Source organism: Sphingomonas sp. NFR15, assembly GCF_900103265.1.
GTDB lineage: Bacteria > Pseudomonadota > Alphaproteobacteria > Sphingomonadales > Sphingomonadaceae > Sphingomonas > Sphingomonas pollutisoli.
Window position 1 is genome coordinate 1 of sequence record NZ_FMWX01000012.1, and the last position, 55,909, is coordinate 55,909.

Below are 55,909 nucleotides of genomic sequence, written 5' to 3' on the forward strand. Positions count from 1 at the left end.
CCTGTGGGCGTACACCCGCGGTGTCGTGCTCGACTTCAGTAGGCCGGGGAAGCCGACCGACAATGCGTTCATCGAATCGTTCAACGGCAAGTTCCGGGCGGAGTGCCTGAACCAGCACTGGTTCATGAGCCTCGACGACGCGGTCCGAAAATGCGAGGCTTGGCGTAGAGACTATAACGAGGTGCGGCCACACAGCGCGATCGGCAACAAGGTGCCGATATCGCTGGTGAACCGGTCAGCGGCACATGGCCCGCCGCTGCCGGTAGAAGCTGGATGACACCCGGCTGGGTGGTCCAAGAACGGGTAGCGGCTCAAACAACGGTCGGTCTCTGGTTGCCGCTGGATGAAAGACGGGGGTCACGTCAGATCGTGCCGCTTGCGGACTCGACGATCTACGAGATGGAGCAGCGGGGCGAATTCCCGCGGCGCTTCGCGCTTACGAGCCGTGTAGTGGTGTGGGATCTTGATGAGGTCGAAGCGTGGCTCGCTGTTCGTCGCAACGAGACTCATAGCCGCGCACCCAATCCGAACGTGCGGTTGCGGAAGACCCGTCCGGTTTGCAGCTCCCGTCGAGCGTCATAGCTTGCCATGCGAAAGGTGGGCGTCCGAGTTCCCGATACACTGGACATCCCTGATGGCTTCGCGAGGCGCGCTTACCACGCTCGCGGAGCAGTCCCCATTTTCGTCGCGACAGCCAGTTCAATCTCATGAGATCATCGCGCGACAGCGCGCCGGCGTGAGCGAGCGGGCGCATCAGTTCATCGACCATAGCGGCCAGAAAATGCACCTCAGCGCGCTCACTTCCAGTGTCTTCGCCGGCGTCGTTGATCTCAGATGTCATGTCTTCCCCTCCCGGGTGACCAAGAGGGGCATTGGACAGGATCGTCGATTGTCGTGCAACCACCCTTGCAGCGTTCAGAGTGCGGGATCGAGGGTAACCGGCAGCGTCGCTACAGCGGCGACGTTGGGGCTTCGGGTTTCGCCGATGACCCATGCATCGACGGTGTCCGACCATTCCTGCATCATGTGGCGACGCTGCGTCTCGTACTCGGCCTTGTTGTAGACGCCCCGAGACGAACGGCCATCCTCGTGCGCAAGGCACTTTTCGACCCAGTCGCTGTTAAAGCCCATCTCGTTCAGCAAGGTCGATCCGGTCCGCCGCAGATCGTGAACAGTGAACGGCTCCAGTGGAAGCCCTTCACGCATCGCACGCTCTGTCACCGCGTAGGTGATCCGGTTGAAGGTCGCTTTCGACATGTGGGCGTCCGCGTCGTACCGGGACGGGAACACGTATCGGGAGTTCCCGGCGCAGGTCTTCAACGCGATGAAGATGTCATACACCTGGCGGGACAGGTAGACGTTATGCGCCTTGGAGCGCTTCATGCGCTCCTTCGGGATCGTCCAGACCGCATTCTCGAAATCGACTTCATCCCAGGTCGCTTCCAGCAGTTCGGATTTGCGGACGAGGGTGAGAAGGTACAGACGGATACCGAGCCGAAGCGTCGGTGTCGTGGCGACATGCTCTAGTTGATTGAGCATGATCCGAATCTCCTTCGGCGAAAGCGCCCTGTCCCTCGGGACGAAGTGCGCAATCGAACTCGGGCCGACCTCCGCCGCGGGGTTGGCGACCTTCTCGCCATGGACGATAGCGAAAGCGTAGATCAGTTTCAGGATGTCGCGGACATGCACGGCCGTGGCGGGCGCGCCGCGCGCGACGATCTTGGCGCAGTGTGCCCGGAGGTCGCCAGGCGTGATCTCCGTCAGGAGCCGGTTCCGCCAAACGACCAGGTCGCGATCGTAGACCCCTTTGCGCATCGCTCTCGTGCTCTCGGCCATCGGCGTCTTCTCGAACCATTGCTGAGCGAATTCGTCGAAGGTCTTGGCCTGCTTCAGACGGATCTTCTCGCGCTGCTTCTCGATCGCCGGCGACACGCCTTCCCGGATTTTGCGCTTCGCATCGATGCACATTTCCCGGGCGACAGCGAGCGAGAGGTGGCCGTGTCCGTAGCGGCCGAACTGGATGGTCTCCCGGCGGCCGTTAAGCCGGTAGTCCAGACGGAAGGTCAGAACGCCGCCGACGGACATGTGGACGTAGAGGCCGTAACCGTCGGTGACCTTGTATGGTTTTTCTTTCGGTTTCAGAGACTTAAGAGCAACATCCGTCAGCATCGCAAAATTCCGCTACCAAAATACCGTCACGTGGTTTTGACGGGTTCAGTGACCATATTTTGCTTATTCTTCAGGAACTTATCCCGAAAAAAATACCGTCACGAGCCCGATGCCCCTGACGGTATTTACGTTTCGGCCTAACGGCAATTGCACCACGTACCGTCAATCAGGCCATCACGTAAAAGCGTTGGCCACTGATAGACTGCGACGATCAATCGGCAATTGTGTTGTTTATTCAGATACTTAGGATCGTACTAGATCGTAGAGATAGAAGGGTTTGGCGGGGCCAAATCACTCCCACTCGATCGTACCGGGCGGCTTGCTCGTATAGTCGTAGGTCACGCGGTTAACCCCGCGCACCTCGTTGACGATGCGGGTGGAGACGCGCGCGAGGAAGCCGCCGGGGAATTCGAACGCCTGCGCGGTCATGCCGTCGGTCGACGTGACCGCGCGGAGCGCCAGGACGTTGTCATAGGTGCGGCCGTCGCCCATCACGCCCACGCTGCGGACCGGCAGCAGCACCGCGAACGCCTGCCAGATCGCGTCGTACAGACCTGCGGTGCGAATCTCTTCGAGATAGATCGCATCGGCCTTGCGCAGAATGTCGCAACGCTCCTTGGTGACCTCGCCGGGGATCCGGATGGCGAGGCCGGGACCGGGGAACGGATGGCGACCGACGAACGCCTCGGGCAGACCCAGCTCGCGGCCCAGCACGCGCACCTCGTCCTTGAACAGTTCGCGCAGCGGCTCGACGAGCTGCATGTTCATCCGCTCGGGAAGGCCGCCGACATTGTGGTGGCTCTTGATCGTCACCGACGGGCCGCCGGTGAAGCTCACGCTCTCGATCACGTCCGGATAAAGCGTGCCCTGGGCGAGAAAATCGGCGCCGCCAACCTTCTTCGCCTCGGCCTCGAACAGATCGATGAACGCCGCGCCGATGAACTTGCGCTTCTTCTCGGGGTCGGTGACGCCCGCGAGTCCTTCAAGGAAGGTCGCCTCGGCGTTCACATGGACGAGCGGGATGTTGTAGGAGTTGCGGAACAGGCTGACAACCTGATCGGCCTCGCCGCTGCGCATCAGCCCGTGATCGACGAACACGCAGGTGAGCTGGTCGCCGATCGCCTCGTGGATCAGCACCGCCGCCACCGCCGAATCGACACCGCCCGACAGGCCGCAGATCACCCGGCCCTTGCCGACCTGCTTGCGAATTTCGGCGATCTTGGCGGCGCGGAATTCGGCCATCGTCCATTCACCCGCGAGACCGCAGACGTGGCGGACGAAATTGGCGAGGAACTTGGCGCCGTCGGGCGTGTGGACCACCTCGGGGTGGAACTGCGTGGCATAATACCGCCGCGCATCGTCGGCGACGACCGCATAGGGCGAGCCGGGGCTGACCGCGACGGGGCGGAACCCCGGCGCAAGCTCGATCACCTTATCGCCGTGGCTCATCCACACCTGATGACGCTCTTGCGGAGCCCACAAGCCATCGAACAGCACGCATTCGTCTTGAATCTCGATGAAGGCCTGCCCGAACTCGCCCGACTCGCCCAGCACGACCTGCCCGCCGAGCTGCTGCATCATCACCTGCTGCCCATAACAGATGCCGAGCACCGGAACCCCGCTCTCGAACACCACCGGCGGCACGCGCGGGCTGCCATCGTCGAGCACCGAGGCGGGGCTTCCCGACAGGATCACGCCGCGCGGCCGAAGGCGGGCGAACGCCTCGGCGGCGGTCGTGAACGGCGCGATCTCGCTATAGACGCCCGCCTCGCGCACGCGCCGCGCGATGAGTTGCGTCACCTGGCTGCCGAAATCGACGATCAGGATCGAATCAGTGGGATGTGTCATGGCGAGCCGATACCGGCTCGGGCCCGATCGCGCCAGCCTGTGCCGTTCCCGGAGGGACTGTAACAAAAAACCATTTCACATATCTGACGCATTTGTGTCATCATTCTGTAACATCGCAAAAACGCGGTGATATGGAAGGATGATCTCATGGCTAAGATGATTGCTCTGGCATTGCTTGTCGCCGCGCCGCTGTCGGCTCCGGCAGTGGCCGCCCCCGCCGGTTCCGGCTCCGTCTCGACGCTGGAAGCCGTTACCCTCGTGAACCCGAACGATGGCGGTACCGCGATCGAACTCGCGCAGGCCTATCTGCGCGCCGACCGCCCCGGCGAGGCGATGACGGCGTACCGCCGCGCGCTCACGCTCGACAATGTGATGCTCGAAACGCGCTTCGGCGATGCCGTATGGTCGCACACGGTCGCGCGCCAGGCGCTCAAGCACGAGACGGCGCTCTCCGCGCGGTGACATGATCGGCAGGGGCGCCGTGGCGCCCCTGCTCGTCCTCACGACTCGTTTGGCTCCGCGATCACGTCGAGCGGCCGAGCGCCCCGCGCCTTGAGATCGGCCAACAGGGTCCGCATCGCCCAACCCGTGGCGCGCGCGATCTGCGCACCATCAAGCCCCCATTGATCGCGCATTTCCAACCACAGCGTCGTATGCAGCGCCTGGAGCATCGCCGTCGCGAGCAGCCGATCCTCCGCGGGCAACTCGCGCACCGCGTCGGCGGCGGCGGCGCGATATTTCTCCACACGCAGCGCGCGTTGCGACAATCGCATCGCCCGCCCTTGCGGCGTGCTGCGCACAACCGTGGCGAGCGGGGCGATCGCGTCGAACCCGGTATGGATCGCGTGGAGCGCCTCGGTCAGGTCCGCCTCGCTCTCCGGGAAAGCGACGCGCGGACCGGCGCGGGTCCGCACCGCCTCGTTCGCCGATTGCATCAGCGATTCGCGGTCCGGGAAATACCGATAGACCGTCCGCCGGCTGATCGCGGTTCTTTCGGCGACGCGGTCATGCGAAATGTCGGTGCCGCCCTCGGCAAGCAGGTCGATCACCGCATCGACAATGCGGTCTCGCACACGGATTTTCGCGACTTCACGCCGTCCAGGCACCCGCGGATCGATATCGGCCATCCCGCACGCGCTACAAACTGGCACGATTGGTGTCAAATTTATGTTGACACTTTTTGTGCCATATTTTAGCAGGTGCGTGACGAGAGGGGAGGTTCACGATGCTGTTCCACATGTCCATGAGCGCGAACGACCATCGCAAGGTCGCTGCCGTCATCGCCGAACTTTGGAACGGCAAGGCGTTGCCCTTCCCGCCTGTCTCGGATGACGGCTGGATCGTGCTGGCCGGCGATGATCGCGGCACCGCGATCGAGGTCTACCCCGCCGGCACGGTGCTGCGCGAACGGCCGGGCGACGCCGACGCCTATGGCGAAGCCGGCGAAGTTCGTGCCTACACGCCGACCCACGCGGCGATCGCCAGCCCGCTCGACGCCGATGCGATCCTGGCTATCGCCGCGCGCGAGGGATGGCCGGCGAAGTACCGCAAGCGCGGCGGCGCGTTTGGCGTGATCGAAATGTGGATCGAAGGGTGCCAGATGATCGAAGTGCTGGCGCCCGAGATGCAGCGGGAATATCTCGCCACGATGACGATCGCCCAATGGGAGGCGATGCTCGCCGCGGGCCCGCCGGCGCGAACCGCCACCCTGTAGGCGACGGCGGAACACGCGGCGACACCGGCCATTATCGCGCAACCGGTCAGTTCACCGGTCTGATCGCCAGCCCGGTCCATTTCGCCGCAAACGCCCATGCATCCGCCGTCTCGGCGATCACCTTGTCGGTGGGCTTGCCGCTGCCGTGGCCGGCGCGCGTCTCGATGCGGATCAGGTGCGGCTTGGGCCCGATGTCCGCCGCCTGCAACGCCGCCACATATTTGAAGCTGTGCCCCGGCACGACACGATCGTCCGTGTCGGCGGTTTCCGCCAGGATCGCGGGATAGTCCCGGCCGCCCTTGATATTGTGGTATGGCGAATAGGCGTAGAGCGTACGGAAATCGGCTTCCTTCGCGGGATAGCCGTAGTCATCGACCCAATAACGCCCAGCCGTGAACCGGTCGAAGCGCAGCATGTCCATCACCCCGACCGCCGGCAGCGCCGCCGCGAACAGATCGGGCCGCTGGTTGGTGACCGCACCGACCAGCAGGCCGCCGTTCGATCCGCCCTGAATGGCGAGACCGTCCTTGGACGTGATCCCCTGCGCCTTGAGATCCTCCCCCGCCGCGATGAAATCGTCGAACACGTTCTGCTTGTTGGCGAGCCGGCCGCCGTCGTGCCACGCCTTGCCATATTCGCCGCCGCCGCGAATGTTCGCCACCGCGAGCACCCCGCCCTGCTCCAGCCACGCGATCCGCGTCGCCGAAAAGGCCGGCGTCACCGAGATGTTGAACCCGCCATACGCATACAGCAGCGTCGGCGCCGGCCCGCGCACATCCTTGCGGCGCACGATGAACATCGGCACCCTGGTGCCATCCTTCGAGGCGTAGAAGCGCTGTTCCACAGCATAGGCGGTGGGATCGAAAGCGACCTTGGGTTGCGCCCACACGGTCGATGTGTCGGTCTTGACGTCGTAGCGGTAGATCGTGGTCGGCGTGGCGAAGCTGGTGAACGCATAGAAGGCCTCGCTGTCGGCCTGGGTGCCGCTGCCGCCCACCACCGCGCCGATCCCCGGCAGCGTGACCTTGCCTTCGGGCGTACCGTCGAGGCCGTAACGGCGCACCTCGGATTTCACATCGACCAGATAGTCGGCGACGATCTTGCCGCCGAGGATCGAAGCGCTCTCCAGCACCGCGCCGTTCTTGTCCTCCGGCACGACTTCATGGATCGGCACTTCGGCCGAGCGCGCGAACAGGTTGGTCGAGACGATCCGCAGCCGCGGCGCATCCTTGTTGGTCGCCCAATAGAGGTTCGGGCCATCATTGCCGACGAGCGTCCACTCTTTCTCCAACCCCTTGAAGATCGTGCGCGGAACAGGCTTGGGCGCGGTGAGATCGATGACGGTGATCTCGTAGCGATTGTCGGTGCCCTCGGTGGTGGTGATGACCAGCCATTTCCCGTCTTCGGTCAGTTGCGCGCCGTGGCCGCGCTTGGGGTGATCGGGCGTCTCGTAGATCAGCCGGTCACGCTCCTGCGATGTGCCGAGAGCGTGGAAATAGACCTTCTGGTTCTCGTTGAGCGCCTGGAACTTCTCGCCCGACGGCGGGGCCGGGAAACGCGAATAATAAAACCCGGAACCGTCCTTCGCCCATGCGAGGCCGGAGAACTTAACCCACTCGACCGTATCCGGCAGCACCGAGCCGCTGGCGACGTCGAGGATCTTGAGCGTCCGCCAGTCGGTCCCGCCATCCTGCACGCCGTAGAGCAGCTTGCCGCCATCCTCCGATGGCACCCATTCGGAAAGCGCGGTCGCGCCGTCCTTCGACCATGTGTTCGGATCGATCAGGACGCGGCCCGCGCCGGTCAGGCTGTCGCGGACATAGAGTACCGCTTGATTCTGAAGGCCGGCATTGCGCGTGTAGAAATAATGGCCGCCTTTCTTCACGGGGACGCCGAACCGTTCGTAATCGAGCAAGGTCTTGAGCCGCTCTGCGAGGATGTCGCGGCCGGGCAGCGTCGCGAGATAGGCGTTGGTCGCCGCGGTCTGCGCATCGACCCATGCCTTCACCTTCGCGTCGGTGCGCACGTCGTTCTCGAGCCAGCGATACGGATCGGCGACCTTGACCCCGAACTGCTCATCGACCTGATCGACACGGGGGCTGGCGGGATAGGTCATGGTCGGAGCCTTGCTGGTCTGGGCGAGAACGGGGGTGGAAAGAACAAGCGCGATCAACGGCATAACGATGCGCATCGGGCACTCCAGATACGAAAAAGGAGCCGCACCCTAGCAGGTGCGACTCCTTTCTCAACTCGGTCTCAAACCGTTCGGTTTACGCGGCCTCGTAATCCTCGTCCGTCATCACCGGGCCCGAATCCAGCCCCTTGGCCGAGACGTCGCGGTCAACGAATTCGATGATCGCCATCGGCGACGCGTCCGAAGCGCGGATGCCGGCCTTGATGATGCGGGTGTAGCCGCCGTTGCGATCCGAGTAGCGATCGGCGAGCACGTCGAACAGCTTCACCAGCATCGCATCGTCGAGCAGACGGGCATGCGCGAGACGGCGGTTCGACAGGCCACCCTTCTTGGCGAGCGTGATGAGCTTCTCGACGTAGGGGCGCAGTTCCTTCGCCTTGGCGACGGTGGTGGTGATCTGCTCGTGCTTGATGAGCGCGGCCGACATGTTGCGGAACAGCGCGATGCGGTGGGCCGAGGTCCGCTGAAGCTTACGGCCGCCTACACGGTGACGCATGGGTATATCCTTTTCGTTCGTTAAGGGGCCGTGTGAGGTACCCCAGACCTGGTGGCCGTAAGGCCGCCACCACTGCCATGTTCCCCCGCGAAGGCGGGGGTCCAGTCCTGCCAAACAACGCCGCGGCAAAGCCGCGTCGTCGGACGGGCTGGCGCCCGCCGGCCGAGCCTGCCGATTGATCCGGGATTAAGCGAGCTTAATCCCGGACGGCAGGCTCAGCCCATAATCTCCTGCTCGAGCTTCTTCGCCATCTCTTCGATGTTCTCGGGCGGCCAGCCGGGGATTTCCATGCCCAGGCGGAGACCCATCGAAGACAGCACTTCCTTGATCTCGTTGAGCGACTTGCGGCCGAAGTTCGGCGTGCGCAGCATCTCGGCTTCGGTCTTCTGGACCAGATCGCCGATGTAGATGATGTTGTCGTTCTTGAGGCAGTTGGCCGAACGAACCGAGAGTTCGAGCTCGTCGACCTTCTTGAGCAGGTAGCGGTTGATCTGCTGGGTATCACCCGACACCTCACTCGCCGCCGCCGGCGCCGCGACGCCGATCGGTGCAGACCGCGTCATCGCCGAATCGTCGAAGTGGACGAACAGCGCCAACTGGTCCTGCAGGATGCGACCGGCATAGCCGACCGCGTCCTCGGGGGTGACGGTGCCGTCGGTCTCGACCGTCAGCGTCAGCTTGTCGTAATCGAGTTCCTGCCCGACGCGGGTGTTCTCGACCTTGTACGAGACCTGCCGCACCGGCGAGTACAGGGCATCGACCGGGATGAGGCCGATCGGCGCATCGGCCGGACGGTTGGCGACCGCCGCGACATAGCCCTTACCGACATCGGCGGTGAGTTCCATGTTGAGTGTCGCGCCATCGTCGAGATGGCACAGCACCAGCTTGGGGTTCATCACTTCGATGTCGCCCGTCACCGCGATGTCGCCCGCCGTGACCGTGGCCGGCCCGGTCGCCGAGAGCTGGAGGCGCTTCGGCCCCTCGCCCTGCATGCGCAGCGCGATCTGCTTTACGTTGAGCACGATGTCGGTCACGTCCTCGCGCACGCCAGCGAGCGACGAGAATTCGTGCAGGACGTTCTCGATCTTGATCGAGGTGACGGCGGCACCCTGAAGCGACGACAGCAGCACGCGGCGCAGCGCATTGCCGAGCGTGAGGCCGAAGCCGCGCTCGAGCGGCTCGGCGACGAAGGTCGCCTTGCGCTTGGCGTCGCCGCCCGGCTTCACTTCGAGGCCGTTGGGCTTCTTCAATTCCTGCCAGTTCTTAGCATTGACGGACACGGGCTTCCCCTTGGTTTTGGGCGGGAGCAGGAGGGCAACTCCGGCCTAGGGCGACTCGTCCGCGCCGCGTGATCAATCGCGCGCGGACGAGACGAATTCAGACGCGGCGGCGCTTCGAGGGGCGAACGCCGTTGTGCGGGATCGAGGTGACATCCCGGATCGAGGTGATCTGGAAGCCGACCGCCTGAAGCGCGCGCAGCGCCGACTCACGGCCCGAACCCGGACCCTTGACTTCGACTTCAAGCGTGCGGACGCCGTGCTCGGCCGCCTTCTTGCCAGCGTCCTCGGCGGCGACCTGGGCCGCATAAGGGGTCGACTTGCGGCTGCCCTTGAAGCCCATCATGCCCGCCGACGACCACGAGATCGCATTGCCCTGGGCATCGGTGATGGTGATCATGGTGTTGTTGAAGCTGGCGTTCACATGGGCGACGCCCGAGGTGATGTTCTTCCGCTCGCGGCGCTTGATGCGCTGTGGTTCGCGTGCCATTTTTTCGTCCTGTTCCTATATCCTGAGCGGAAGGCGGCAGCGCTGAGCGTGACCGCCTCCGACGTAAAAGAGGTAAAGATCGCCTAGAGCGACCTCTTACTTCTTCTTACCCGCGATCGGCTTGGCCTTGCCCTTGCGGGTGCGCGCGTTGGTATGCGTGCGCTGGCCGCGGACCGGCAGGCCCTTGCGGTGACGCAGGCCGCGATAGCAGGCGAGGTCCATCAGACGCTTGATGTTCATCGCGGTCTGGCGGCGCAGATCGCCCTCGACCGTGTGATCGGCGTCGATCGTCTCGCGGATCTGCAGCACTTCCGAATCGGTGAGATCCTGAACGCGGCGCTCCGGCGCGATGCCCAGCTTGGCGGTGATTTCCTTCGCCTTGGTATCGCCGATACCGTGGATATAGGTCAGCGCGATCACCACGCGCTTGTTGGTCGGGATGTTGACGCCCGCGATACGTGCCATGAAACTCTTTCTCCTGCTCCACAGGGTCTGCATGGCTGCACACCCCATCTCAACGCGTTGCCTGTTCCAACACGCACGATTGCGGCGCGCGCCATGAGCGCCGCCGTAGCCGGTGTGTCGGAGGGAAGCGCACGTAAGGGTTCGGCTCTACGCTGTCAAGCGAGTCGAAGCGGCGCATCGGCGCTATAATGGTACGACAATGGTGACGATCAGCCCCGGCGCATTGTCACCCAATTCGAGCCGGCCACCATGCAGCCGCGCGACCGCTTCGACCAGCGCCATCCCCAGCCCCGCACCCGGCGTGGTGCGCGCGCGGTCGAGCCGGCCGAAACGGCGTAGCGCCTGGGCGCGGTCGGCCTCGGCGATGCCGGGGCCGCGATCCTCGACCTGGAAACGCAACCAGCCTCCCTCCGGGATCAGCCGCAACGTCACCGCCCCGCCCGCGCCGGCGTGCCGCAAGGCATTGTCGATCAGATTGGTGATGGCCTGCGTCATCAACTCGCGGTGCAGGACCACGCGCGCGGCCTCACCCTCAATCGCGGTCGTGAACACCATCCCGGCATCCTCGACGACCGGCGCGTACAGTTCGGCGATCTCCTCGACCAGCGCGACGGGATCGACGCTGGTGAAGCGGTCGCGCGACACCGATTCCGCGCGGCTGATCTCGATCAGCGTCGTCAGCATCCGCATCACCAGATCGGTCTCCACCAGCAGCCCGCTCATCGCCGCCTCGCGCTGTTCGGGCTCGGCGTGAAGGACGGCGGCCTCGGCCTTGCTGCGCAACCGCGCGAGCGGCGAGCGCAGATCGTGCGCGAAGCCGTCGGTGACGACGCGCAGCTCCGCCATCAGCCGCTCGAGCTTGTCGAGCATCGCGTTGAGCCGTGACGCCAGCCGGTCGAACGCGTCCTGCCCGCCGGCCAGCCCCTGCACCCGCCGCGTCAGATCGCCGGCGGCGACTCCTTCGACCACGTCGGACACTTCGTTGAGACGGTGGCCGACGTAGCGGGTCACGGCCAATCCGACGAGAATGCCCAGCGCGAGCGAGAGCAACGTCGCCGCCACCATCGCCTGTTCGATGCCGCGCTGTTCCTGCTCCCAATCGTCGAGCAGCCGGCCGCTGATGAGGAAATCCGGGCCGAGCCGCCGCACCGAATAGCCTGCCTCACGTTCGGACCAAGGCCGATCACCGCCGAGCGTCCCGATCCGGAAGGTGACCGATTCGGGCGCGCCGACCAGCGTGATGTCGCGTGGGCCGACGCCGATCCGCCGCTGGCCGCCACCATCCACCACCGCGAGGATCAACGAGATATCCCCGGGCGCCCGCGCTTCCGCGATCGCCCGCGACAGCGCGGGCAGGCCACCGGAACGCCACACCGAGACCAGCGCGTCGGATTGCTCGATCGTGTCGCGCCGGAGCGCGTCGATCGAATCGTCATGGATCTGCCGCCACACGAACGCGACCAGCACGAGGTTCGAGATCAGCGCCAGCCCGATCGCCAGCAGCGCGATGCGCGCCGTGACGGTGAGGCGAAACGGGCGCTTAGCCGTCGGCAGAGAGTCGGTATCCGGCACCGCGCACGGTATGGAGGATCGGCGCGCGGAAGCCATCCTCGATCTTGCGCCGCAGCCGCCCGATGTGAACATCGACGACGTTCGAACCCGGATCGAAATGGTAGTTCCAGATCTTCTCGAGCATCATCGTGCGCGTCACCACCTGCCCCGCGTGCCGCGCCAGATATTCGAGCAGGTTGAACTCGCGCGCGCCGAGCGGGATTGCGCGCCCCTCGCGTGTGACCGTCCGCGCGAGCAGATCGATTTCCAGATCGCCGACGCTGAGCTTGGTCACCTGGTTCTTGGATACCGCGAGATCGACCCGGCGCAGCAGCGCCTCGATCCGCGCGAACAGTTCGGCGAAGGAGAAGGGTTTGCACAGATAATCGTCGGCACCCGCCTTCAGCCCGTCGATACGATCATCGACGGTGGCGAGCGCGGAGAGCATCAGCACCGGCGTGCGAATCCCCGCCGCGCGGATCGCCCCGATCATCGCGAGGCCGTCGAGCCCCGGCAGCATGCGGTCGGCGATGACGAGATCGAAAATGCCTTCGCTGGCAAGGAACAGCCCGTCGCGTCCGTCGCTGGCGGTCTCGATGGAAAACCCCGCCTCACCCAGCCCCTTGGCCAGATAGGCGGCGGTACCGGCGTCATCTTCGACGATCAGGATCTTGCGGGTCATGGGCTGCGACATTCCGGACGGGCCCTTTAGCCTAGAACGGATTGAGGCCGGCGGAAAGACAACCTTCCGCCGGCCAACGGCGCCCCCGGGAGTGCGGACGCCGATCTCGAAAATCTCTTGGGCCAAGCGCATCGGCCATGCCGCCTTCCTAGCGGAGGCGCGGAAGCGATTCGGTGAAGCGAGCATGACGAAGCCGTCATATTCCAATTCGCACCGAATCGGATCAACGGCTGACCGACACGGCGGCCGGCGCGGTGTACCGCGCACGGAGGATCAGGAGAGGAAAGCTTGCGATGACAAGCGCCACGTCACTCGTTCGTCAGGTCGCGCGCCGTGCCGGGCTGTTGCCGCGCGATTACGCCTCGGCCGCCTTCGGGGTGCCGAGGCGCTGGTCCAACGCGGAACTGCGCCGCTTCGCACCTTTGTTCGAAGGCGCCGCCGTCAACGTGAGCGCCTGGGAGGACCGCGACAAGGAAGGCCGATTCTATCGCAGCTATTTCGTTTCGGCGTCGTCGTGGAGCATCACGAACTTCGGCACCGACCAGGGCGCGCTCCAGGGCGCGGACAACGAAATCTTCCTCGATCTGGAAGCGGAATTGCCGCCATCTCTCTCGCGCAAGTTCGCGACCGTGTTCAACCACACGACGCTGGAGCACATCTGGAACTTCCGACTGGCGTTCCACAATCTGTGCGCCATGTCATCGGACGTCGTCATCATCGTCCTGCCGTGGCTACAGCCTCAGCATGCCGATTACGGGGACTATTGGCGGTTCTCGCCGCAAGCGACCACGCGATTGTTCGAGGAAGAAGGCTTCGAGCCGCTGTATCTCTCATGGACGCAGACCCCGAACGCCGCGGTCTACATCTTCGCGATCGCGTCGCGACAGCACGGCAAATGGAACGCCCATTTCCCCGCGCCGCCCATCCGCTCATGCGATCCGGCGTCCCTGCTCACCACCAAGGGCGCGGCCGGCACATGCGCGTTCTGAACGCGCGCGCGCGCCGACCCAGCCGCGCTACCGGTCGAGCACACTCGCGATCTGCGCGCTCACCTCGTCGATATCGGCCATGCCGTCGACCTTCGCCACGATGCCGCGCGCCTCGTACAGCGGCAGGATCGGCAGCGTCTTGGCGCGATATTCGGCCATCCGCGTGCGCACGGTTTCCTCATTATCGTCCGGGCGGCGCTTGAACTCGGTCGAGCCGCACACGTCGCAGACGCCCGCGACGAGGGGCTGCTTGAAATGATCGTGATAGCCTGCGCCGCATTTGGCGCAGGTGTACCGCCCGACGATGCGCTCGACGAGCGCATCCTCGTTCACCTCGAGTTCGACCACGACGTCGAGCTTGCGGCCATGCCGCGCGAGAATCACATCAAGCGACTCGGCCTGCGCCGCGGTGCGCGGATAGCCGTCGAAGATCGTGCCCTGCTCGGCCGAAAGCGTGCCGAGCTTCTCGTCGATCAGCGCCGAGACGATCTCGTCGGAGACGAGCGCACCCGAATCCATCACCGCCGCGACCTGATGACCCAGGGGCGTGTCCGCCTTGCGCGCGGCGCGCAGCATGTCGCCGGTCGAGAGCTGCACCATCCCGCGCTCGGCTTCGAGCCGGCTCGCCTGCGTGCCCTTGCCCGCTCCCGGCGGCCCAAGCAGAATGATGTTCACGAGTCTCCGTCCCCTATTCTCTCTCCGCCCCGCTTAACGCAGGCGGCCGCCCTTCAGCTTCGATTTCTTGATTAGATCGCCATATTGATGCGCGAGCAAGTGGCTCTGGATCTGGGTCACCGTGTCCATCGTCACGTTGACGACGATCAGCAGGCTCGTGCCGCCCAGGTAGAAGGGGATCTGCAGCATCGAAACCAGCTCTTCGGGCAGCAGGCAGATGATCGCCAGATAGCCCGCGCCGATCACGGTGATGCGCGTCAGCACGTAATCGAAATACATCTCGGTGTTCTTGCCGGGGCGAATGCCGGGGATGAAGCCGCCGTAGCGCTTCAGATTGTCCGCCGTCTCCTCCGGATTGAACACGACCGCGGTGTAGAAGAACGAGAAGAAGATGATGCCCGCCCCGTAGAGGAGCATGTACACCGGCGAACCGTGTTGGAGATACTGGTTGAGCGTCAGGATGACGTCGCTCCACCAGCTATTGCCCTCCACCCGCTTGCCCGCGAACTGCATGATCGTCAGCGGCATCAGCAGCAGCGACGAGGCGAAGATCGGCGGGATCACGCCGGCGGTGTTGATCTTGAGCGGCAGATGGCTGCGATCGGCCTGCATGCCGCGCTGGGTCTGGCGCTTGGGATATTGGATCAGGATGCGGCGCTGGGCGCGCTCCATGAAGCAGATGAACAGGACGAGGCCGACGACGGCGACGATGATGCCCACGATCCGGAAACCGTCGAGATTGCCCGAACGGCCGCCCTCGAACAGATTGTAGAGCGTCGTCGGGAGGTTCGCGACGATGCCGGCCATGATGATGAGCGACATGCCGTTGCCGATGCCGCGGCTGGTGATCTGCTCACCGATCCACATCAGGAACATCGTGCCGCCGATCAGCGAGATGACGGCGGCGATGCGGAACATCATGCCGGGATCGACCACCGCCTGGACGCCCTGGTTGGCGCCGAGCGTCTCGAGGCCGACCGCGATGAAATAGCCCTGCACCGCCGTGAGCGCGACCGTGCCGTAGCGGGTATATTGGTTGAGGCGCTTGCGCCCGCTCTCGCCTTCCTTCTTAATCGCGGCCAGCGTCGGCGACAGCGAGGTGGCGAGCTGGATCACGATCGAGGCGGTGATGTAGGGCATCACGCCGAGCGCGGTCAGGCTCATCCGCTTGAGCGAGCCGCCCGAGAAGGCGTTGAAGAAATCGAGCACGCCCCCGCTCGTCGATTGCGAGAGCTGGCTGAGCGCGGTCGGGTCGATGCCGGGCAGCGGCACATAGCTGAGCAGCCGGAACACGATCAGCGCGCCGATCGTGAACCACAGGCGCTTCTTGAGATCGGTCGCCTGTGCGAATTTCGACAGGCTGATGCTGGATGCCATCTGGTCGGCTGCGGATGCCATGCTGGAAATCGTCCCGAACTACGGTCTAGGAAACAAAAGCGGCGGAAAGCGTTTAACCGCCCCGCCGCTCATATAGTCATGCGTTTGGGGTTGCCTAGCGCCATTGTGCCGCCGCGCCCGGCGGGGACGCCGCAGCCCGCTCCAGATTTCGCTGGAGCGGGCCGGCGGATCACGCCTTGAACGACGCCTTGTGCGCCTTGCGCTCGGCGTACTTGACGCCCTTCTTCGCGGCAGCCTTTTCGGCGGCGGGGACGACCGCGATCACCGAAACCGAGCCGCCCGCCTTCTCGACCGCCTCGATCGCGCCCTTCGAGGCGCCGGCGACGGTGAAGGTCAGCTTCGCGGTCAGTTCGCCCTTACCCAGCAGACGGACGCCGTCCTTGCCGCCGCGTGCGAGGCCAGCGGCCTTGAGCGACTCGTGATCGAGCGCTGCGCCAGCGGCGATCTTGCCGGCATCCACCGCCTTCTGGATCGCGCCCAGGTTCACCTCGGCATAATCCTTGGCGAAGATGTTGTTGAAGCCACGCTTCGGCAGGCGCATGTGGAGCGGCATCTGGCCGCCCTCGAAGCCGGCGATGCTGACGCCCTCGCGGCTCTTCTGACCCTTCTGGCCGCGCCCGGCGGTCTTGCCCTTGCCGGAACCGATACCACGGCCGACACGCATTTTGGACTTACGGGCGCCCGCGTTGTCGCGGATTTCGTTCAACTTCATAGGATGCACTCGCTTTCGCTTTTGTCGCGCTGATGGATTGGAAGGCGGAGCGTTTAACGAGACGTTCCACCCTTGTCACGCTGATTCTAGGCCACGAAGAACGCCGCGGCCTCACATAGAAAGGGCCGCCACGCAGTGACGGCCCTTCCCTGTTATCGATGCCGAGCGAAGCTTACGCTTCGATCTTCACCATGTGCGCGACCTTGCGGATCATGCCCCGAACCTCGGGGGTGTCCTCCAGCTCGCGCGTGCGGTGCATCTTGTTGAGGCCGAGACCGATCAGCGTCGCGCGCTGGTCCTTCTCGCGGCGGATCGGCGAACCGGTCTGCGTGATCTTGATGGTTGCCATGTGTCTTACTCCACCACGGCCGCGGCGTCAGCCTCGGCGGTCTGCGAGCCGCCACGGCCCAGCAGATCGGCGATCTTCTTGCCACGACGCTGCGCGACCGCCTTGGGGCTGGTCTGCGAGGTCAGCGCCTCGAAGGTTGCGCGGATCATGTTGTACGGGTTCGACGTGCCGACCGACTTCGTCACCACGTCGGCGACGCCGAGCGATTCGAACACGGCGCGCATCGGGCCGCCCGCAATGATGCCGGTGCCCTGCGGCGCCGAGCGCAGCGTGACGAGACCGGCACCGAAATGGCCGTTGCCGTCATGATGCAGCGTGCGGCCTTCCTTGAGCGGAACGCGGACCATCGCCTTCTTGGCGGCAGCCGTCGCCTTGGAAATGGCTTCCGGCACTTCGCGCGCCTTGCCATGACCGAAGCCGACCCGGCCCTTGCCGTCGCCGACAACGACCAGCGCCGCGAAGCCGAAGCGCTTGCCGCCCTTCACCGTCTTCGAGACGCGGTTGATGTGGACCAGCTTCTCGATCAGCTCTTCGCCACCGTCGTCGGCACCCGGACCACCACGGCCACGGTTGTCACGACCGCCGCGATTGTCGCGACCGCCACGGTTGTTGCCGCCGCCCGGGCCGCCACGACCACGGCCGCCACGCGGACCACGGTTCTGCGGCGCTTCGGCGGTGCCGGCCTCGGCCGGAGCGCCTTCCTGCGACTGGATTTCGTTGGTGTCGGCCATTCTTAAAACTCCAATCCGGCTTCACGCGCGGCAGTCGCCAGCGCCTTGACGCGACCGTGGAACAGGAAGCCGCCGCGATCGAACACGACCTGCGTCACGCCAGCGGCCTTCGCCGCCTCGGCGACGCGCGTGCCGACCGCCGTCGCCGCGTCGATGTTGGCGCCGGACGTGCCGCGCACGTCCTTCTCCAGCGTCGAGGCCGAAGCGATGGTGCGGCCTTCCGCATCGTCGATCACCTGCGCATAGATGTGCTTGCCCGAGCGATGCACCGAAAGGCGCGGCCGGCCTCCGCTGCGCGCACGCAGCGCGGAACGGTTGCGGCGACGCCGCTTCTCGAAGAGAGACATACCCTTGGTCGACATTACTTCTTTTTCCCTTCCTTGCGGAAGATGAACTCGCCGTCGTACTTGATGCCCTTGCCCTTGTACGGCTCGGGCTTACGCCAGCGACGGACTTCTGCGGCGAGCTGACCGACCTTCTGCTTGTCGGCGCCCGAAATCTCGACCGTCGTGTTGTCCGGGGTCTTGACCTCAAGACCTTCCGGCACGTCGATGTTGACGTCGTGGCTGTAGCCGAGCTTCAGGTTGAGCACCTTGCCCTGCGCGGCGGCGCGGTAGCCCACGCCGTTGATCAGCAGCTTCTTGGTGAAGCCCGTCGTCACGCCGGTGATGAGGTTCTGCACCATCGTGCGCTGCATGCCCCAGAAGGCACGCGCAGCCTTGCTGTCATTGGCCGGTTGCACCGAAATGCCGCCATCCTCCAGCGTGTAGGTGATCTCTTCACGAAGCGAGAGACTGAGGGTGCCCTTCGGCCCCTTCACGTTCAGCTTGCCGCCGTCGATCGTCGCGGTGACACCGCTCGGGATCGCGACCGGCTTTTTACCGATGCGGCTCATCAGAATACCTCCGCCAGCACTTCGCCGCCGACGTTCTGCTCGCGCGCTTCCGCGTCGGAGAGAACGCCCTTCGGCGTCGAAACGATCGTGATGCCGAGGCCGTTCATGACGCGCGGCAGTTCGGTAGACCCCGAATAGACGCGGCGGCCGGGCTTCGAGACGCGCGCGACGTGCTTGATCGCGGGCTGGCCCTCGAAATACTTCAGCTCGATGCGGATGCCCGCAGCCGGGCCCATCTGCTCTTCGCTGTAGCCACGGATGTAGCCCTCGCGCTGGAGCACGTCGAGCACGCGGACACGCAGCTTGGAGCCCGGCGTCAGGACCGAGTCCTTGCGCGCGCGCTGGCCGTTGCGGATGCGGGTGAGCATATCACCCAGGGGATCGGTCAATGCCATCTCGTGATCCTTACCAGCTCGACTTCGTGACGCCCGGGATCATGCCCTTGTTGGCCAGATCACGAAGCTGCACGCGGCAGAGGCGGAACTTGCGGTAGTAAGCGCGGGGACGACCCGTCAGCTCGCACCGGTTGCGAATGCGCGTCGGATTGCCGTTGCGCGGAATCTCAGCCATTTTGAGGCGCGCGATCATACGCTCGCCATCGTCGAGCGTCGCGTCGGCGGCGATCGCCTTGAGCTTCGCGTAGCGGCCGGCGTACTTCTTGACGAGCAGCTTGCGACGCTCGTTCTTGTTGATCGAACTCAGCTTTGCCATCTTATGCCGCCTTCTTTTCTGCGTCGGCTTCAATCGGGAACGGGAAACCGAACAGACGGAGCAGCTCGCGCGCTTCGTCGTCGGTCTTCGCCGTCGTCGCGACGATCACGTCCATGCCGCGGATCTGATCGACCTGGTCGTAGCTGATTTCCGGGAAAATCAACTGCTCCTTGAGGCCGCAGGCATAGTTGCCGCGCCCGTCGAAGCTCTTGTCGCTCAGCCCACGGAAATCGCGGACGCGCGGCAGCGCGATCGTGATGAAGCGATCGAGGAACTCGTACATGCGCTCGCGACGCAGCGTGACCTTCACGCCGATCGGCATGCCTTCACGCAGCTTGAACTGCGCGATCGACTTCTTCGCCTTGGTGACGACGGGCTTCTGGCCGGCGATCAGCTCCATCTCGGACGCCGCCTTGTCGACCTTCTTCTTGTCCTGCGTCGCCTCGCCAACGCCCATGTTCAGGACGATCTTATCGATGCGCGGAACTTCCATCGCGTTCTTGTAACCGAACTTGTCGGTCATCGCCTTGACGATCTTGTCGTCATACAGGCCCTTCAGCCGGGGCTTATAGGCATCAGCCACTGATCTTCTCCCCGGTCTTGACGGCGACGCGGACCTTCTTGCCGTCCTGGGTCTCGAAACGGACGCGCGTCGGCTTGCCGTCGGCGGTCACGTGCGCGACCTTGGAGACGTGCAGCGGCGCTTCGGCGCGCTTCAGGCCACCCTGCGGGTCGCCCTGGGTCGGCTTGGTGTGACGGACGTGGACGTTGATGCCCGAGACGACGACCTTGCCGTCCTTCGGGAATGCCTGCGTCACTTCGCCGGTGCGGCCCTTGTCCTTGCCGGACAGGACGATCACGCGGTCACCCTTCTTGATCTTTGCGGCGGCCATTACAGCACCTCCGGCGCGAGCGAGATGATCTTCATGTGCTTCTTGCCGCGCAGTTCGCGCACGACCGGGCCAAAGATACGGGTGCCGATCGGCTCCTCGTTCTTGTTGACCAGCACCGCGGCGTTGCCGTCGAAGCGGATCACCGAACCGTCGGCGCGGCGAATGTCCTTCGCCGTACGCACGATCACGGCACGATGCACGTCGCCCTTCTTCACGCGGCCACGGGGGGCAGCTTCCTTGACGCTGACGACGATGATGTCGCCGACGCTGGCAGTACGGCGCTTGGAACCCCCAAGCACCTTGATGCACATGACCCGCTTCGCGCCGCTGTTGTCAGCGACGTCGAGATTGGACTGCATCTGGATCATAGATCCGCTTCCTTCTCATATGGGGCCGATACCGACCGGACCCCGCCTAAAAGTGACGCTTACGCGTCGACGTCGACCCGTTCCGGCGTCGCATGGGTGTTCACCCGATCGATCACCTTCCAGGTCTTCAGCTTGGAGATCGGCGCGGTCTCTTCGATGCGCACCGTTTCACCCTGCTTGTACTCGTTCGCCTCGTCATGGGCGTGGTACTTCTTCGAGCGGCGGATGATCTTGCCGTAGAGCGCGTGCTTGACCTTGCGCTCCACGTTCACGACCACCGTCTTGTCGCCCTTGTCCGAGACGATCAGTCCCGTGAGCACGCGCTTCGGCATGTCTAAATCCTTACTTGGCGGCCGCGTCGCGCGAGCGAGCGGTCTGCAGCGTCTTGATACGGGCGATGTCACGGCGGACTTCGCGAACCCGGCTCGGCTTTTCGAGCTGGTTGGTCGCGGCCTGGAAGCGGAGGTTGAACGCCTCGCGCTTCAGGTTGCCGAGTTCCTCGACCAACTGGTCTTCGGACTTCGCCTTCAAATCGTCGATCCGTGCCATATTACACGACTCCCAGATGCGAGGTGTCGCCGAGACGGGCAACGACCTTAACCTTGATCGGCAGCTTCATCGCCGCGCGGCTGAACGCGACCGCGGCGATCTCGCCGGGCACACCGTCCAGTTCGAACAGGATGCGGCCGGGCTTGACGCGCGCCGCCCAGAATTCCGGCGAACCCTTGCCCGAGCCCATGCGGACTTCGGCGGGCTTGCCCGAGACCGGCACGTCGGGGAACACGCGGATCCACAAACGCCCCTGGCGCTTGATGTGGCGCGTGATCGCGCGGCGAGCCGCTTCGATCTGGCGGGCGGTGAGCCGGTCCGGCTCCATCGCCTTCAGGCCGTAAGACCCGAAGTTGAGCGTGGTGCCGCCCTTGGCGTCGCCGTGAATGCGGCCCTTGAAGGCCTTACGGAACTTGGTCTTTTTCGGTTGCAGCATGAGTCAGTCCTTAGCGGCGGTCGTCGCGCGCGGGGCGCACGCCGGAGGTCTGAGCCTCCATCATGATGCGCTCCTGCGCGAGCGGGTCATGGCCGAGGATCTCACCCTTGAAGATCCAGACCTTGACGCCGCAGACGCCATAGGCGGTGTGCGCCTGCGCTTCGGCATAATCGACGTTCGCGCGCAGCGTGTGGAGCGGCACCCGGCCCTCGCGATACCATTCGGTCCGCGCGATCTCGGCGCCGCCGAGGCGGCCGCCGCAGTTGATCCGGATACCCTCGGCACCGAGCCGCATCGCCGACTGCACCGCGCGCTTCATGGCGCGACGGAACGCGATACGACGCTCGAGCTGATCGGCGATGCCCTGCGCCACGAGCTTCGAATCGACTTCCGGCTTGCGGATCTCGACGATGTTCAGCGACACGTCCGACGAGGTCATCGCGCCGAGCTTCTTGCGAAGCTTCTCGATGTCCGCGCCCTTCTTGCCGATGATGACGCCCGGACGCGCGGCATAGATCGACACGCGGCACAGCTTGGCCGGACGCTCGATCACCACCTTGGAGATCGCCGCCTGCGGCAGCGTCTTCATGATGTACTGGCGCATCTTGAGGTCTTCGAGGAGAAGACGGCCGTAGTCGGCGCCCTCCGCGTACCAGCGGCTGTCCCAGGTGCGGTTGATCTGCAGGCGCAGACCGATCGGGTTCGATTTCTGACCCATTATGCTTCTTCCTGCTCGCGCACGACGATGCGCAGACGGCTGAACGGCTTTAGGATGCGGGTCGACTTGCCGCGACCGCGCGTGGCGAACCGCTTCATCACGATCGACTTGCCAACCGAAGCCTCGGCGACGACGAGCGCGTCGACATCGAGGTTGTGGTTGTTCTCGGCGTTGGCGATGGCCGAGGCCAGCACCTTGCGCGCGTCGATGGCCATGCCCTTGGTCGAGAACTGCAGGATGTTCATCGCATCGCCGACCTTCTTGCCGCGAATGAGCGCGGCGACGAGGCCGAGCTTCTGCGCGGAACCACGGATCTGCGTGCCGACCGAGAGAGCTTCCTTCTCACCGACCTTGCGGGGGGATTTCGGCTTAGACATCAGCGCTTGCCCTTCTTGTCCGCGGCATGGCCGGGGAAATAGCGCGTCGGCGCGAACTCGCCGAGCTTCATGCCCACCATGTCCTCGTTGACGGAGACCGGCACGAACTTGCGGCCGTTATAGACGCTGAACGTGAGGCCGACGAACTGCGGCAGAATCGTCGAGCGGCGCGACCAGGTCTTGATCGCACCACGCGCATTGGTTTCCTGCGCGGTTTCTGCCTTCTTCAGCAGATGAAGGTCCACGAACGGACCCTTCCAGACGGAACGAGCCATCGTTTAGCCCTTCTTCTTCGCGTGACGCGACCGGATGATCATCTTGTCGGTCGACTTGTTGTGACGGGTGCGCGCACCCTTGGTCGGCTTGCCCCACGGCGTGACCGGATGACGGCCACCCGAGGTCCGGCCTTCACCACCGCCGTGCGGATGGTCGACCGGGTTCTTCGCGACGCCGCGCGTCAGCGGGCGGATGCCCAGCCAGCGGTTACGGCCGGCCTTGGCGAGATTGGTGTTGCCGTTGTCGGGGTTCGACACCGCACCGATCGTGGCCATGCAGCCTGCGTGGATATAGCGCTGCTCGCCCGAGTTGAGGCGGATCATCACCATGCCCTTGTCGCGGCCGACGACCTGCACATAGGTGCCGGCCGAGCGCGCGAGCTGACCACCCTTACCGGGCTTCATCTCGACATTGTGAACGATCGTGCCGACCGGGATCTGGCCGAGCTCCATCGCATTGCCGGGCTTCACGTCAGTCTTCTTGCCGGCGATCACCTTGTCGCCGACCGCGAGACGCTGCGGCGCGATGATGTAAGCCTGATTGACCTTGCCCGCGGCATCGGCGCCATAGTTGATGAGCGCGATGAACGCGGTGCGGTTGGGATCATATTCGATCCGCTCGACCGTGCCTTCGACATCCCACAGGCGGCGCTTGAAATCGATGATACGATAGCGCTGCTTGTGGCCGCCGGCGATGCCGCGCGACGTGACATGGCCCTTGTTGTTGCGACCACCGGTCTTGCGCTTGCCTTCGGTCAGCGCCTTGACGGGGCCGCCCTTGTGCAGGCCGGAACGGTCGACCAGGATGAGACCACGGCGCGCCGGGCTCGTCGGGTTATAATGCTTCAATGCCATCGGATCAGATCCCCGTCGTCACGTCGATGGACTGGCCGTCCTTCAACGTCACGATCGCTTTCTTGACGTCCGAGCGCGTATAGTCCGCGCCCTTCCACTTCTTGGTCTTGCCCTTCTGGACAATGGTGTTCACGCCAGTGACGTTCACCCCGAACAGCGCCTCGACCGCAGCCTTGATCTCAGGCTTGGTGGCATCGTTCGCGACCTTGAACACGACGGCGTTGTGCTCGGAGAGCAGGGTCGCCTTTTCGGTGATGTGCGGCGCAACGATCACGTCATAGTGACGGATCGCAATATCGCCCTTCTGCTTCTTAGCCATTGAAGCGCGCCTCCAGCTTTTCAACGGCAGCGCGGGTGAGAACCAGCGTGTCGTGCTTCAGAATGTCGTAGACGTTGGCGCCGGCGGCCGGCAGCACGTTGATCGTCGACAGGTTGCCCGCGGCGAGCGCGAACGTCGTCTCGACCGTGTCACCGTCGATGACCAGCGCCGTCTTGCCGGTGCCGAGCTTCGCCCAGTCGGCGATCAGCGTCTTGGTCTTGCCCTCGGCAACCGCGAGGCTGTCCAGAACGACCAGCGAGCCGGCCTTGGCGTGGCTGCTGAGCGCCATCTTGAGACCGAGCGCGCGGATCTTCTTGTTCAGCGACGGATTGAAGTCGCGGGTCCGCTGACCGTGCGCCTTACCACCGCCGATGAACACCGGAGCCCGGCGATCGCCGTGACGGGCGGTACCGCCACCCTTCTGGCGACCGAACTTCTTGCCCGAGCGCGCCACGTCGGCGCGCTCACGCGTGCCGCTGGCCGTCGCACGGCGCTTCTCGAGCTGCCAGGTGACGACGCGGTGAAGAATGTCACCACGCGGGTCGAGGCCGAAGACCTCGTCGTTGAGCTCGATATCGCTGTCCGCGGTACCGGCGAAGGATTGAAGCTTAACCTTCACGATCAGCCCTCCTGGCCGTCGGTGGCCGCTGCATCGTCCACCGTCTCGGCGGGCGTCTCTGCGGGCGCATCGTTGTTGTTCTGAGCGGCCTTGAGGCCGGCGGGGTACGGAGCGGCAGCCGGACGAGCGACCTTGACCGCGTCCTTGACGAGCAGCCAGCCGCCCTTCGAGCCGGGCACCGAGCCCTTGACGAAGATCAGGCCGCGCTCGACGTCGGTCGAGACGATCTCGAGGTTCTGCTGGGTGCGCTGCGCGTCACCCATGTGGCCGGCCATCTTCTTGTTCTTGAAGACCTTGCCCGGATCCTGGCGCTGACCGGTCGAACCGAGCGAGCGGTGCGAGACCGAGACACCGTGCGTCGCGCGCAGACCGCCGAAGCCCCAGCGCTTCATACCGCCCTGGAAGCCCTTGCCCTGCGTGTAGCCCTGAACGTCGACGATCTGGCCAGCGACATAGTGATCGGCCGAAATTTCGGCGCCGACTTCGAGGACGGCGTCCTCGGCGACACGGAATTCACGGACGATCGCCTTGGGCTCGACTTCGGACTTGCCGAAGTGGCCGCGCTGGGGCTTCGAAACGTTCTTTGCTTTGGCAACGCCAGCGCCCAACTGGACGGCGACATATCCATCACGATCGGCCTCGCGAACGGCCACGACCTGGAGATTGTCGAGCTGCAGAACCGTGACCGGCACGTGCCGGCCATCGTCCTGGAACAGACGCGTCATCCCCATCTTCTTCGCGATCACGCCAGTGCGCATGATCTGATCCCTTTCCATAACAGAGGCACGCCACGGACGATTCCGCAGCGTGCGTGCTCAACCCGAAAACATTTATACTGCGTCGGCCCCGACCCGGGCTGGAGCTTCCTTGAAGGCAGGAAGCCTGTCGGGGGACGCAGACCCGAGCAAGCCCGGCGGTATCCCTATCTGCCCCGGTTACAGGGCCGAATCTCTTGAAGCGGCGCGTTTACGCGAGCTTGATCTCGACGTCAACACCGGCCGCGAGGTCGAGCTTCATCAGCGCATCGACGGTCTGCGGGGTCGGCTGCACGATGTCGAGCAGGCGCTTGTAGGTGCGCGTCTCGAACTGCTCGCGCGACTTCTTGTCGATGTGCGGGCCACGGTTGACCGTGAACTTGTCGATGTGAGTCGGCAGAGGAATCGGGCCACGGATGAGTGCGCCGGTGCGGCGGGCGGTGTCGGCGATGTCGCCGGCAGCCTGATCGAGCACGCGATGATCGAACGCCTTAAGGCGAATGCGGATGTTGCTGTCCATGTACCCTACCAATGCGAAAGAGCGGGGTGACTTTCCTCCTGCTCCGTCATCCCAGCGAAAGCTGGGATCTTGTGCCACAGCCGCGAGGCCGGAGGCGAGAGACCCCAGCTTGCGCTGGGGTGACGAAGTGGACTGGGGCCACCGCTGATTGTTCAGTTCAAAACCGGAGGCGCGCCATTACAGGCGCCTCCTATAAAAAGCAACCGCCCGCGCCTCTTGTGAGACGCGGGCGGCAAACTTTTTTTAGAAGCGTCGGATTACTTCGAGATACCGCTGACGATACCCGAACCAACCGTACGACCACCCTCGCGGATCGTGAAGCGCTGGCCCACGTCCATAGCGATCGGGGCGATCAGCTTCACGCCGAGCGCGATGTTGTCGCCAGGCATGACCATCTCGGTGCCCTCGGGCAGCTCGACGGTGCCGGTCACGTCCGTCGTGCGGAAGTAGAACTGCGGACGATAGTTGGCAAAGAACGGCGTGTGGCGGCCGCCTTCGTCCTTCGACAGCACGTACACTTCCGACGAGAAGTCGGTGTGCGGCTTGATTGAGCCGGGCTTGCAGAGCACCTGGCCACGCTCGACCTCTTCACGGCCGACGCCGCGGATCAGCGCGCCGATGTTGTCGCCGGCCTGGCCCTGATCGAGCAGCTTGCGGAACATTTCGACGCCGGTGACCGTGGTCTTGCGGACCGACGGATGGATGCCGACGATCTCGACTTCCTCGCCGACCTTGACGACGCCGGTCTCGACTCGGCCGGTGACGACCGTGCCGCGACCCGAGATCGAGAACACGTCTTCGATCGGCATCATGAACGGCTTGTCGAGCGGACGCTCGGGCTGCGGCAGATAGGTGTCGACCGCTTCCATCAGCTTCAGAACGGCTTCCTTGCCGATCTTGTCGTCCGAACCGTCGAGCGCCTTGACCGCCGAACCGGCGATGACGGGGATGTTGTCGCCGTCGAAATCATACGACGACAGCAGCTCGCGGATTTCCAGCTCGACGAGCTCGAGGATCTCGGCGTCATCGACCAGATCGACCTTGTTCATGAAGACGACCATCGTCGGCACGCCGACCTGGCGGGCGAGCAGGATGTGCTCGCGGGTCTGCGGCATCGGGCCGTCGGTCGCCGAAACGACGAGGATCGCGCCGTCCATCTGCGCGGCGCCGGTGATCATGTTCTTCACATAGTCGGCGTGGCCCGGGCAATCGACGTGCGCATAGTGGCGCGCGGTCGTCTCATACTCGACGTGCGCGGTCGAGATCGTGATGCCGCGCTCGCGCTCTTCCGGGGCCTTGTCGATGTTGGCATAGTCGACGAACGTCGCGCCGCCGGTCTCGGCCAGAACCTTCGTGATCGCTGCGGTCAGCGAGGTCTTGCCATGATCGACGTGACCGATGGTGCCGATGTTGAGATGCGGCTTAGTCCGCTCGAACTTTGCTTTAGCCATGATTCCCTACCTTAATTGATCGTTTCCGTGCCGGGATTGCCGCGCGAAAGCGGCCCCATAGCGGCTCAAAAAGAATTGCGCCAGCCCTGCGTGTCTTAATACGCAACGTCAAGCGCGTTGTGGATCGACACGCGGCGCCGGGCGCCGCGTGTCGGCTCCGATCAGGCCAGCTTCGCCTTGACTTCGTCCGCCACGTTCTGCGGAACTTCGTCATAATGCGAGAACTGCATGCTGTACTGCGCGCGGCCCTGCGTGAACGAGCGCAGCGAGTTGACGTAGCCGAACATGTTGGCCAGCGGCACCATCGCCTCGACCGACTGCGCGTTGCCGCGCGTGTCGGTGCCCTGGATCTGGCCGCGGCGGCTGTTCATGTCGCCGATGACGTCGCCGAGATAATCCTCGGGGGTGACGACCTCGACCTTCATGATCGGCTCGAGCAGCTTGATGCCCGCCTTCTGTGCCGCTTCGCGCATCGCGGCGCGGCCGGTGATTTCGAACGCCAGCGCCGACGAGTCGACGTCATGGTACGCACCGTCATACAGCAGGATCTCGAAGTCGATGATCGGGAAGCCGACCAGCGAGCCCGTGGCCGCCGTCTCGCGGAAGCCCTTCTCGATCGCGGGGATATATTCCTTGGGAATGTTACCGCCCTTGATCTCGTCCTTGAAGATGATGCCCGAACCGCGCTCGCCCGGCGTCAGCTTCACCTTGACGCGACCGAACTGACCGGTGCCGCCCGACTGCTTCTTGTGCGTGTAGTCGATGTCGACCGGCTTCGCGAGATACTCGCGATACGCCACCTGCGGCGCGCCGACATTGGCCTCGACCTTGAACTCGCGCTTCATGCGATCGACGATGATCTCGAGATGGAGTTCGCCCATGCCCTTGATGATCGTCTGGCCGCTCTCGGCGTCCGACGAGACGCGGAACGAGGGGTCTTCGCGCGCGAGACGGTTGAGCGCGACGCCCATCTTCTCCTGGTCGGCCTTGGTCTTGGGCTCGACCGACAGCTCGATGACCGGCTCGGGGAATTCCATCCGCTCGAGGATGATCGGCGCCGACGGCGCGCAGAGCGTGTCGCCGGTGGTCGTGTCCTTGAGGCCGGCCAGCGCGACGATGTCGCCCGCATAGGCCACCTGGATGTCCTCACGCTCGTTCGCATGCATCAGCAGCATACGACCGACCTTCTCCTTCTTGTCCTTCACCGTGTTGGTGACCTGCGAGGAGGTTTCGAGCTTGCCCGAGTAGATGCGCGCGAAGGTCAGCGTGCCGACGAACGGATCGTTCATCACCTTGAACGCGAGCGCCGCGAACGGCACGTTGTCGTCCGAAGCGCGCTCGTCCGGCGTCTCGCCGTCGAGCTTGACGCCCTTGATCGCCGGAACGTCGAGCGGGCTCGGCAGGTAATCGACGACCGCGTCGAGCAGCGGCTGCACGCCCTTGTTCTTGAACGCCGAGCCGCAGACGACCGGAACGAACGTCATGTTGAGCGTGCCCTTGCGGATCAGCTTCTTGAGCGTCGCGACGTCGGGCATTTCGCCTTCGAGATACGCCTCCATCGCCGCGTCGTCCTGCTCGACGACCAGTTCGATCAACGCCTCACGCGCCGCAGCGGCCTTGTCGGCTAGCTCGGCGGGGATGTCCTGATATTCGAACTTCGCGCCGAGGCTCTCTTCGAGCCAGATGATCGCGCGGTTGTTCACCAGATCGACCAGGCCCTTGAAATCGCCTTCCATGCCGATCGGCAAATAGAGGACGGCCGGCTTGGCGCCGAGGCGCTCGATGATCGAGTTGACGCAGAAGTCGAAGTTCGCGCCGGTGCGGTCGAGCTTGTTGATGAAGCACATCCGCGGCACGCCGTACTTGTCGGCCTGGCGCCACACCGTCTCGGACTGCGGCTCGACACCGGCAACGCCGTCGAAGCACGCGACCGCGCCGTCGAGCACGCGCAGCGAACGCTCAACCTCGATCGTGAAGTCAACGTGGCCCGGCGTGTCGATGATGTTGATGAGGTGCTCGTCGCCCTTGCCGTCCTCGGCGCGCCACTTGCAGGTGGTCGCAGCGGACGTGATCGTGATGCCGCGCTCCTGCTCCTGAACCATCCAGTCCATCGTCGCAGTGCCTTCGTGCACTTCGCCGATCTTGTAGGACTTGCCGGTGTAGTAAAGGATGCGCTCGGTCGTCGTCGTCTTGCCGGCGTCGATATGCGCCATGATGCCGATGTTGCGATAGCGTTCGAGCGGATGGCTGCGGGCCATGATGCGTCACTCCTGGGTGCCTGGGCGGCGATGAATTGGTAGGCGTTCTTTGCGCAACCCCCGTTCGGGCTGAGCGAAGTCGAAGCCCAAGCCTCGAACCGCGCCTCGTGCCCTTCGACTACGCTCAGGGCGAACGGATGTTGGGGTGAGGGGAACGAATCCCCTCACCTCATATAGTCATTACCAGCGATAATGCGAGAAGGCGCGGTTGGCCTCGGCCATGCGGTGCGTGTCTTCGCGCTTCTTCACCGCGTTGCCGCGATTGTTCGACGCGTCGAGCAGCTCGCCCGAGAGACGCGCCGACATGGTGTTCTCGCTGCGCGAGCGCGCCGCCGAGATCAGCCAGCGGATCGCCAACGCCTGCGCACGCTCGGGACGAACCTCGACCGGCACCTGGTAGGTCGCACCGCCGACGCGGCGGCTGCGGACCTCGATACCCGGCTTCACGTTCGCCAGCGCGTCGTGGAACACGCCGATCGGATCCTTCTTCGCACGCTGCTCAACGGTGGCGAGCGCGGTATAGACGATGCCTTCCGCGACGGACTTCTTGCCGTCGAGCATCACGCTGTTCATGAACTTGGAGAGAACCTCGTCCCCATACTGGGGATCGGGCAGGATGACCCGCTTTTCGGGCCGACGACGACGTGCCATTTCAAATTCCTTATCTGTGCTTCAGCCGGTCCGGAACCTGTCCGGGGCTTACTCTGGCGGATTACTTCGGACGCTTGGCGCCGTACTTCGAACGCGACTGCTTGCGGTCCTTGACGCCCTGCGTATCGAGCACGCCACGCAGAACGTGGTAGCGCACGCCGGGAAGATCGCGAACGCGGCCGCCGCGGATCAGCACCACCGAGTGCTCCTGCAGGTTGTGGCCCTCGCCCGGGATGTAGCTGATGACTTCGCGGCTGTTGGTCAGGCGGACCTTGGCCACCTTGCGCAGCGCCGAGTTCGGCTTCTTCGGGGTCGTCGTGTAGACGCGGGTGCAAACGCCACGCTTCTGCGGATTGGCTTCCATCGCAGGAACCTTGGACTTGGCCTTCTGCGGATCGCGGCCCTTGCGGACCAACTGATTGATCGTCGGCATGAATCTCTTCACCTTGAGAGTTGGTTACTTTGCTGGAGCCATGACGCCCCCCCGGAACAATTTGGGGAATACAAAAGGGCCTTCGGGAATCGTGCGATTCCCCCTGGCCCTGAATGCATCCAGCAATGTTCAAGCACCCACATGAAAACGTCAGTCCTCATGCGAGCAGCGGCGCCTATACAGGGGGAGTCGAAAACCGTCAATGCCGGCGCGTCGCCCCGGCGCAGGCCGGGGCCGCTGGATGGCTTGGCAGGCCGATTTCCTCCTAAACACAGCGGGCCGGCGTGCGCCGGGGCGACGGTGGCTTTGACGGCACCCGACAAACTCCTCTAGCGAGCGCGCGATGAATGCCCCCCTGCTCATCCGCATCGCCGCGCTCTACCGATTCGCCCGCTTCGACGATCCCGCCACGCTGCGCGCGCGCCTGCACGATCTCTGCGCCGGGCTCGGCATCAAGGGCACCTTGCTGCTCGCGCGCGAAGGGATCAACGGTACGATCGCCGGCGGCGACGCCGCGATCGAGACGGTCGTCACCGCGATCCGCGCGTTGCCCGGCTGCGCGGGAGCCGAGATCAAATATGCGCATGCCGCCGAGATGCCGTTCCACCGGCTCAAGGTGCGCCTCAAGCGCGAGATCGTGACGATGGGCGAACCCGAGATCGATCCGCTTGAGGATGTCGGTACCTATGTCGCGCCCGCCGACTGGAACGCGCTGATCGCGCGTCCCGACACGGTGGTGATCGACACGCGCAACGCTTACGAGGTGCGCGTCGGCAGCTTCGAAGGCGCGATCGACCCCGGTACCGACACGTTCAGCGACTTCCCCCGCTGGTTCCGCGAACACCAAAGCGACCTCGCCGGCAAGACGATCGCGATGTTCTGCACCGGCGGCATCCGCTGCGAAAAGGCGACCGCGTTCGTGAAGGCGCAGGGGTTCGATTCGGTGTTCCACCTGCATGGCGGCATTCTCAAATATCTCGAAGAGGTGCCCGCTGAGGAAAGCCGCTGGCAGGGCGAATGCTTCGTGTTCGACGAGCGAGTCGCGGTCGGCCACGGTCTTTCGCCCGGCAGCCATGCGCTGTGCCGCGCGTGCCGGATGCCGGTCAGCCCGGAAGATCTCGCCTCACCGCTCTACGAGGAAGGGGTGAGTTGCCCCGCCTGCCACGGCACGCGTGACGCGGAAAAGCGCGCGCGGCTTGCCGAACGGCACCGCCAGGTGAAGCTCGCCGAGTCGCGCGGCGAGGCCCATGTCGGCGCTGCCCCAAAGTTCGACCCGCGTTCTTAAGGCATCGGTAGAGCCATAGCCGTCGCCCCGGCGCAGGCCAGGGCCGCTATGCGTAAGGCGTCCTGCGCGCCAAGCTATCCAGCGCCCCGGCCTGCGCCGGGGCGACGATCAGTACGCCCGGCCGACGATCACCCGCTCGACCGCCGCATCCCCGGTGAACACGCATACCCCGTCGGCGGGCGCGGCATCGGCGGGGACGTTGCGCAGCGTCAGCTTGAGCGCCTTCAGACGCTCGACCACCTTTTCCAGCGCCGCGCCGGTCGGCTTAGACCATTGCACTTCGAGGAAGCCCGGGTTCTTGACGCCTTCGGCGAAGAACGCCTCGACGCCGGCAAAGTCGGTCACGTCGCGGACGATATTGGCGTCGAGCCGCGCCTTGGCGTCGGCGTAGAGCACCTGCTGGATCTCGGCCAGCATCGCCGCCGCGTCGCGCACGAAATCGCCCTTCGCCACCACCGCGCTGTCGAGCTTGCCATCCTCGCGGTACAGCCGGTCGCGACGGATCACCGAGACGTTGCCGCCGGCCACGTCGCGCCCGCCGACCTCGATCACGATCGGCGCGCCCTTCTTGACCCAGCCCCAGCGCTTGGTCGCGGCCTTGACCGCCTTCAAGTCGAGCAAAGCGCGGACCGGCTCGCCGAGCGCGGTCAGCGCGCCCAGTTCGGCACGCAAAGCCTTGCAATACTCCACGATCGCGGCGTCCTCGGGCTGGTCGCGCAGCATCGGCACGATCACGATCTGCCACGGTGCCACGCGCGGCGGCACGCGCAGTCCGTCATCGTCGCCGTGGACCATGATGAGCCCGCCGATCATCCGGGTCGAAACGCCCCAGCTCGTCGTGTGCGCCAGCTCGACCTGACCTTCCGCATTCTGGAAGGTGATGTTCTGCGCCTTGGAGAAATTGGTGCCGAGGAAATGCGAGGTGCCCGCCTGGAGCGCCTTGCCGTCCTGCATCATCGCCTCGATCGAATAGGTCGCGACCGCGCCGGGGAAGCGCTCGTTCTCGGGCTTCTCGCCGGCGATCACCGGCAGCGCGACGCAGTCCTCGGCGAACTCACGGTACACTTCGAGCATCCGCAAGGTTTCCTCGCGCGCCTCGGCTTCGCTGGCGTGCGCGGTATGGCCTTCCTGCCAGAGGAACTCGGCGGTGCGCAGGAACATACGCGTGCGCATCTCCCACCGAACGACGTTCGCCCATTGGTTGATGAGCACCGGCAGATCACGCCACGATTGCACCCAGCGCGCGAAGGCGGTGCCGATCACCGTTTCCGAGGTCGGCCGCACGACCAGCGGCTCCTCCAGCCTGGCGGCGGGATCGGGCACGAGTCCGCCCTTGCCGTCCGCGATCAGCCGGTGGTGCGTGACGACCGCCATTTCCTTGGCGAAGCCATCGACATGCTCGGCCTCCTTCTCGAAGTAGGAGAGCGGGATGAACAGCGGGAAATAGCAATTCTCGTGGCCGGTCGCCTTGATGCGGTCATCGAGCAGCCGCTGCATCCGCTCCCAGATGCCGTAACCCCACGGCCGGATCACCATGCAGCCGCGCACCCCCGATTCCTCCGCCATGTCGGCCTCGGTGATGACGGTCTGATACCAGGCGGCGAAATCGGCTTCGCGCGAGACGGAAAGGGCGTGCTTTATCATGGTGCGCGCCGATAGCGCTTGGCCGCGCCCGCGTCACCCCCTGCGAGATCCGCTCCCGTTCCGGCGCGATCGACCGATTGGCGGAGAGCCGTCGCCCGTCACGGCTGGGCCTGTGGTGACATCATCGCCGGCATCGGCATCATGTTGGCGTTGAGGTTCGACATGATCCACAGCGAGCCGGCGACCACGAGGAAGACGATCAGCACGCCGAACGCGAGCGCCAGCAGGTTGTTGGTGTTGTCGGGGCCGCTGGTGATATGCAGGAAGAACACCAGATGAATGCCCATCTGCGCGATCGCGAGCACGCACAGCCCGATCGGCACGCCCGGCCCCCACAGCATATGCGTCCTTACCGCCCAGAATGAGATCGCCGTCAGCCCGAGCGCGAGCACGAGCCCGAGGGTATAGGTGGCGACCTGGACGAGCACCGAGGCTTGATGGCTGCCGGGCGTCCGATCGTCCTCACGCTGATGATCTCGATCGCTCATCACCGAACTCCAAACAGATAGACGATCGTGAACAGCGCGACCCAGATGATATCGAGCGCATGCCAGAACAGGCTGAAGCACATCAGCCGGCGCGCGATGTTGGGCTTGAAACCGCGTGTCCAGACCTGCGCCATCATCGTACCGAGCCACAGCAGCCCGGCGGTGACGTGAAGCCCGTGGCAGCCGACCAAAGTGAAGAAACCGGACAGGAACGCGGAGCGCTGCGGCCCGGCGCCGCGACCGATGAGATCGATGAACTCGCGCAGTTCGAGCGCGAGGAACACGGCGCCCAGGAGGCCCGTCGCGAGCAGGAAGACCTGCGTCCATACAGCGCTCCGCCGCTCCGCCGCGATCGTCGCCAGCCCGCAGGTGAAGCTGGAGAACAACAGGCACACCGTCTCGACCCACGCATTGTCGATATCGAACAACTGCCGCGCGGTGGGTCCGCCGTCGGTCGCACCTTCGATCACCGCATAGGTCGCGAAGATCGCCGAGAACATGACGATGTCGGACAGCAGGAAGATCCAGAAGCCGAAGCCGACCACGGTGCGCTTGTCGGCCGGCCCGCCGGCGCCATGGCCGGTGACGCGGTCGCCGCCCCCTCCGCCGGCGCCGCGACCGATCCGATGGGGGTCGCTGGTGGGCGGTCGCGTGTCTCGCCATTCGGTCGTCGCGGTCATGCGGGCCTCCGGGCGGCGAGCAGTTGTTCACGCGAGCGGCGGCGTTCGCGGTCGATCGCGGCGACCTTATCCGCCGGGATCACATATTCCTCCTCCTCCCGCCAGGCGAAGATGACGAATACCGCGTAGGCGCCGACCAACCCGAGGATAACCAGCCACCAGATATGCCAGATCAGCGCGAACCCGGTGACGGTCGCGAAGAACGCGGTGACGAAGCCGGTTGCGGTGTTTCGGGGCATCTCGATCGGTTCATATTCGGGTTCGTCGGCGAGCCGCTGGTCCTCGATCGCGCTCTGCTTGACGCCCCAATACGCCTCCTCCCCCTGAACGTCGGGCAGAACCGCGAAATTGAACGGCGGCGGCGGCGAGGTGGTCGACCATTCTAGGCTGCGGCCGTCCCATGGATCGCCGGAAAGGTCGCGGTTCCGATCGCGCTGACGGATCGAGACGACGAGCTGGAGCGCCTGACAGCCGATCCCGGCGAGGATGATGAGCGCGCCGACGAAGGCGGCGATCATCAATGGCTGCCAGTTCATGTCGTCATAATGCTGCATCCGCCGGGTCGCCCCCATCAGACCCAGCGCGTAGAGCGGCATGAAGGCGATGTAGAAGCCGGTCAGCCAGCACCAGAACGCCGCGCGGCCGAGCCCGTCATGGAGCTTGAAGCCGAACGCCTTGGGGAACCAATAGGTATAGCCGGCGAACGCCCCGAACAGCACACCGCCGATGATGACGTTGTGGAAATGCGCGACCAGGAACAGCGAATTGTGCAGCATGAAATCGGCCGGCGGCACCGCCAGCAGCACGCCGGTCATCCCGCCGATCACGAACGTCACCATGAAGCCCACCGACCATAGCATCGGCACTTCGAAGCGCACGCGCCCGCCGTACATGGTGAACAGCCAGTTGAAGATCTTCACGCCGGTCGGGACCGCGATAATCATCGTCATCACGCCGAAAAAGCCGTTGACGTCGGCGCCGGCGCCCATCGTGAAGAAATGGTGCAGCCAGACCAGGAACGACAGCACGCAGATGCACATCGTCGCCAGCACCATCGAGCGATAGCCGAACAGCGCCTTGCCGGAGAAGGTCGAAATCACCTCCGAGAAGACGCCGAACACCGGCAGCACCAGAATATACACCTCGGGGTGGCCCCACGCCCAGATCAGGTTGATGTACATCATGGCGTTACCGCCGCCATCGTTGGTGAAGAAATGGAAGCCGAGATACCGGTCGAGCGTGAGCATCGCGAGCGTGGCGGTCAGGATCGGAAAGGCCGCGACGATCAGCAGGTTCGAAGCAAGCGCGGTCCAGCAGAACATCGGCATGCGCGTGTAGGTCATCCCCGGCGCGCGCATCTTGAGGATGGTCGTCACCAGATTGATGCCGGACAGCAAGGTGCCGACCCCGGCGATCTGGAGCGACCAGAGATAATAATCGACGCCCACGCCGGGGGAGAATCGCAGTTCGGACAGCGGTGGATACGCCAGCCAGCCGGTGCGCGCGAACTCACCGATCACGAGGCTCATGTTGGTGAGCAGCACCCCGCTCGCGGTCAGCCAGAAACTGACCGAATTGAGCGTCGGGAAGGCGACATCGCGCACGCCGAGTTGCAGCGGCACGACGAAGTTCATCAGCCCGACGACGAAGGGCATCGCCGTGAAGAAGATCATGATCGTGCCGTGGGCGGAGAATATCTGGTCGTAATGGCCGGGCGGCAGATAGCCTTGTGATGTGCCCGCCGCGATCGCGAGGTGCGAGCGCATCATGATCGCATCGGAAAAGCCCCGCAGCAGCATGACCAGCGCGAGCATGCAGTACATCACGCCGATCCGCTTGTGATCGACCGAGGTGATCCACTCGCGCCACAGATACGGCCACCAGCCCTTGAGCGTGATGAGCCCGAGCACCGCCGCGAGGACGAGCACGACGACGCAGCCCGTGACCAGCGGGATCGGCTCGCCGAACGGTATCGCGCTCCAGTTTAGCTTGCCGAGCATCGGTCAGACCTTCTTGCCGGGAATGGACGCGGTTGCATCGGCGCTGGGCGGAGCCGGCTTCTGCCCGACGATGGCGTCGAACAGGCCGGGGGCGACCGCGCCGTAGGTGAACGGCGCCAGCCCCTGGCTCGGTTCGCGCAGCGCCGCATAGGAGGCCGCGTCGAGTACCGGAGCCCCGCCTTTCGCCTGCGCCGCCCAACGCGCGAACTGCGCGTCCGGAACGGCATCGACGGTGAAGCGCATGCGCGAAAAGCCATCGCCGCTGAACTGCGCCGACAGGCCCTGATAGCTGCCGGGACGATCGGCCTGAAGATGCAGCCGGGTGGTCATCCCCGCCATCGTATAGATCTGGCCGCCAAGCTGCGGCACGAAGAAGCTGTTCATCACCGTGGCCGAGGTCAGTTGGAAACTGATCGGCGTACCGCTCGGCACGACGAGGCGGTTGACGCTGGCGATGCCGAGATCGGGGTAGATGAACAGCCATTTCCAGTCGAGCGAAACGACCTGAACGGTGATCGGCTCGGTCTTGGAAACCAGCGGCTTGGGCGGATCGAGATCGTGGCTGCCGACCCAGCCGATACCGCCGAGCAACAGCACGACCATCGCCGGGATCGACCATGTCACCAGTTCGATCCGACCCGAGTAGGACCAGCTCGGACGGTAGCGCGCGCGCGTGTTGGAGGCGCGGAACCACCATGCCACCGCCAGCGTCCCGATGATCGTCGGGATCACGATCGCGAGCATGATCGCGAGCGAGTTGAGCAGGATCAGCTTCTCGGCGGCACTCACCGGGCCCCGCGGATCGAGCACACCGCCCGCACAGCCGGGCAGCATCAGCAAGATACAGAGCGGCATCGCTGTCGCCGCGCGCGATCGGCTGGGCCGTTCTCGTACCATGATCGCGTCCCCCGGTTCTTGATATTGCTTAAAGTGGCTGAACGAAGGAGCCTTCGCTTTGTTACATCGAAGATGCGAAGCGCGGGGCGGCTAGAAACCTCCGTATGATAGCCAGCGGGGTTTCGATCGGCGAAGAGCTTGGGGAAACAGGCTCGACATCCGTATCCCTCGCTGAAAGACTCCTTATGCCGCCTCCATCCACCATCGGCGTGGTCGACGACGATCCCGCGATACGCGGGAGCATCGACAGCTTCATCCGCTCCATCGGCATGGCGACGATGGCGTTCGAAAGCGCCGAAGGCCTGCTCACCTCGGGCATGGAGGGCGAACTCGCGTGCATCGTCACCGACATCCACATGCCCGGTCTTTCCGGTCTCGACCTTCAGCGCGAGATGAAGCGACGCGGATGGCCGCACCCGATGATCCTGATGACCGCCTTCCCCACGCCCGAAGCGCGCGAGCAAGCGATGCGCGCCGGCGCGATCGCGTTTCTCACCAAACCGATCGACCCGGATCACCTGCTTGACGCGATCGAGAGCATTACCGGAAGCGACCGGCCGCACCATTGAGCGTCGCTTGAAAGTAGCGGGGCCGAATGATCCCCGCCGTCCCGGACGACCAAGCGAGCGACTAAACCAAAGGGTGATTCAGTCCGGCAGCGGCGGCCGGTAAATGACCCGTGTCGGTCGGTATGCCGATCCGGTCGGGCACGAGTTCGACCTCGGCGGGTCCGGTACGACCGTTGGCATCATCATCCCCGGGGCGCTCCGCGTGAGCCCGCGCCGGTTTCGAAAGGAACGACAATGGGCAGGACGGCAGCGGATTACATGGCGGAGACGCTCTCCGCGGCAGGCGTCAAGCGGATCTACGGCGTGGTAGGGGATTCGCTCAACGGCTTCACGGATTCGTTGCGCCGCCTGCGGACGATCGACTGGGTGCATGTCCGCAACGAGGAGGGCGCCGCTTTCGCGGCGGCGGCGGAAGCGCAACTCACCGGCGAGCTCGCCGTGTGCGCCGGCAGTTGCGGGCCGGGTAACCTTCACCTCATCAACGGGCTGTTCGACGCGCATCGCAGCGGCGCGCCGGTGCTGGCGATCGCCGCGCACATTCCGAGCACCGAGATCGGCATCGACTATTTCCAGGAGACGCATCCGCAAATCCTGTTCCGGGAATGCAGCCACTACGTCGAGCTGGTGAGCCGTGCGGACCAACTGCCGCAAGTGCTGTTGCGCGCGATGCGCGTCGCGGTGGCCAAGCGCGGCGTGGCGGTCGTGGTGCTTCCGGGCGATGTCGCGCTCCAGAAGCTCGACAAGCCGGTCCCCGGGCTGGTCGTCCCCAATCTGCCCGTCGTTCGCCCCGCCGAGGCGGACGTTCGGGCGCTCGCCGCGAAGCTCAACGCCGGCGAGCGCGTGACGCTGTTCTGCGGCGCCGGCTGCGCGGGCGCGCACGATCAGGTCGTCGCGCTCGCCCGCAAGCTGCAGGCGCCGATCGTCCATACGCTGCGCGGCAAGGAATTCGTCGAGTACGACAATCCTTATGATGTCGGGATGACCGGCCTGATCGGCTTCGCCTCGGGCTATCACGCGATGAAGGCGTGCGACACGCTGCTGCTGCTCGGCACCGACTTCCCGTACCGGCAATTCTACCCGGAGGATGCGCGCATCCTCCAGATCGATCTTCGCCCCGAGGCGCTCGGCAATCGGGCGCCGGTCGATGTGGGCGTGCTCGGCACGGTCAAGGACACGCTCGATGCGCTACTGCCGCTCATCGCCGAGAAAAAGGATTCCGCGCATCTCGACCACGCGGTGAACGCCTATCATAAGGCGCGCGCCGCACTCGACGCGCTGGCGGAAAGCGGCCCGCATAGCCGGCAGATCCATCCGCAATATCTGTCCCGCGTGGTCAGCGAACTCGCGTCGGACGATGCGATCTTCACCTGCGACGTCGGCACGCCGGTGGCGTGGGCCGCCCGCTACCTGAAGATGAACGGTAAGCGTCGGCTGATCGGCTCGTTCAACCACGGTTCGATGGCCAACGCCATGCCGCACGCGATCGGCGCGCAGGCCGCCCATCCGGGCCGGCAGGTCATCTCCTTCTCGGGCGACGGCGGGTTCACGATGATGATGGGCGAGTTCGTCACGCTCCTCCAGACCGGACTGCCGGTGAAGATCGTAGTGCTCAACAATGGCACGCTCGGCTTCGTCGAGCTGGAGATGAAGGCGTCGGGTTTCCTCGACACCAACGTCGATCTCAAGAACCCCGATTTCGCCGCGATGGCGGAAGCCATGGGCATCAAGGGCATTCGTGTCGAGACGCCGCAGGACTTGCCGGACGCGGTTCGGGCGATGCTCGCGCATGATGGACCGGTGCTGCTCGATGTCGTCAGCGCGCGGCAGGAATTGGTGATGCCGCCGACCGTGACGCTGGACGAGATCCACAAGTTCGGGCTCTTTACACTGAAGGCGGTGCTCGATGGACGCGCCGGCGAACTGATCGATCTCGCCCGGACCAGCCTGCAACGCTGATCGCCGCGCCTCCCCCTTTGCCGAGGCACGTCGCGAACGTGCCGCTCCGCGCCACGCGCCAGCCCCCTCCCCCAAGCGCGTGGCGCGGAGACGTCAGTCAGACCAGCGATATCTTTCCCGTGGCGCCCGGCGCGGTCAGCGCCCCGAGCAAGCGCAGGCCGCGTTCGAGGCGGTCTCGCGAGATCGTCCCGCCGATCGACACGCGCAACGCGGGGGGCGCGGTCGCGCGATCGACAGCGAAGGCCTCGCCGCCCACCACCGACAGGCCGTGCGGACGCAGCGCGTTGACGATCTCGCCGGGGTTGGCGTCGGCGTGCAGCCGCATCCATATGTGATAACCCTCGGGCTGACAGTGAAAGCTATCGGGATCGAGAAACTCCGCCGCGAGGGACAAACGCGTCCGCGCCTCGCCGCGAACCGCGCCGATCAGTTGCTCGAACACGCCGGTACCGATCCAGTCCACAACGACCGCCGCGTTGAGCGGCGGTGCCATGATCGCGGTTTCGTGGAGTTCCCCCGCCAGCCGCCAAGCCTGCGCGACCGCCGGCGCACGCAGCCACGCGACCCGCAAACCGGGCGACAGGATTTTCGAAACGCTGGCGATATGCCAGGTCCGGTCCGGCGCGAAGGATGCGATCGGCGGCAAGGGGCGTTCGCGCAAGAGCCCGTAGGCATCGTCCTCGATGATCGTCAGGCCGTGCCGCTCGGCGATCGCCGCGAGCGCCTGGCGACGCTCGACGCGCATCGTTGCCGTCGTCGGATTGTCGTTGGTGGGCACCACATAGATGGCGCGTACGTCCCCTTGTGCGCAGGCGACGTCGAGCGCCTCCGGGATCAAGCCTTCGGCGTCCGAGGCGATGATGGCGAGCCGCAAGCCGTAACGGCGCGCGACCGCCTGAAAGCCCGGATATACGAAACTGCCGACCGCCACAGCGTCGGCCGGTTGCAATGCCGCACTGACGATGGCGTGGAGCGCGTGCTGCCCGCCAGCCGTGACGACAACGGTATCTTCATGACAGGGGATGCCGCGCGCGTTCAGCAGATCGGCCCCGGCCTTGCGCGCCGCGACCATCCCGCCGCTCGGCTGATATTGGAAGAGGGCGGCACCGTCCGGGCGGCCCGACAGAGTTTCCACGGAGTGCCGGAACGCGGCCGCCATGCGCCCGCCCGCAATCTCCGGCGGTGCGTTCATGCCGGTATCCCCGGGTTCGCCGTGGCCGGTTTTCGCGGCGTCCGCCGCCGTCTGGCGAACGAAGCTGCCGCGGCGACCGTCCCCCTCGATCAACCCGAGCCGCCGCACCTCGCCATAGGCACGCGTGACCGTGGTCAGATCGACGCCGAGCGCTTCGGCCAGGCTGCGCTGGGGCGGCAGGCGCATGCCGCCCGTCAAGCTGCCGGCCTGGATATCGCGCGCGAGCGCCTCGGCGATCGCGAGATATTTCGGCCCCGGCACCGCCGCGATATCAGGCATCCAACTTTGCATGGCCGTCACGACATCATCCCGGCTATCATCTCCATACATAAAGCCCATGCAACCATCCGTAAGATGCCGAGGCAGGATCAGTCGCGATGAAGTCCGTACAACTCCTTGCCGTCAAGCGCGGACCGGGCGATTTCGCCCTGATCGTGATGCGCCAGCGACGTATCCAAACAATCCGTTTCCCAGAAGCTCGCATCGGCATAGCAGGCGAGCGCCCGTTCGAGGCGCCCGACCCGCTCCGTCGTTTCGGCGAGCGCTTCGAGCGCCACACGAACCTCGACATAGTCATCGCCGCCGCCTTCTCGGACGATGCGGGCATCGCCCATTCGATCGGCGCCGGCGAGATACGCCGCGGCGATCCGGCGGGCATCGTCAATCAACCGTCGCATGGACTACCCCAGCATCGCGGCGCCGCACACGCCTCCCCCCTTAATCGTCGAAATTGCTGCTGCTTTTGGTGCTTTCGCGTCCATGAAGCTGATCCCAGATCTTGTCGGTGCCCGCCTCCTGCGCGCGGTTCACATATTGCGACGCGACCAGCCAGCCCTTGATGGGACGCAGCGGCAAAAGGCAGCCGACCAACATGATCGGCAGCGAGGTGAACAGATGCACCCACCAGACTGGATCGAAAACGACCTGAAACCACACGATGAAGAAGGTCAGCGGGAACGCCACGATGCACAGCGAGAAGAAGGCGGGCCCATCATCCGGCGCCGCGAAGCGATAGTCGAGGCCGCATACCTCGCACCGATCCGCGACCTTCAGCCACGACCGGAACATGCGCCCCTTGCCGCATCGCGGGCACAGGCCTTTCCAGCCGGCTTTCAAGATCCAACGGAGTGTATCGCTTTGGGTATCCTGGGTCACGCGCGCACCGTTTGTTTGCATGTTTATCCATACATAATGTAGAATGTACGGATATCCAGAGGATCCCGGCGCGCCTCCGAAATCTGCCACGCGTCGCGGACCGATACGAGTTGGCTTCCCAGGAACGCCCGCCTGGTCAGTCGCTCTCGAAACGCGAACCGCTCAGGGTACGGCGAAGCGCGTCACGCCAGCCGGCGACGAGGAAGGCGCGTTTGTCCGCAGCCATCGCGGGCTCGAAGCATCGGGCGCGGGACCAAAGCGCGGCGAGTTCGGGCAGGCCCGACCATAATCCGACGGCGAGACCGGCGAGGAAGGCGGCGCCACGCGCCGTCGTCTCGAGATCGCCCGGACGCTCGACCGGCATTTCAAGCAGATCGGCCAGGAACTGCCCGAGCCAGTCGTTCGCGGCCATGCCGCCATCGATACGCATCATCGCCGGTCGCACGCCACCGTCGGCGACCATCGCCTCGATCAGATCCAGCGTCTGGTATCCGACCGACTCGAGCGCCGCGCGAGCGAGGTGGGCGGCGCCCGCGCCGAACGTGAGGCCGTGGATCGAGGCGCGCGCTTCCGGATCCCAATGCGGCGCGCCGAGGCCGACGAAGGCCGGCACCATGTAGACGCCGTGGCTGTCGGGCACCTGTGTCGCCATATCGTGAGTCTGGCTGGCATGGGTGATGACGCCGAGTCCGTCGCGCAGCCACTTCACCGCCGCGCCGGCCGCGAAGATCGAGCCTTCCAGCGCATAGGTGGTGCGCCCGGCGAGGCGATATGCGGGCGTGGTCAGCAGCCGATTGGCCGAACGCAGCGCCTCCTCGCCAGTGTTGAGCAGCATGAAGCAACCGGTACCATAGGTCGATTTGGCGCTGCCGCGCGTGAAACACGCCTGTCCGAACAGGGCCGCTTGCTGATCGCCCGCCATGCCCGCGATCGGGATGGCGGAATCGAACAGCCCCGGCGCGGTCGTGCCGTACAGATGCGCGTTGTCATGGACCTCCGGCAACAATGCCATCGGCACGTCGAGCAACCGGCACAAATCCGCATCCCAGCAGCCCCGGCGGATATCGAACAGCAGCGTGCGCGCGGCGTTGGTGACGTCCGTCGCATGCACTTGCCCCCCGGTCAGACGCCACAGCAGGAAGCTGTCGATGGTTCCGAACGCGAGTTCCCCACGTTCGGCGCGTGCGCGAGCGCCCGGCACATGATCGAGTATCCAGGCGAGTTTGGTGCCCGAGAAGTACGGATCGAGCAGCAATCCGGTCCGCTCGCGCACCATCGGCTCGGCGCCCGACGCCTTCAGGTGTTGGCAGCGCTCGGCGGTGCGCCGGTCTTGCCAGACGATCGCATGGTGGATCGCCGCGCCGGTGCGTCGATCCCACACCAATGTGGTTTCGCGCTGGTTGGTTATGCCGATCGCGGCGATGTCCGCGGCGCGCACGCCGCTCGTGGCGATCGCCTCGCGCGCGGTCGCGAGCGCGTCACGCCAGATCACCTCGGGATCATGCTCGACCCACCCCGGCTCGGGATAAAGCTGGGCGAACTCGCGCTGCGCCGCGGCGACGCGCTTCGCCTGCGAATCGAAGATCAGGCTGCGCGTCGACGTCGTCCCTTGGTCGATCGCCAGAATATGGGTGCCGGCCAACCTCGCTCTCCTGTTCGTTTGTTTTCGTTTGGACGATTTCTCATTTTCGTTCGCGCGTCAACGCTTTCATATTGGCGTTCCTTGCGGTATAGCGAGTCGCAACGGGAGTAAGCGAACCGATGACATCGGGCACAGCGCAAGGGGAGATGATCGACCTTCTGGTCGTCGGCGGCGGCATCAACGGTGCCGGCATCGCGCGCGACGCCGCTGGCCGGGGATTGTCGGTGCTGCTGGTCGAGCAGGACGATCTCGCCGGACATACCTCCTCCGCATCGACCAAGCTGATCCACGGCGGTTTGCGCTACCTGGAATATGGCGAGTTCCGGCTGGTGCGCGAGGCCCTGATCGAGCGCGAGCGGCTTTGGAAGATGGCGCCGCACATCATCTGGCCGCTGCGTTTCGTGCTGCCGCAAACCCATTCGCCCCGGCCCGCCTGGCTGGTCCGCGCCGGGCTGTTTCTGTACGATCATCTCGGCGGCCGCGACGAACTGCCAGGCACGAAGACGGTGCGCCTCGACCGGACGCCCTATGGCGCCGGATTGTCGGCCGGCGGGCGCGGGTTCGTCTATTCGGATTGCTGGGTGGAAGACAGCCGGCTCGTGGTGCTGAACGCACTGGACGCGGCCGAGCGTGGAGCGACGATCCTGACGCGTACCCGCCTCGTCGCGGCTGCGCGCGAGGCGCAAGGATGGGCCGCGACGATCGCCGACGCGGCAGGCGAGCGCCAGGTACGAGCCCGCGCGCTGGTCAATGCCGCCGGCCCGTGGGTGGCGGAGGTGATCGGCCAGGTGGCGGGGGCGAAAAGCGAGCGCGGTGTGCGCCTGATCAAAGGCAGCCACGTCGTCGTTCCCAGGCTTTACGAAGGCGATCATGCGTTCATGCTCCAGAACGCCGACCGGCGGATCGTATTCGCCATTCCTTACGAGGGGCGCTTCACGCTGCTGGGCACGACCGACCAACCGTGGGACGGCGCGCCCGCGAAAGCTGCGATCGACGCGGATGAGACCGCCTACATCCTGGAAACCGCCAATCGCTATTTCACCCGCCGCCTCCGCCCGGAGGATGTCGTGTGGAGCTATGCCGGCATCCGCCCGCTCTACGACGATCGGAAGGGAAGCGCCTCGGCGGTGACCCGCGATTATGTCCTTGATCTCGACGGCGGACATGGAAAGGCGCCGATGCTGAGCATCTTCGGCGGCAAGATCACGACCTACCGCAAGCTCGCTGAGCACGCGCTGGGTGAGCTCGCGCGGTTCCTGCCGAACGTCGGCCCGGCCTGGACGGCGGGCGCGCCGCTCCCCGGCGGGGCGATGCCGGGCGGCGATTTCGCGCGCTTCCTGGCCGGAATCGAGGCGGAGCGGCCGAACTTCCCGCCCGCGCTGCTGCGGCGGCTGGCGCGCGCTTATGGCACGCGGGTCACGGAAATCCTCGGTCCGGCGGCCAGCCCGGACGCGCTCGGCGCCGATCTCGGCGGCGGGCTGCACGAAGCCGAGATCGACTATCTCGTGCGTGCCGAATGGGCTCGCACGGCGGAGGACATTCTGTTCCGCCGCTCGAAGCTCGGCCTGCACGTACCGGCCGAAACCGCATCCCGCATCGACGCACTGCTCGCGGCGCGCACCGATCTGTCGCGGAGCGCGGCGGCATGAGTGTCACCGATGCCGATGATATTGTCGTTCGGCGGCACCGCCGCATCCTGGAGCTCGCACGCCAGACCGGCAGCGTGTCGGTCGAGGCGCTCGCATCACAGCTCGGGGTGACCCCGCAGACGGTGCGGCGTGACCTCAACATTCTCGCCAGTCGCTCGATGCTGTCGCGCGTGCATGGCGGCGCGGTCATCACTTCGGGGGTCGACAATCTCGATCACGACGCGCGAGGGCAAGTGGCGGCGGAGGCCAAGGCGGCCATCGGCGCCGCAGTCGCCCGGATCGTGCCCAACGGCGCGAGCCTGTTCATCAACATCGGCACCACCACCGAGGCGATGGCGCGCGCGCTCGTCAACCATCGCGACCTGCTCGTCGTCACCAACAATTTCAACGTCGTCGATATCCTCGTCGATCAGCCCTCGATCGAGGTGATCGCGGCCGGTGGGCGGGTGCGGCCGGGCGACCGCGCGATCGTCGGCGCGCTGGCGATGGATTTCGTGCGCGCGTTCAAGGTCGATATCGCGCTGATCGGCGCGTCCGCGGTCGATCCCGACGGCACCTTGTTCGATTTCGACGTCGATGAGGTGCGCGTCGCCCAAACGATCATCGCACATGCGCGCAGCACGATCCTCGGAGTCGATCGGACCAAGTTCGGCCGCGCGGCGCCGGTGCGGATCGTTGGGCTCGACGCGATCGACCATTTCGTCACCGACCGGCTCGACGACGCGGATCTCGCCGCCGCCTGCGCGGCCGCCGACGTGCATGTGATCGAAACAGAGGCCGGTTGAACCGAACACCATAAGCGCGAGCGACCGGTCATCAGAACCGGCGGTCGGATACAGGAGAGGAAGACGGAATTGAGGCGGGTGCGGCATCTTCGCTGGTGGATCGTGGCATTGATCTGCGCGGGCACGGTCGCGAACTACCTCGCCCGCAACTCGCTGGGCGTGCTCGCGCCCGAGCTCAAGCTCCACCTGGCGATGACGACGCAGCAATACAGCTACGTCGTCGGCGCGTTCCAGCTCGCCTATACGGTGATGCAGCCGGTCGCGGGCTTCATCGTCGATCGTTTCGGGCTGCGCGCGGGCTTCGCTCTGTTTGGGGTCGCCTGGTCGCTGGCCAACATGCTGCACGCCCTGGCCGCCGGCTGGATCAGCCTCGCGCTCTTTCGCGGACTGCTCGGCCTGGCCGAATCCGCCGCGGTTCCGTCGGGTATCAAGGCCATCGCCGAGTGGTTTCCGGCGCGCGAACGGTCGGTCGCGGTGGGATGGTTCAACGCCGGTACGTCGCTGGGCGCGCTGATCGCGCCCCCGCTCGTCGTCGCGGTCTCGCTGTGGGCCAACTGGCGTGTCGCCTTCGCGGTTACGGGCGCGGTCGGATTGCTCTGGGCGGGTGCGTGGTGGATCTTCTACCGATCACCGGGCGAACATCCCGCGATCACCGAAGGCGAGCGCGCGCTGATCGCCGCCGATCGACCGGTGAAGCCGTCGCGCCCGGCCAGCGCCGGCGAGATCGTCCGCACCGCGCGCTTCTGGATCATCGCCGTGCCGCGCTTCCTCGCCGAGCCGGCGTGGCAGACGTTCAGCTTCTGGATCCCGCTCTACCTCGCGACCGAGCGCGGCATGGACCTGAAACAGATCGCCCTGTTCGCGTGGCTGCCGTTCCTCGCGGCCGATCTGGGGGGCGTGCTCGGCGGCTATCTGTCGCCTTTCCTGATGCGTCGTGCCGGGCTGCGGCTGGTGCCGTCGCGTGTCGCCGGCGTCGTGCTCGCCGCGCTGCTGATGATCGCGCCTGGATGCATCGGTCTCGCGGTCAGCCCGTATCTCGCCATCGCGCTGTTCTGCATCGGCGGCTTCGCGCACCAGATGCTGTCCGTCCTCATCAACACGCTGTCCGCCGACGTCTTCACCCCGGAAGAGGTCGGCACCGCCAACGGCTTCATCGGCCAAGCCGGCTGGCTGGGCGGCCTGCTGTTCTCGCTGCTGATCGGGCAACTCGCCGACACGATCGGCTACGCCCCGCTTTTCGCGGCCTTGTCGGTGTTCGATCTGATCGGCGCCGCCGTCCTGCTGCTCGGCATGAAGCAGCTTCGTTTGCCGGAGACCGTGCGATGAAACGCGCCACCCTGTCCGATCGGCCGCGCTTCAAGCTCAGCGAGCGCGCGCCTGGCCGCATCACCCTCGCCGCCGATACGGGCGCGATCGCCCATGTGTTCGTTCTCGAAGAGGACGTGATGCGTCTTCTCCTGCTGCCCACCGGCGCCGTCACGAGTACGCCGAGCTGGGCGATAGCACCGGGCGCAGATGACATCGCCGAGCCCGGACGCGACCGGATGAGCACCGAGGGCTTCTCCTGCCCGCCCCCCCGCGTCGAAGAAGACGGCGGCATGCTGCGGATCGAGACGGCGCGGCTGCGGCTTACGATCGGCTTGCACGGCCTGCATTGCACCTGGGAGCAGCGCGACGGTGACGCCTGGATCTCGGCCGCCGCCGACCGCCCCACCCAGGCTTACGACTTCGGCTGGTGGGACGGCCGCGCGCATCATTACGTCGCCCGCAAACCCGGCGACCGATTCTTCGGGCTGGGTGACCGTACTGGCGATGTCGACCGCGCCGGCCGACGCTTTCGGCTGACCAATCTCGATCCGATGGGCTTCGACGCGGAGCATAGCGACCCGCTCTACAAAGCGATTCCCTATCTCTTGATCGCCGATGCGGCGGGCCGCTGCCACGGCGCCTTCTATGACAGCGTCGCCGACGTGACGGTCGATCTCGGGCGCGAACTCGACAATTATCATGGCCTCTACCGCCACGTCGTCGCCGACGCGGGCGACCTCGACCTGTGGATGATCGCCGGCCCCGATCCACTGGCGGTAACGCGGCGGTTCACATGGCTGACCGGCCGCCCGGCGCTGATGCCGCGCTGGTCGCTCGGCTATTCGGGTTCGACGATGACCTATACCGACGCGCCCGACGCGTCGACGCAGATGGCGGGTTTTCTCGAGAAATGCGCCGAGCATGATCTCGGCTGCACGTCCTTCCATCTGTCGTCGGGCTATACGTCGATCGGCGACAAGCGGTACGTGTTCCACTGGAACCGCGACAAATTCCCCGATCCGGCGGCGTTCGTCGCATCCTATGCCGAAGCGGGGGTTCGCCTCGTTCCCAACATCAAGCCCGCGCTGCTGCGCAGCCACCCACGCTATGACGAGGTCGCCGCCGCCGGCCTGTTCGTGGCGGATGCGGAAGGCGTCCCGGTCGAGGCGCAATTCTGGGACGAAGTCGGCAGCTATATCGATTTCACCAAACCGGAGGCGGCGCGCTGGTGGCGCGAACAGGTCACCACCGCCCTGCTCGACACCGGGATCGAGGCGAGCTGGAACGACAACAACGAATATGAGCTATGGGATGCCCGCGCGCGCTTCGCCGGCTTCGGCGCGGCATGCGCCGCCGCGGCAATGCGGCCCGTGCAGCCGATGCTGATGATGCGCGCCTCGCGCCGGGCGCAGCGGGACGCGCGGCCCGATCGGCGCCCCTATGTGGTGACGCGATCCGGTATGGCGGGGCTGCACCGCTACGCCCAGACATGGAGCGGCGACAATCGCACCGAATGGAAGACCATTCGCTATAACGCTCGGCAGTCGATCGGCCTCGCCTTGTCCGGGATTTCGAACAGCGGGCACGATGTCGGCGGGTTTTCGGGACCGGCGCCCTCCCCCGAACTGCTGGTGCGGTGGGTGCAGGCTGGCGTGCTGATGCCGCGCTTCAGCATCCACAGTTGGAATGACGACCGCACCGTGAACGAGCCGTGGATGTACCCCGAGGTGCTGCCCGCGATCCGGCGCTTGATGGCGCTGCGGCAGACGCTGCTGCCGTTCCTCTATGATCTGCTTCACCGCTATCACGCTCAGTACGAGCCGATGGTGCGGCCAACCTGGCTCGACTTCCCCGCCGATACGGCCTGTTGGGCGGAAAGCGACGATCATCTGCTCGGCCCGGCGCTGCTGGTTCCGTTGGTGTGCGAGCCGGGGGTGACGATGCGGAGCGTGCGGACGCCCGCGGGCGCGGACTGGATCGACGTCTGGACCGGCGCGATGGTCACCGGCGGCCACACGATCACGCTGGACGCGCCGCTGGACGGGCCGCCCCCGCTCCTCGCCCGGGTGGGCTCGGCGATGCTCGTCGATCTCGCGGTCGGCGGCTGGCGGCCCCAGCCCTACACGCGTGGCCTGTGGCTGTTTCCACCACGGGCGGGGGTGTTCGCCTGCGACGCGATCGAGGATGCCGGCGACGGGGACGGCCCGGTCGATCGATGGCATCTGCGCGGCAGTGCCGATGCCACGCGCATCGACGTGACGCTCAGCCGCGAAGGTCCAGGCACGATCGGCGATGACCGCGTGACGCTCCTACTGCCGCAGGGCGACCCGCGCACGCTGCTGGTCAACGGCGGCGCGGGTGAGCGCGTGACCATCGACGGCCGCGACGGCGTGGTCGTGACGATATCGTCGGGAGAACACCCCGACTGACCACAATCCGTCGATCTTTCACAACCACGCCGCCGACAGTGAATCGCGCGGCATCATGAGGAGGGGATAATGTTGAACTATCGTACCACCGTTTCGAGCGCCGCCCTGGCCGCGATCCTGACGCTGAGCGCGTCACCTGCCTTGGCGCAAACCGCACCGGACGCCGCGCCGCCACGGGAGACCGCGAATCCGCCCGCCGCCCCTGTCGATGCGGCGACGATCGGCGACATCATCGTCACCGCCAACAAGCGCGCGGAGAACATCCAGAGCGTCCCGCTCGCCGTATCGGTCATCGCGCCGGCGCAGCTCGCGGTCGCGGGGGTGCGCAACTTCGCCGATCTCGGCAAGATCGCCCCGTCGCTGGTCGTGCGTCCCGCCGAGCAGCCGCAGAACTCCAACATCTCGCTGCGCGGCGTGGGCACGCTCGCGTTCGGCATCGGTGTCGAATCGAGCGTCGCGGTGCTGGTCGACGAGGTGCCGGTGCCGCTCACCGCGCGCGCGTTCAACGACCTGCCCGACATCGAACGCATCGAGGTTCTGCGCGGGCCGCAGAGTACGCTGTACGGCAAGTCGGCTTCGGCCGGGCTGGTCAATCTCATTACGCGCGACCCGACCGATACCCTACGCGTGCGCGCCAATGCCGTCGTGACGAGCGATCAGGAACGCGGCGCGAACGTAAGCGTCTCCGGTCCGTTGTCGCCCGATCTCGGCTACGTCTTCTCGGCGGCGTATAATTTCTGGGACGGCAACGTCCACAACGTCTTCGATGACAAGCAGGTCAATGGCCGCGAGGCGGTGAACCTCCGGGGCAAGCTGCGCTGGAAGCCGATGGACGACGCCTCGATCACGCTGTCGCTCAATTACGTCAACGGCAATACCGACGTCGGCCGACCGTTCATCCACGTCGCACCGGGCGCGCGGCTGCGCGGGGTCGCCGCGCTCGATCCGGCGACGGTGTTCCCCGGCGTGACGATCGGCCCCGACAATCAGGACATCAGCAACAACTTCGATTCGCGCACGAAATATCAGGGCGGCGGCGGCTATCTGCGCGGCGAGTTCGGCGTGTTCGGCGACATGAACCTCATCTCGATCTCGTCGTACGATCGCTATCATCTCGACGACTATCTCGACCAGGACGACACATCCTCGACGACGACGTTCGGCAACAACAATCAGATCGGCTCTTTCGATTCGGAGCAGTTCACGCAGGAACTCCGCCTCCAATCGCCCGGCGACAAGCCCTTCCGCTATACGATCGGCGCCTATGCCGCGACCAACGCGTTCGCACGCGCCTTCGTTCGCGGGCCGTATTTCTCCATCGCGAATTGGGACGCCACCTCCAAATCGCGGCAAGTCGCCGGCTTCGTGCAGGCGGATTGGACGGTATATCCGGGCCTGACGCTGACGGGTGGCGGACGCGTGCAGAACGAGCGCGTGTCTTACTCCTTCGTCGATCACGCGGCGGGCAACGCGGCGTATAGCGGCAAGGCGTATGACACCGCCGGAACGTATCGCGGCAGCATCCGCTACGAATTCACGCCGACCGTCAGCGGGTTCTTCACCTATTCGACCGGGTACAAGGGCCAGACCTACGACCTGACGACCGGCTTCAACCAGAACCGCGCGCTGGCCGGACCGATCCGCCCCGAACGCTCGCGCGACAAGGAACTGGGCCTGCGCACGCAATTCTTCGGGCGTCGGCTCACGCTCAACGTCACGCTGTTCGACACCGATTACGACAATCTTCAGGCGCAGACGATCGAAACGCTCGCGGACGGAACCTCGAACTACCGTCTCACCAACGTCGGCGGCCTGAACACCAAGGGTATCGAGTTCGAAGGCTCGGCGACCCTCGCGAGCGATCTCACGCTCGGCGGTTCGGTGACGTACCTCGATGCCAAATATACGTCATTCCCGGTCGCGCAATGTTACCCGCTTCAGACGGCGGCGCTCGGCTGCACCGGCACGCCCGCGCGACAGAATCTCACCGGCACGCGCGTGCCCCAGGCGCCCGAATGGAAGTTCAACGTCAACGCGGATTACTCGCCACGGCTGACCGATACGCTTCGCGGCGTCGCGCAGGTGAACTGGCAGTATCAAAGCAGCCTCTATTATGCCGCGCGCGACCCCGAGACGTTCCAGCCCGCCTTCCACATCGTCAACCTCGGCATCGGCATTCGCGATGAGGATCGCCGCTGGGAGGTCGTCGGGTTCGTCAACAACGTGTTCGACCAGCAATATTACAGCTCCCTGGTCAACACCGCCGGCAATTTCGGCAACCAGATCGCAACCCAGGCGCTGCTGCCGCGCGACTTCCGCCGCTATGGCGGCGTGCGGCTGGCGCTGAACTTCTAAACCAGGGGGGACGACATGCGGAAATGGACACGGGCGCTGACTGCGGCGGCGGCCGCGGCGGCGCTGATCGGCGCCGCGCCCCCCGCCGAACCCCCGTCGCGGCCGGGTGTGGATGCGCCGGAACTCGCGCGCCTCGGCGCCGATCCGGTCGGCGTCGCCGATCTCGAATTGGTTCAGCTCGCCCAGCCGAACGTACTCAAGGGGCAGGACCGGCCTATCGTGGAAGACCGCCATCTGCCGCTCAAGGTCTGGTATCCGGCGACCCGCTCCGGCCCCGGCACGATCTATCGCACGGCGCTTTCTGGCGAAACGGGGGTCGACGTGCCGTTCACGATCCCCGGCGTGGCGACGCCGGATGCGCCGCCACGCAGCGGGCGCTTCCCGCTCGTCATCCTCGCGCATGGCTATGGAAACACGCCCGAACTTCTGGCGTGGCTCGGCGAGAATCTGGCAAGCAAGGGCTATGTCGTCGTCGCCCCCGCGTTTCGCGACCCGCCGATCAGCGATCGCAGCGCATTCGCGTTCGCCGGGCCGCTCAGCCGGCGGCCGCTCGACATCGCCTTCGTCGCGGCGGAGGTACAGCGGCGCGCGCGGGCGGGGCAGGCTCCGTTCGCGGCGGCCGACCCCGACAGCACCGCGCTGATCGGCTATTCAATGGGCGGCTACGGCGTCCTCACCGCCGCAGGCGCGCCGCTCGATCCCTGGCTTGGCGGCACGACGCGCGGCGTGCTCGCGCCCTATGCGGCGGGTGGCGCGAACGCGGATTCGCTCGAGGTCGCGCACCTCAAGGCGGTAGTGGCGATCGCGCCGGCGGTGCGGCTGCAGGACAAGGGGCTCTGGGCCGGGGCGGGCGTGGCGGCGGTCACCGCTCCCACGCTGTTCATCGTCGGCAGCCAGGATCATGTCGTCGGCTATGATCCCGGCGTCCGCACCGCGTTCGACCAGCAGGTCCACGCCCCGCGCTACCTGCTGACCTTCAAGGAAGCCGGCCACAGCATCGCGCTGAGTGGCGCGCCGGCCGAAATGCGCCGCACCTTCTGGGATATCGACTGGCTGGAAGACGCCGTCTGGCGCAAGGACCGGTTGCTCGCGGTGCAGACGCATTTCATCACCGCGTTTCTCGACCGGTACGTGAAAGGCGACGCGGCCAAGGCGAGCTACCTCGACGGACTCGTGCCCGATTCGGACGCCGGTGTGTGGCCGGGTCTGCCGCGCGGCCGCTTCGCCGGTTTCAGCCCCGGCGCGCCGTCCGCGACCGTCTGGAAGGGCTTTCAGCCGAGCAAGGCGACTGGCATGATGTTCGAACACAAGCCCGCGTCATGACGGGCCGGGAGGGAAGCATGAAAACGCTGTTCCGCATGATCGGTGTGCTGATGCCGATAGCGATCGCCGCCGCGCCGCTCGGCGCCCAGGATGCTCCTCCCGCGTCGATGCCGACGCCGACGCTCGCCGCCGGGGATCTGCGGCCGGGCACCGATCTGTCCGGGCCGTGGCATTATTCGATCGATCCGTTCCGCTCGGGCATCGCCGGCTTTCATGGCGAGGCGCCCGATGCCGGCCAGCAACGCTGGCGGGACGTCGATCCGCGCGCGGCGATGGCGTCCGACAACCGCATTCTCTACGAATTCGATCTGGGCCATTCGCCGATCACGACCCTCCCCTCCTCATGGCTGACGGAGGCGCCGGAGTTGCGCCATTATCAGGGGCTGATGTGGTATCAGCGCACCTTCGCGGCGCCAGGCGGGCGGCAGGGCCGCGCCTTCCTCCGCTTCGGGGCGGCGAACTATGCGACAATCGTGTACCTCAACGGCCAGGAAGTCGGCCGGCACGAAGGCGGCTTCACGCCCTTCGCGTTCGAGGTGACGAAGCTGCTGCGCGACGGCGACAACCAGATCACGGTGGGCGTCGATTCGCAGGCGAGCGACACGACCGTGCCCCCCGCCGTCACCGACTGGGAGAATTACGGCGGCATCACCCGGCCGGTCCGCCTGATCGAGACCCCCGCGACCTATGTGGATGATGCGTGGGTGCGGCTGTCGCGTGACGGGCAGTTGGTGGTCGATGTTCATCTCGATGGCCCCCAGGCCGCGAACCGGCCCGTACACCTGCGCATCGCCGAGTTGAAACTGGACCGTGCCGGCGTCACCGACGCGCAGGGCAATTGGCGCGCGATCCTGTCGGCGCCGCGCGCCCTCGTTCGCTGGTCGCCCGATCGGCCGAAAATGTATGACGTCGCCGTCGATACGGGCGAGGATGGCTGGCGTGACCGCATCGGGTTCCGCACGATCGCGGTGCGCGGGGCCGACATCCTGCTCAACGGCCGGCCGATCTTCCTGCGCGGCATTTCGATGCATGAGGAGGAACTCGGCGTCGATCCGACCCGGGCGATGACGACCGCCGCCGCGCGCGCCCTGCTGGGCGAGATCAAGGATGGCCTTCACGGCAACTTCGTCCGGCTGGCGCATTACCCGCATTCGGAGGTGACGCTGCGGCTCGCCGACGAAATGGGTCTGCTGGTCTGGAGCGAGATCCCCGTCTACTGGCGCGTGGCGTGGTCCAACCCCGATACGCTGGCGCGCGCACGAACCATGCTGGCCGAAAACATCCGGCGCGACCGCAACCGGGCATCGGTCGCGATCTGGAGCGTGGCCAACGAAACCCCCGTCACCGACGCGCGCAATACGTTCCTGCGCACGCTGATCGCCGATGTCCACCGGCTCGACGATACGCGCCTCGTGAGCGCCGCGCTGCTCGTCGAGCGATCGAAGGCGGAGAATCACCCGGTGATGACGCTCGCCGATCCGCTGGCCGACGCGCTCGATGTCATGGCGATCAACACCTATAACGGCTGGTACACGCAGGATCGGCTGACCGACCTTCCCGCGAGCGAATGGCGGGTACCGGCGAACAAGCCGCTGATCTTCTCCGAATTCGGCGCGGACGCACGCGCGGGCTTCCACGATCCGGTCAAGGAACAGAAGTTTTCCGAGGATTTCCAGGCCGATTACTACCGCTATACGCTGCGGATGGCCGACAGGGTGCCGACGCTGCG

General features: G+C 65.5%; 61 protein-coding genes (1 of these 61 cut by a window edge). 15 read left to right on the forward strand and 46 right to left on the reverse strand.

Translation table 11 applies throughout. The annotated features are described in order from the left end of the window. Both BLS81_RS19150 and BLS81_RS19155 read left to right on the forward strand, forming a co-directional pair. On the forward strand, window positions 1-277 hold a 277-nt coding region (locus BLS81_RS19150), incomplete at its 5' end, for an integrase core domain-containing protein (RefSeq protein WP_143023413.1). Window positions 278-333: 56 nt separating this feature from the next. After that, the gene (locus tag BLS81_RS19155) at window positions 334-582 is read left to right on the forward strand and encodes a helix-turn-helix transcriptional regulator (protein ID WP_256326351.1); all 249 of its coding nucleotides are present in this window, start codon (window positions 334-336) and stop codon (window positions 580-582) included. A gap of 333 nt (window positions 583-915) precedes the next feature. Here BLS81_RS19155 and BLS81_RS19160 read toward each other — a convergent pair whose 3' ends face one another. Together BLS81_RS19160 and guaA are read right to left on the reverse strand one after the other, a co-directional pair. After that, the gene (locus tag BLS81_RS19160) at window positions 916-2,169 is read right to left on the reverse strand and encodes a tyrosine-type recombinase/integrase (protein WP_093226314.1); all 1,254 of its coding nucleotides are present in this window, start codon (window positions 2,167-2,169) and stop codon (window positions 916-918) included. A 291-nt stretch (window positions 2,170-2,460) separates the two neighbouring features. After that, complete coding sequence (gene guaA, locus BLS81_RS19165; protein ID WP_093226315.1) at window positions 2,461-4,017, reverse strand: glutamine-hydrolyzing GMP synthase; 1,557 nt, start codon at window positions 4,015-4,017, stop codon at window positions 2,461-2,463. 147 nt (window positions 4,018-4,164) lie between these two features. Here guaA and BLS81_RS19170 point away from each other — a divergent pair, with 147 nt between their 5' ends. Beyond that, entirely contained in the window at window positions 4,165-4,479 is a 315-nt protein-coding gene (locus tag BLS81_RS19170) for a tetratricopeptide repeat protein (protein ID WP_256326345.1), read from the forward strand. 38 nt (window positions 4,480-4,517) lie between these two features. On the opposite strand, the gene BLS81_RS19175 is transcribed toward BLS81_RS19170, so the two are convergent. Beyond that, window positions 4,518-5,090, reverse strand: coding sequence for a TetR/AcrR family transcriptional regulator (locus tag BLS81_RS19175; protein ID WP_256326346.1), 573 nt, complete (start codon window positions 5,088-5,090; stop codon window positions 4,518-4,520). Window positions 5,091-5,242: 152 nt separating this feature from the next. Here BLS81_RS19175 and BLS81_RS19180 point away from each other — a divergent pair, with 152 nt between their 5' ends. Beyond that, window positions 5,243-5,731, forward strand: a complete 489-nt coding sequence (locus BLS81_RS19180; protein WP_093226318.1) for a hypothetical protein — start codon at window positions 5,243-5,245, stop codon at window positions 5,729-5,731. Between the two features lie 46 nt (window positions 5,732-5,777). On the opposite strand, the gene BLS81_RS19185 is transcribed toward BLS81_RS19180, so the two are convergent. From BLS81_RS19185 to BLS81_RS19215, 7 genes are all read right to left on the reverse strand, one after another. Continuing rightward, the gene (locus BLS81_RS19185) at window positions 5,778-7,922 is read right to left on the reverse strand and encodes a prolyl oligopeptidase family serine peptidase (protein WP_093226320.1); all 2,145 of its coding nucleotides are present in this window, start codon (window positions 7,920-7,922) and stop codon (window positions 5,778-5,780) included. Window positions 7,923-8,001: 79 nt separating this feature from the next. Then, a complete protein-coding gene (rplQ, locus tag BLS81_RS19190; protein ID WP_093226321.1) occupies window positions 8,002-8,421 on the reverse strand; it encodes a 50S ribosomal protein L17 in 420 nt (139 codons plus the stop codon). A gap of 215 nt (window positions 8,422-8,636) precedes the next feature. Further along, window positions 8,637-9,701: a DNA-directed RNA polymerase subunit alpha gene (locus BLS81_RS19195; RefSeq protein WP_093226322.1), complete on the reverse strand. Its 1,065-nt coding sequence runs from the start codon at window positions 9,699-9,701 to the stop codon at window positions 8,637-8,639. Window positions 9,702-9,798: 97 nt separating this feature from the next. Then, entirely contained in the window at window positions 9,799-10,188 is a 390-nt protein-coding gene (gene rpsK, locus BLS81_RS19200; RefSeq protein WP_034161671.1) for a 30S ribosomal protein S11, read from the reverse strand. Between the two features lie 96 nt (window positions 10,189-10,284). Further along, the gene (gene rpsM / locus BLS81_RS19205) at window positions 10,285-10,653 is read right to left on the reverse strand and encodes a 30S ribosomal protein S13 (RefSeq protein WP_093226324.1); all 369 of its coding nucleotides are present in this window, start codon (window positions 10,651-10,653) and stop codon (window positions 10,285-10,287) included. Between the two features lie 183 nt (window positions 10,654-10,836). Beyond that, window positions 10,837-12,225, reverse strand: coding sequence for a sensor histidine kinase (locus BLS81_RS19210; RefSeq protein WP_256326347.1), 1,389 nt, complete (start codon window positions 12,223-12,225; stop codon window positions 10,837-10,839). Then, the gene (locus tag BLS81_RS19215; RefSeq protein WP_093226399.1) at window positions 12,194-12,886 is read right to left on the reverse strand and encodes a winged helix-turn-helix domain-containing protein; all 693 of its coding nucleotides are present in this window, start codon (window positions 12,884-12,886) and stop codon (window positions 12,194-12,196) included. The genes BLS81_RS19210 and BLS81_RS19215 overlap by 32 nt, the downstream gene beginning before the upstream one ends. Before the next feature lie 293 nt (window positions 12,887-13,179). On the opposite strand from BLS81_RS19215, the gene BLS81_RS19220 reads away from it, so the two are divergent. Beyond that, window positions 13,180-13,875, forward strand: a complete 696-nt coding sequence (locus tag BLS81_RS19220; RefSeq protein ID WP_093226327.1) for a hypothetical protein — start codon at window positions 13,180-13,182, stop codon at window positions 13,873-13,875. 27 nt (window positions 13,876-13,902) lie between these two features. On the opposite strand, the gene BLS81_RS19225 is transcribed toward BLS81_RS19220, so the two are convergent. The 27 genes from BLS81_RS19225 to rpsL form a co-directional block, all read right to left on the reverse strand. After that, a complete protein-coding gene (locus BLS81_RS19225) occupies window positions 13,903-14,550 on the reverse strand; it encodes an adenylate kinase (RefSeq protein WP_093226328.1) in 648 nt (215 codons plus the stop codon). Window positions 14,551-14,583: 33 nt separating this feature from the next. Next, window positions 14,584-15,948, reverse strand: coding sequence for a preprotein translocase subunit SecY (secY, locus tag BLS81_RS19230; protein WP_093226330.1), 1,365 nt, complete (start codon window positions 15,946-15,948; stop codon window positions 14,584-14,586). Window positions 15,949-16,117: 169 nt separating this feature from the next. After that, the gene (gene rplO, locus BLS81_RS19235; protein WP_093226332.1) at window positions 16,118-16,660 is read right to left on the reverse strand and encodes a 50S ribosomal protein L15; all 543 of its coding nucleotides are present in this window, start codon (window positions 16,658-16,660) and stop codon (window positions 16,118-16,120) included. Window positions 16,661-16,832: 172 nt separating this feature from the next. Then, window positions 16,833-17,009 (reverse strand): 50S ribosomal protein L30, encoded by a 177-nt coding sequence (gene rpmD / locus BLS81_RS19240; RefSeq protein ID WP_093226333.1) that lies wholly within the window; start codon window positions 17,007-17,009, stop codon window positions 16,833-16,835. A 5-nt stretch (window positions 17,010-17,014) separates the two neighbouring features. Continuing rightward, complete coding sequence (rpsE, locus tag BLS81_RS19245) at window positions 17,015-17,740, reverse strand: 30S ribosomal protein S5 (RefSeq protein ID WP_093226335.1); 726 nt, start codon at window positions 17,738-17,740, stop codon at window positions 17,015-17,017. A 2-nt stretch (window positions 17,741-17,742) separates the two neighbouring features. Continuing rightward, window positions 17,743-18,102 (reverse strand): 50S ribosomal protein L18, encoded by a 360-nt coding sequence (gene rplR / locus BLS81_RS19250; protein WP_093226336.1) that lies wholly within the window; start codon window positions 18,100-18,102, stop codon window positions 17,743-17,745. Continuing rightward, on the reverse strand, window positions 18,102-18,635 hold the full coding sequence (rplF, locus tag BLS81_RS19255; RefSeq protein ID WP_093226338.1) for a 50S ribosomal protein L6: 534 nt from the start codon (window positions 18,633-18,635) through the stop codon (window positions 18,102-18,104). Before rplF ends, rplR begins: the two co-directional genes overlap by 1 nt. After that, window positions 18,635-19,030 carry a 30S ribosomal protein S8 gene (rpsH, locus tag BLS81_RS19260; protein WP_069206798.1) on the reverse strand — a complete coding sequence of 132 codons (396 nt, stop codon included), beginning with the start codon at window positions 19,028-19,030 and terminating at the stop codon, window positions 18,635-18,637. The genes rplF and rpsH overlap by 1 nt, the downstream gene beginning before the upstream one ends. Window positions 19,031-19,040: 10 nt before the next feature. Continuing rightward, window positions 19,041-19,346, reverse strand: a complete 306-nt coding sequence (gene rpsN, locus BLS81_RS19265) for a 30S ribosomal protein S14 (RefSeq protein WP_093226339.1) — start codon at window positions 19,344-19,346, stop codon at window positions 19,041-19,043. A gap of 1 nt (window position 19,347) precedes the next feature. After that, window positions 19,348-19,929 (reverse strand): 50S ribosomal protein L5, encoded by a 582-nt coding sequence (rplE, locus tag BLS81_RS19270; protein ID WP_093226341.1) that lies wholly within the window; start codon window positions 19,927-19,929, stop codon window positions 19,348-19,350. Further along, window positions 19,922-20,239, reverse strand: coding sequence for a 50S ribosomal protein L24 (gene rplX, locus BLS81_RS19275; RefSeq protein ID WP_093226342.1), 318 nt, complete (start codon window positions 20,237-20,239; stop codon window positions 19,922-19,924). The genes rplE and rplX overlap by 8 nt, the downstream gene beginning before the upstream one ends. Continuing rightward, window positions 20,239-20,607 carry a 50S ribosomal protein L14 gene (rplN, locus tag BLS81_RS19280; RefSeq protein WP_093226344.1) on the reverse strand — a complete coding sequence of 123 codons (369 nt, stop codon included), beginning with the start codon at window positions 20,605-20,607 and terminating at the stop codon, window positions 20,239-20,241. Before rplN ends, rplX begins: the two co-directional genes overlap by 1 nt. Before the next feature lie 59 nt (window positions 20,608-20,666). Next, the gene (gene rpsQ / locus BLS81_RS19285) at window positions 20,667-20,939 is read right to left on the reverse strand and encodes a 30S ribosomal protein S17 (RefSeq protein ID WP_093226345.1); all 273 of its coding nucleotides are present in this window, start codon (window positions 20,937-20,939) and stop codon (window positions 20,667-20,669) included. Between the two features lie 10 nt (window positions 20,940-20,949). Then, the gene (rpmC, locus tag BLS81_RS19290; protein ID WP_093226347.1) at window positions 20,950-21,156 is read right to left on the reverse strand and encodes a 50S ribosomal protein L29; all 207 of its coding nucleotides are present in this window, start codon (window positions 21,154-21,156) and stop codon (window positions 20,950-20,952) included. Window position 21,157: 1 nt separating this feature from the next. Beyond that, entirely contained in the window at window positions 21,158-21,592 is a 435-nt protein-coding gene (rplP, locus tag BLS81_RS19295; protein WP_093226348.1) for a 50S ribosomal protein L16, read from the reverse strand. A gap of 10 nt (window positions 21,593-21,602) precedes the next feature. Further along, on the reverse strand, window positions 21,603-22,310 hold the full coding sequence (gene rpsC / locus BLS81_RS19300) for a 30S ribosomal protein S3 (RefSeq protein ID WP_093226349.1): 708 nt from the start codon (window positions 22,308-22,310) through the stop codon (window positions 21,603-21,605). Beyond that, window positions 22,310-22,687 carry a 50S ribosomal protein L22 gene (rplV, locus tag BLS81_RS19305; RefSeq protein ID WP_093226350.1) on the reverse strand — a complete coding sequence of 126 codons (378 nt, stop codon included), beginning with the start codon at window positions 22,685-22,687 and terminating at the stop codon, window positions 22,310-22,312. The genes rpsC and rplV overlap by 1 nt, the downstream gene beginning before the upstream one ends. Then, window positions 22,687-22,962 (reverse strand): 30S ribosomal protein S19, encoded by a 276-nt coding sequence (gene rpsS / locus BLS81_RS19310; protein ID WP_010164582.1) that lies wholly within the window; start codon window positions 22,960-22,962, stop codon window positions 22,687-22,689. The genes rplV and rpsS overlap by 1 nt, the downstream gene beginning before the upstream one ends. A 3-nt stretch (window positions 22,963-22,965) precedes the next feature. Further along, entirely contained in the window at window positions 22,966-23,817 is an 852-nt protein-coding gene (gene rplB, locus BLS81_RS19315; RefSeq protein WP_093226352.1) for a 50S ribosomal protein L2, read from the reverse strand. Between the two features lie 4 nt (window positions 23,818-23,821). Further along, complete coding sequence (locus tag BLS81_RS19320) at window positions 23,822-24,136, reverse strand: 50S ribosomal protein L23 (protein ID WP_093226353.1); 315 nt, start codon at window positions 24,134-24,136, stop codon at window positions 23,822-23,824. Then, window positions 24,129-24,755, reverse strand: a complete 627-nt coding sequence (rplD, locus tag BLS81_RS19325; protein WP_093226354.1) for a 50S ribosomal protein L4 — start codon at window positions 24,753-24,755, stop codon at window positions 24,129-24,131. Before rplD ends, BLS81_RS19320 begins: the two co-directional genes overlap by 8 nt. Before the next feature lie 2 nt (window positions 24,756-24,757). Beyond that, the gene (rplC, locus tag BLS81_RS19330) at window positions 24,758-25,513 is read right to left on the reverse strand and encodes a 50S ribosomal protein L3 (RefSeq protein WP_093226401.1); all 756 of its coding nucleotides are present in this window, start codon (window positions 25,511-25,513) and stop codon (window positions 24,758-24,760) included. A gap of 208 nt (window positions 25,514-25,721) precedes the next feature. After that, on the reverse strand, window positions 25,722-26,030 hold the full coding sequence (gene rpsJ, locus BLS81_RS19335; RefSeq protein ID WP_069206811.1) for a 30S ribosomal protein S10: 309 nt from the start codon (window positions 26,028-26,030) through the stop codon (window positions 25,722-25,724). 257 nt (window positions 26,031-26,287) lie between these two features. Beyond that, window positions 26,288-27,481 (reverse strand): elongation factor Tu, encoded by a 1,194-nt coding sequence (tuf, locus tag BLS81_RS19340; RefSeq protein WP_093226356.1) that lies wholly within the window; start codon window positions 27,479-27,481, stop codon window positions 26,288-26,290. Between the two features lie 161 nt (window positions 27,482-27,642). After that, window positions 27,643-29,739, reverse strand: coding sequence for an elongation factor G (gene fusA, locus BLS81_RS19345; RefSeq protein ID WP_093226357.1), 2,097 nt, complete (start codon window positions 29,737-29,739; stop codon window positions 27,643-27,645). Between the two features lie 180 nt (window positions 29,740-29,919). Beyond that, window positions 29,920-30,390 carry a 30S ribosomal protein S7 gene (rpsG, locus tag BLS81_RS19350; protein WP_093226359.1) on the reverse strand — a complete coding sequence of 157 codons (471 nt, stop codon included), beginning with the start codon at window positions 30,388-30,390 and terminating at the stop codon, window positions 29,920-29,922. Between the two features lie 61 nt (window positions 30,391-30,451). Beyond that, the gene (gene rpsL / locus BLS81_RS19355) at window positions 30,452-30,823 is read right to left on the reverse strand and encodes a 30S ribosomal protein S12 (protein WP_093226361.1); all 372 of its coding nucleotides are present in this window, start codon (window positions 30,821-30,823) and stop codon (window positions 30,452-30,454) included. Between the two features lie 343 nt (window positions 30,824-31,166). On the opposite strand from rpsL, the gene BLS81_RS19360 reads away from it, so the two are divergent. Beyond that, window positions 31,167-32,108, forward strand: coding sequence for an oxygen-dependent tRNA uridine(34) hydroxylase TrhO (locus tag BLS81_RS19360; RefSeq protein ID WP_093226362.1), 942 nt, complete (start codon window positions 31,167-31,169; stop codon window positions 32,106-32,108). A gap of 108 nt (window positions 32,109-32,216) precedes the next feature. Here BLS81_RS19360 and BLS81_RS19365 read toward each other — a convergent pair whose 3' ends face one another. The 5 genes from BLS81_RS19365 to cyoA form a co-directional block, all read right to left on the reverse strand. Then, window positions 32,217-33,752, reverse strand: a complete 1,536-nt coding sequence (locus BLS81_RS19365; RefSeq protein WP_093226364.1) for an aminoacyl--tRNA ligase-related protein — start codon at window positions 33,750-33,752, stop codon at window positions 32,217-32,219. 98 nt (window positions 33,753-33,850) lie between these two features. Next, window positions 33,851-34,240: a cytochrome o ubiquinol oxidase subunit IV gene (cyoD, locus tag BLS81_RS19370; protein WP_093226366.1), complete on the reverse strand. Its 390-nt coding sequence runs from the start codon at window positions 34,238-34,240 to the stop codon at window positions 33,851-33,853. Continuing rightward, the gene (gene cyoC, locus BLS81_RS19375; RefSeq protein ID WP_093226368.1) at window positions 34,240-34,920 is read right to left on the reverse strand and encodes a cytochrome o ubiquinol oxidase subunit III; all 681 of its coding nucleotides are present in this window, start codon (window positions 34,918-34,920) and stop codon (window positions 34,240-34,242) included. The genes cyoD and cyoC overlap by 1 nt, the downstream gene beginning before the upstream one ends. After that, window positions 34,917-36,920 carry a cytochrome o ubiquinol oxidase subunit I gene (gene cyoB / locus BLS81_RS19380; RefSeq protein WP_093226369.1) on the reverse strand — a complete coding sequence of 668 codons (2,004 nt, stop codon included), beginning with the start codon at window positions 36,918-36,920 and terminating at the stop codon, window positions 34,917-34,919. Before cyoB ends, cyoC begins: the two co-directional genes overlap by 4 nt. A gap of 3 nt (window positions 36,921-36,923) precedes the next feature. After that, window positions 36,924-37,775 (reverse strand): ubiquinol oxidase subunit II, encoded by an 852-nt coding sequence (gene cyoA, locus BLS81_RS19385; protein ID WP_256326348.1) that lies wholly within the window; start codon window positions 37,773-37,775, stop codon window positions 36,924-36,926. Between the two features lie 227 nt (window positions 37,776-38,002). Between cyoA and BLS81_RS19390 the strand changes: the two genes are divergently transcribed. Both BLS81_RS19390 and poxB read left to right on the forward strand, forming a co-directional pair. Continuing rightward, complete coding sequence (locus tag BLS81_RS19390) at window positions 38,003-38,386, forward strand: response regulator transcription factor (protein ID WP_093226372.1); 384 nt, start codon at window positions 38,003-38,005, stop codon at window positions 38,384-38,386. 234 nt (window positions 38,387-38,620) lie between these two features. Continuing rightward, on the forward strand, window positions 38,621-40,342 hold the full coding sequence (gene poxB / locus BLS81_RS19395; RefSeq protein WP_093226374.1) for a ubiquinone-dependent pyruvate dehydrogenase: 1,722 nt from the start codon (window positions 38,621-38,623) through the stop codon (window positions 40,340-40,342). 97 nt (window positions 40,343-40,439) lie between these two features. Here poxB and BLS81_RS19400 read toward each other — a convergent pair whose 3' ends face one another. The 4 genes from BLS81_RS19400 to glpK all read right to left on the reverse strand — a co-directional run bounded on the left by BLS81_RS19400 (window position 40,440) and on the right by glpK (window position 44,331). Beyond that, the gene (locus BLS81_RS19400; protein ID WP_093226402.1) at window positions 40,440-41,825 is read right to left on the reverse strand and encodes an aminotransferase-like domain-containing protein; all 1,386 of its coding nucleotides are present in this window, start codon (window positions 41,823-41,825) and stop codon (window positions 40,440-40,442) included. A gap of 77 nt (window positions 41,826-41,902) precedes the next feature. Then, a complete protein-coding gene (locus tag BLS81_RS19405) occupies window positions 41,903-42,211 on the reverse strand; it encodes a hypothetical protein (protein WP_093226375.1) in 309 nt (102 codons plus the stop codon). Between the two features lie 40 nt (window positions 42,212-42,251). Continuing rightward, window positions 42,252-42,710 (reverse strand): DUF983 domain-containing protein, encoded by a 459-nt coding sequence (locus BLS81_RS19410; RefSeq protein ID WP_093226377.1) that lies wholly within the window; start codon window positions 42,708-42,710, stop codon window positions 42,252-42,254. A 115-nt stretch (window positions 42,711-42,825) separates the two neighbouring features. Then, window positions 42,826-44,331, reverse strand: coding sequence for a glycerol kinase GlpK (gene glpK / locus BLS81_RS19415; RefSeq protein WP_093226378.1), 1,506 nt, complete (start codon window positions 44,329-44,331; stop codon window positions 42,826-42,828). Window positions 44,332-44,477: 146 nt separating this feature from the next. Here glpK and BLS81_RS19420 point away from each other — a divergent pair, with 146 nt between their 5' ends. The 7 genes from BLS81_RS19420 to BLS81_RS19450 form a co-directional block, all read left to right on the forward strand. Continuing rightward, a complete protein-coding gene (locus BLS81_RS19420) occupies window positions 44,478-45,980 on the forward strand; it encodes a glycerol-3-phosphate dehydrogenase (RefSeq protein ID WP_256326349.1) in 1,503 nt (500 codons plus the stop codon). Further along, window positions 45,977-46,765, forward strand: a complete 789-nt coding sequence (locus BLS81_RS19425) for a DeoR/GlpR family DNA-binding transcription regulator (protein ID WP_093226381.1) — start codon at window positions 45,977-45,979, stop codon at window positions 46,763-46,765. The genes BLS81_RS19420 and BLS81_RS19425 overlap by 4 nt, the downstream gene beginning before the upstream one ends. A gap of 69 nt (window positions 46,766-46,834) precedes the next feature. Beyond that, window positions 46,835-48,091 (forward strand): MFS transporter, encoded by a 1,257-nt coding sequence (locus BLS81_RS19430; RefSeq protein ID WP_093226383.1) that lies wholly within the window; start codon window positions 46,835-46,837, stop codon window positions 48,089-48,091. Further along, a complete protein-coding gene (locus BLS81_RS19435; protein WP_093226384.1) occupies window positions 48,088-50,502 on the forward strand; it encodes a glycoside hydrolase family 31 protein in 2,415 nt (804 codons plus the stop codon). The genes BLS81_RS19430 and BLS81_RS19435 overlap by 4 nt, the downstream gene beginning before the upstream one ends. A 69-nt stretch (window positions 50,503-50,571) precedes the next feature. Next, complete coding sequence (locus tag BLS81_RS19440; RefSeq protein WP_176787270.1) at window positions 50,572-52,857, forward strand: TonB-dependent receptor; 2,286 nt, start codon at window positions 50,572-50,574, stop codon at window positions 52,855-52,857. Window positions 52,858-52,872: 15 nt separating this feature from the next. Beyond that, entirely contained in the window at window positions 52,873-54,180 is a 1,308-nt protein-coding gene (locus BLS81_RS19445) for an alpha/beta hydrolase family protein (protein WP_093226386.1), read from the forward strand. Window positions 54,181-54,197: 17 nt separating this feature from the next. Then, window positions 54,198-55,909, forward strand: the 5' portion of a protein-coding gene (locus BLS81_RS19450; RefSeq protein ID WP_256326350.1) for a glycoside hydrolase family 2 protein. Its footprint extends 160 nt past the window's final position; the window shows 1,712 of its 1,872 coding nt (coding positions 1-1,712); its start codon is at window positions 54,198-54,200; its stop codon lies beyond the right edge, outside the window.

Coding starts and splice junctions, on each gene's coding strand:
- BLS81_RS19160 (WP_093226314.1), bottom strand. CDS start 2,169: ATGCTGACGGATGTTGCTCTTAAGTCTCTGAAACCGAAAGAAAAACCA.
- guaA (WP_093226315.1), bottom strand. CDS start 4,017: ATGACACATCCCACTGATTCGATCCTGATCGTCGATTTCGGCAGCCAG.
- BLS81_RS19170 (WP_256326345.1), top strand. CDS start 4,165: ATGGCTAAGATGATTGCTCTGGCATTGCTTGTCGCCGCGCCGCTGTCG.
- BLS81_RS19180 (WP_093226318.1), top strand. CDS start 5,243: ATGCTGTTCCACATGTCCATGAGCGCGAACGACCATCGCAAGGTCGCT.
- BLS81_RS19185 (WP_093226320.1), bottom strand. CDS start 7,922: ATGCGCATCGTTATGCCGTTGATCGCGCTTGTTCTTTCCACCCCCGTT.
- rplQ (WP_093226321.1), bottom strand. CDS start 8,421: ATGCGTCACCGTGTAGGCGGCCGTAAGCTTCAGCGGACCTCGGCCCAC.
- rpsK (WP_034161671.1), bottom strand. CDS start 10,188: ATGGCACGCGAACCACAGCGCATCAAGCGCCGCGAGCGGAAGAACATC.
- rpsM (WP_093226324.1), bottom strand. CDS start 10,653: ATGGCACGTATCGCGGGCGTCAACATCCCGACCAACAAGCGCGTGGTG.
- BLS81_RS19215 (WP_093226399.1), bottom strand. CDS start 12,886: ATGACCCGCAAGATCCTGATCGTCGAAGATGACGCCGGTACCGCCGCC.
- BLS81_RS19220 (WP_093226327.1), top strand. CDS start 13,180: ATGACAAGCGCCACGTCACTCGTTCGTCAGGTCGCGCGCCGTGCCGGG.
- secY (WP_093226330.1), bottom strand. CDS start 15,948: ATGGCATCCGCAGCCGACCAGATGGCATCCAGCATCAGCCTGTCGAAA.
- rplO (WP_093226332.1), bottom strand. CDS start 16,660: ATGAAGTTGAACGAAATCCGCGACAACGCGGGCGCCCGTAAGTCCAAA.
- rpmD (WP_093226333.1), bottom strand. CDS start 17,009: ATGGCAACCATCAAGATCACGCAGACCGGTTCGCCGATCCGCCGCGAG.
- rpsE (WP_093226335.1), bottom strand. CDS start 17,740: ATGGCCGACACCAACGAAATCCAGTCGCAGGAAGGCGCTCCGGCCGAG.
- rplR (WP_093226336.1), bottom strand. CDS start 18,102: ATGTCGACCAAGGGTATGTCTCTCTTCGAGAAGCGGCGTCGCCGCAAC.
- rplF (WP_093226338.1), bottom strand. CDS start 18,635: ATGAGCCGCATCGGTAAAAAGCCGGTCGCGATCCCGAGCGGTGTCACC.
- rpsH (WP_069206798.1), bottom strand. CDS start 19,030: ATGGCATTGACCGATCCCCTGGGTGATATGCTCACCCGCATCCGCAAC.
- rpsN (WP_093226339.1), bottom strand. CDS start 19,346: ATGGCAAAGCTGAGTTCGATCAACAAGAACGAGCGTCGCAAGCTGCTC.
- rplX (WP_093226342.1), bottom strand. CDS start 20,239: ATGGCCGCCGCAAAGATCAAGAAGGGTGACCGCGTGATCGTCCTGTCC.
- rplN (WP_093226344.1), bottom strand. CDS start 20,607: ATGATCCAGATGCAGTCCAATCTCGACGTCGCTGACAACAGCGGCGCG.
- rpsQ (WP_093226345.1), bottom strand. CDS start 20,939: ATGCCGAAGCGCGTGCTCACGGGACTGATCGTCTCGGACAAGGGCGAC.
- rpmC (WP_093226347.1), bottom strand. CDS start 21,156: ATGGCACGGATCGACGATTTGAAGGCGAAGTCCGAAGACCAGTTGGTC.
- rplP (WP_093226348.1), bottom strand. CDS start 21,592: ATGCTGCAACCGAAAAAGACCAAGTTCCGTAAGGCCTTCAAGGGCCGC.
- rpsC (WP_093226349.1), bottom strand. CDS start 22,310: ATGGGTCAGAAATCGAACCCGATCGGTCTGCGCCTGCAGATCAACCGC.
- rplV (WP_093226350.1), bottom strand. CDS start 22,687: ATGTCTAAGCCGAAATCCCCCCGCAAGGTCGGTGAGAAGGAAGCTCTC.
- rpsS (WP_010164582.1), bottom strand. CDS start 22,962: ATGGCTCGTTCCGTCTGGAAGGGTCCGTTCGTGGACCTTCATCTGCTG.
- rplB (WP_093226352.1), bottom strand. CDS start 23,817: ATGGCATTGAAGCATTATAACCCGACGAGCCCGGCGCGCCGTGGTCTC.
- BLS81_RS19320 (WP_093226353.1), bottom strand. CDS start 24,136: ATGGCTAAGAAGCAGAAGGGCGATATTGCGATCCGTCACTATGACGTG.
- rplC (WP_093226401.1), bottom strand. CDS start 25,513: ATGCGCACTGGCGTGATCGCGAAGAAGATGGGGATGACGCGTCTGTTC.
- rpsJ (WP_069206811.1), bottom strand. CDS start 26,030: ATGGACAGCAACATCCGCATTCGCCTTAAGGCGTTCGATCATCGCGTG.
- tuf (WP_093226356.1), bottom strand. CDS start 27,481: ATGGCTAAAGCAAAGTTCGAGCGGACTAAGCCGCATCTCAACATCGGC.
- fusA (WP_093226357.1), bottom strand. CDS start 29,739: ATGGCCCGCAGCCATCCGCTCGAACGCTATCGCAACATCGGCATCATG.
- rpsG (WP_093226359.1), bottom strand. CDS start 30,390: ATGGCACGTCGTCGTCGGCCCGAAAAGCGGGTCATCCTGCCCGATCCC.
- rpsL (WP_093226361.1), bottom strand. CDS start 30,823: ATGCCGACGATCAATCAGTTGGTCCGCAAGGGCCGCGATCCGCAGAAG.
- BLS81_RS19360 (WP_093226362.1), top strand. CDS start 31,167: ATGAATGCCCCCCTGCTCATCCGCATCGCCGCGCTCTACCGATTCGCC.
- BLS81_RS19365 (WP_093226364.1), bottom strand. CDS start 33,752: ATGATAAAGCACGCCCTTTCCGTCTCGCGCGAAGCCGATTTCGCCGCC.
- cyoD (WP_093226366.1), bottom strand. CDS start 34,240: ATGAGCGATCGAGATCATCAGCGTGAGGACGATCGGACGCCCGGCAGC.
- cyoC (WP_093226368.1), bottom strand. CDS start 34,920: ATGACCGCGACGACCGAATGGCGAGACACGCGACCGCCCACCAGCGAC.
- cyoB (WP_093226369.1), bottom strand. CDS start 36,920: ATGCTCGGCAAGCTAAACTGGAGCGCGATACCGTTCGGCGAGCCGATC.
- cyoA (WP_256326348.1), bottom strand. CDS start 37,775: ATGCCGCTCTGTATCTTGCTGATGCTGCCCGGCTGTGCGGGCGGTGTG.
- BLS81_RS19390 (WP_093226372.1), top strand. CDS start 38,003: ATGCCGCCTCCATCCACCATCGGCGTGGTCGACGACGATCCCGCGATA.
- poxB (WP_093226374.1), top strand. CDS start 38,621: ATGGGCAGGACGGCAGCGGATTACATGGCGGAGACGCTCTCCGCGGCA.
- BLS81_RS19400 (WP_093226402.1), bottom strand. CDS start 41,825: ATGCAAAGTTGGATGCCTGATATCGCGGCGGTGCCGGGGCCGAAATAT.
- BLS81_RS19405 (WP_093226375.1), bottom strand. CDS start 42,211: ATGCGACGGTTGATTGACGATGCCCGCCGGATCGCCGCGGCGTATCTC.
- BLS81_RS19410 (WP_093226377.1), bottom strand. CDS start 42,710: ATGCAAACAAACGGTGCGCGCGTGACCCAGGATACCCAAAGCGATACA.
- BLS81_RS19420 (WP_256326349.1), top strand. CDS start 44,478: ATGATCGACCTTCTGGTCGTCGGCGGCGGCATCAACGGTGCCGGCATC.
- BLS81_RS19425 (WP_093226381.1), top strand. CDS start 45,977: ATGAGTGTCACCGATGCCGATGATATTGTCGTTCGGCGGCACCGCCGC.
- BLS81_RS19435 (WP_093226384.1), top strand. CDS start 48,088: ATGAAACGCGCCACCCTGTCCGATCGGCCGCGCTTCAAGCTCAGCGAG.
- BLS81_RS19440 (WP_176787270.1), top strand. CDS start 50,572: ATGTTGAACTATCGTACCACCGTTTCGAGCGCCGCCCTGGCCGCGATC.
- BLS81_RS19445 (WP_093226386.1), top strand. CDS start 52,873: ATGCGGAAATGGACACGGGCGCTGACTGCGGCGGCGGCCGCGGCGGCG.